The following is a 49372-nucleotide window of genomic DNA, read 5'->3' as shown; positions in this document are numbered from 1 at the left end:
ACCCGCGACCTCCGCCGTGACAGGGCGGCATTCTAACCAGCTGAACTACCGGATCAGTTTTTTGCAAAGTAACTGAAAACTTTTTGCGATCCGGACGGGACTCGAACCCGCGACCTCCGCCGTGACAGGGCGGCATTCTAACCAGCTGAACTACCGGATCTCAACCAACCTCAGCATAATTGCCTTGATTATTGTGGTTGCAAAAATACGACAATATTTTAATCCTACAAATTTTTTACAAAAAAAACGCTCTCCTATTAGGAAAGCGTTCATTTTCAGTATTATTTTTTTTACATGTGAGCTGAAAGTTTCTCAGCAATTAGCTCTTTCGGGCTAACACCAACTAACTTATCAACCACTTCTCCGTTCTTGAAAATTAATAGTGTTGGAATATTTCTGATGCCATATTCCATTGATATATTTTGATTATTATCAACATCCACTTTCCCAACAACAGCTTTTCCATCAAAATCGTTTGCTAATTCTTCTACGATTGGACCTAGCATTCTACATGGACCACACCATGCTGCCCAAAAATCTACTAATACAGGCTTATCCGAAGCTAATACTACTTCTTGAAAGGACTGATCTGTAATCTCTACTGCCATAATTTTATTCTTTGTTTAATACTCAACAAAATTACAAAAAATATACCTAATCGGATAAATTATTATCTATGCTCGGTATTTTGTTTTTCTATAATGAAACCTTTTGAAACTTCTTTTAATGCCGAAATAAATTTATCAATATCAACTTTAGTTGTATAATGACTGAAAGATACACGAAGTGGTGTACAATTCTCCAACTCTTCTTCGTCCAAAATAGACATCAAAACCATTGACGGTTTCGCAGCGCCAGAACTACAAGCACTTCCTTGCGAAATCGCAACGCCTTGCATATCCAATTGCAATCCGATTAACGGATTTTTGAATGGCAACAAAATATTCAATACTGTATAAAGACTATTTTCTGTCGCTGATTCTCCATTAAATTTAGCTTCAGGGAAATTTTTTTCAATCTCAGATTTACAATAGTTTTTAATATCCTTAATATGAGAACTGTACTCCGACATATTGTCAATAGACAATTCCCAAGCTTTACCAAGTCCAACGATACCACAAACATTTTCTGTACCTGCGCGAAGACTTCTTTCTTGTGGACCTCCTGTAATAATACCTTTAAGACCAGAAGCTTTTCTCACAAATGCAAAACCACTTCCTTTTGGACCATGGAATTTGTGTGCACTACAAGAAGCAAAATCAACTGGAATTTTAGAAAAATCTAAATCCAAATGCGCCATCGTTTGCACCGTATCCGAATGGAATAAAGCATCATATTTTTTACAAAGCTCTGCAACTTTTTTTAAATCTAGAAGATTACCAACTTCGTTGTTAGCGTGCATTAAAGTCACTAAAGTCTTTTTTTCAGAATTCTGAAGAAGCTCTTCAAGTTTTTCTAAGCTTAAATTTGCTTTGTTATCAGGACGCAAATAGACAAGCTCAACACCGTTAAGACGTTTCATTTCTAAGCAAGTTTCAGCAACACATTTGTGTTCCAAAGGCGACGTTATAATACGTTGAACGCCCAAATAATTAACACATGATTTAATAATCATGTTGTTGGATTCGGTACCGCAAGATGTGAAAACAATCTCACCAGGTGTAACACGCAACGCCTCAGCAATCTTTCGCCTAACTTCTTCCAAAAGCGTTTTTGCCTCTTGACCAAAACTGTGTGTAGAAGACGGGTTACCATAATTAACACGAAGAACCGACACCATTGCGTCAATAACTTCTTCGTTAAGCGGCGTAGTTGCTGCGTTGTCTAAATATACCTTTTCCATTTTTACTAAAAAATTTTAAAAAAAAATGAAGCGATGTGCCTCATTTATGTTGATACGAAATTAGTGAAAAAATTGATAAAAACTTTCATTTGCCCATTTTAACATCGGCTTATCTCCTGAAGTGTCGCCAAAAGCTATGGTTTTATCGAATTTTCGTCCACTAATCGCTTCTTTTATTCTAACTACTTTTTCTTCGCCATTGCAATTTTTAGTAGCAAAATTACCTGTAAAAACGCCATTTTGATAATCGGCTTTGGTTGCTAACAATTGCATCCCAAATTTTTCTGCAAATGGTCGCACCCAAATATCTAAAGACGCCGTGACAATGTAAGAATCCGTGTGTTCTTTTTTAATCTTATCAATAAAATCTAAAGCATTATCACGAATAAGCTTTGGATATTGATGTTCAAAAAACTGATCGGCAACTTGGTTAAGTTTTGTTTCCGTTTGACCTTTAAGAATTGATGCTATAAAGCTCTTCTTGACAGTTTCTGCATCAGCAAGTTTTAGTTTAACCAAAGCAAAAAGCGGTGCATGTTTCAAAAATTGAAATCTATACTTCGATGGATTAAAATATTTAAGATACAAAAACATCGTGTCCTTGTAAGTTAAAGTCCCATCAAAATCGAATACATACAATTTTTTCATTTTTTAAAACAATTAAAGTTTCAATTTCTTAAAAATAAATTCTGGAATATTTCTGATAATCATCATTATCAAACTCCAAATTGGCAATACATAAGCTGTATTTTTTTTGCTTTTGTAAGCTTTAAAAATAGCTAAAGCTGCTTGATCTGGCGTTGCTGTTAAAGCTGGATTAAGCGGTAAACCTTCTGTCATTTTGGTTGCCATAAAGCCTGGCTTAACCGTCATAACATAAACTTTTTTATCAAATAAATAATTTCTAAGTCCGCTAAGATAAGCCGTAAGACCAGCTTTTGCACTTCCGTAGATAAAGTTACTTTGACGACCTCTATCCCCTGCAACAGACGACAAAACAATCATGTTACCTTGCCTTTTGGACTCCATTTTTTTTGCAAAATAGTTAAGAACAGGAACCAATTTAGAGAAATTAATATCTAAAATTCGTTCTGTATTTTTATTATCGTAAAGACCTTCTTCTGTCCCTAAACCAAGATATCCGCTTGCACAAAACAACAAATCGGACTCGATATGGTCAAAATTTTTGTAGTCAATTTCTTTTAGAACGTCTAATTCTAAAACTTCTGTATGTTGAAGATATTTAACATTAATATGATTCGCAAACTTCTCCGAAGTCGCAGTATTCGAACTTAATAAATATAAGGTTTTGAACTTTTCACCTTTCTTTAAGCAGCATTCTACAAAAGCTTGCGCCACTTCCGAATTAGCACCTATTACTATCATTTTGTAGAATTAAGAGGGATTGTGGATACGTTGATGTTGTAGCGAAACAAATTTGGAATTCTCAACATTTTTGAGATAATTGGTCAAGCTACTTTTGCTCATGCTGTCTTTGGTAAGATAAATTCTTCCGTCAAATTCTTCTACTATTTCGTCCAATTGTGCAATCAATTTTTTAAGTTTAGAATTAACTTTAAAATCTAAAGCCAACGTGTAACCTTCTTTTGGGAAGGAGTTATAAGCTTGTGGATTATCTTTCCCAAACAGCTTAAGAACTGCCAAGAATGAACCATTTCCACTTTTCGCGATACATTCCAAAATACGTTTCATACCTTCTTTACCCTTCTCTTTTGGGATGACCATTTGGTATTGAATAAATCCTTTTTTGCCGTAGATTCTGTTCCAATTTTTGATGACATCCAAAGGATAGAAAAATGTCTCGTAATCAACAAAACCGTTAACTTGCTTCGCTCTTTGTTTATTAAAATACAACCAATTAAAAATCTTAATTGACAACGTATTTAATACAAATCCTGGAAAATAAAAAGGAACATTCGGGCTAAATTTTGGTTTCAGACGTAAAGGATTTTGACCTTTAGATTTACTAACCTCAGCCTTCAAAGCATGTTCGCCACGCATAAGAATAGAACGTCCAATATTTTTCCCCTTTTGTAAACAATCGATCCAAGCGACATTATATGTCCAATCTTCGCTTTCGTCAAAGAGTTGGAAGATCTCATCAAGATTATCAGCTTTTATACTTTCTTGTCGAATGTAAGCGGTTTCAATATTTTTTAGTTTGATTTTAGCAGAAAGGATAATGCCTGTAAGTCCCATTCCGCCAATAGTTGCCCAAAATAAATCAGAATTTTCTTCTCGCGAACAAGTGATAACCTGGGAGTTTTCATTTAAGATTTTAAACTCAATAACATATTCTGAAAAACAACCTTCGACATGATGATTTTTACCATGGACATCAGAAGCTATGGCACCTCCAACACTGACAAACTTTGTACCTGGCGTCACGTAAAGGAAATAACCTTGTAATACAACAACGTCAAGAATCTCTGATAAAAGTACGCCAGATTCACATTCGATAACGCCATTAAGACGATCGAATGATAAAAATTTATTTAATCTTTTTGTTGAAAAAACATGTTGCCCAAGCGAGGCATCGCCATAACAACGACCGTTACCACGTGCGATAACTTCGTTACGTTCTGCGACAAAAGATTTAATTTGTGAAAGCGAATCTTCAGATTTCATTTCAACTTCCACAATTGGATAATTTCCCCAATTGGAAACTTTTTGAATAAAGTTCGGCTTCATTATTTAAAATATATCTGTAATAAAAATGTAAGAACCCACATTAACAATGTCACTTGTATATATCGATCTTTGTACACTATTTTGGTAGGAGATTCTGTTTTATTATAAACTAAAGTCTGTTGTAAATATCTTAAAAATGCAAAAATTACAAAAAATACAGTGTAAAATACTCTTTGGTGAAACTTGTGCTGTACTTCTGGCGACAATGTAAACATCAAATAACAAACGATGGCTAATGTTACACATATACATAATGCAATGTCCGCAAATTGAATATTATAACCATCTAAAGCTTTTCTTGTTCTACCAGAAACCTGTGCATTGATCAGCTCTCCACGTCTTTTACCAACAGCCAAAACCAATGCTAACACAAAAGTCAACAAAATTGCCCATTGAGAAATTGCTAATCCTGTTGCATAACCACCCGCCAAAACTCTTAATACAAAACCTACAGCTATTATAGAAACATCAATAATAGCAACATGTTTCAGTTTGAAAGTATAGAGAAGATTCATCACGAAGTAACCGCCGATAATAATCGCAAATTTTGTAAAATCATAATTAAAATACGAAGTTCCAAAAATGACTATTAAAATTACCGAAACCAAAAGTCCAAAGAACATTGCAATTGCTGTAGGCTTTGAAATTGCACCACTTGCCAGAGGTCGATTTTTTTTCTCTGGATGTTTTTTGTCTGACTCAATGTCCATGTAATCATTAATGATATAGATGGAACTTGCTGTAAACGAAAACACTATAAAAGCAAATATACTTTTGATGAATAAATCAACGTTGGTAATATTGCCCGAGAAAAATAGCGGAAGAAAAACAAAGAGGTTCTTGACCCATTGTTCTACCCGAATAAGTTTTAGATATTTTCTCATTTGTATTATTAGATGCCAAAATTAAGAATTATCTGATAATAAAAAAAACCGCAAGTTGCGGTTTTTGTATGTTTTATGTATTAATTCTTATTTACCTTGTTGGGCATCTTGAATCATTTTTTCGTTCGCAGTAATTGCAAATTCTACTCTTCTGTTTTGCGCTCTACCAGCATCTGTATCGTTAGATGCGATTGGACTTCCTTTTCCTAATCCTTCTGTAAACATTCTCGAACCAGCTATACCATTAGCTACAAAATAATTTTTAACCGCAGCAGCTCTCTGTTGAGAAATTCTCAAATTAACAGCTTCTGTACCAATACTATCTGTATGACCATAAATATTAATATTAGTATCAGGATTATTTTTAAGAACTGTAACCAATTTATCAAGATTAGTTCTAGCAGCAGAGGTTAGGTTAGAAGAGTTAAAGTCGAAGTTAACCGTATTTTCGTGCAATGTTACTTTAATACCTTCACCAACTCTTTCAACGTCCGCACCTGGAAGTACTTCTTTAATTTCTTTAGCTTGCTTATCCATTTTGTTACCGATAACACCACCAGCAACACCTCCTACAACACCACCAAGAACAGCTCCTAGAGGCGCATTACCACCTTTACCAATGTTATTACCAAGAATACCTCCTACGATAGCACCAGCTGCAGTACCAATTGCTGCACCTTTTTGTGTGTTATTAGCGTTTTTCACACTTTCGCAACTTGTCAACATTAAAGTTGAACTAATAAATAAAGCTGCGATATTTGTTTTATTTAGATATTTCATAATTTATTTTTTTGATTATTGAACTTTTTGGAAATTGTAATATACTTTAATTGTCTTACCTTCAAAATTAACATTCTGCACTAAAGTAAAATTACTTTGCGATAAGTTTTGAAGTTCCATAACATAACCAGCAGTTACGTTTTTAGCTTTTTCACCAGTCATAACTTTTTTGAATTTAAATTCATTAAACTTAGTTACTTCAAAAGATATTGGCTGCGTTACAGTAGGACAATCTCCCCCACCGTTAATCGTATAAGTACCTGTGTAATTGTTTGGAATTAAATTCCATTGACTTCCTACGAAACATTGGGCGTCTGCACCTTCATCAAAAGGTTTAATCTTAAAAGACTTGTCATAGTCCACACTTGTTATTTCCCAAGTACCTTTCATTTTCAAAGCTTCTGCTCTTCTAGTTTGTGCTTCCTTAGCCGAAACTGTGTTAGAATCTCCAGTGTTAGCTGTCTTACATGAAGTTAAGAACAAACTCGTTCCTAAAACTCCTAATAAAAGTAAATTTTTCATAGTCAAAACAATTATATGTTCTATAAGTATTAAAAATTATGCCAAAAGAGAATTACAAAAAAAAATGTCAAAATTATTTTGACATTTTCTTAATTAAACACTTATCTATCAAAAAGTTTTACTTTTTAACAGTTTTTTTTATTATTTTCTTAGTTGTTTTTTTAACAGGTGCTTTCTGACTTGACGTTTCATTTTTTCCATTGTAAAAATGAGTATAAGCATATTCTGCTGCTTTTTTAACATCAATAACACCTCCTGCTACAGATTGTTTAGCAAAATCATTTGCCGAACTTTTGTTAACAGATTTTGTTAAAGATTCTATAACCTGAGCGGGCGTTAAGTTTGGCATATAAGCCAACAAGACCGCCGAAGCACCAGCTACAACTGGTGAAGCCATAGATGTTCCTTGCTCATATTTATAAGTCGACGTTGGAATCGAAGAATAAATCTTATCACCTGGCGCAAATACATCAACCATATATTGATTATAGTTAGAAAAATCCGCACGCAAAGCTGCATTATCATTAGTACTAGCACCAACAACAATCATATTATTTACAAACGGTTTAACATCTTGTTGTGTTGCAAAGTTGGTTGGATAATAAGCATGCTCTCCCAAGTTTTCGTTATCGTTACCAGCAGCTTTCACCATCAAAACACCTTTGCTCTCTGCATACTTCATAGCATCCCAAACATGTGTTTTACCAGGAGAAACTGGTTTTCCGAAACTCATATTCATAATTTTTGCGCCATTATCAACAGCATAACGAATTGCATTTGCAACATCTTTGTCACGCTCATCACCATTTGGCACCGTACGAACAGTCATAATTTTAGCAACTTTACTGGCTACACCGTATTGGATTTCTTTACCTTGTGGCACACCAGCGATAATCCCGGCAACGTGTGTTCCATGTACAGCATCAGGACCTTGATAATGGTTGTTGCCATAATATTTTTCGGAATAGTCGTCATAATTATCACCAACCATTTCTGCACGCGGATCAAAATCTAAATTATATTGCTTCTCTGCTTGATTTTTAAAATAATCTAAAGCTTCTTTAATATCTTTTCTTAAAAAATCACCAACTTCCTTCGATGTTTTTCCTCGCATGTCTGGATTTTGAGCTACTTGAGCTAAAACTTGCAAGGCCATAGCATCTTGTTGTGTACTTGGCGTTATGCTAGCTAAAGTCGCTCCAGATAAAGTTTTACCTTCAAGAAGTTTTTCAGCGTTCGGAATAACTTGCTCGATCATCGAATAAGTTTGGTAACCTTGTTTTGCTTCTGTTCCTTTTTTTGAAAACTCCGCTTTTGCCTTCATATACATTGCGAAATCTTCTGGCATTTTCGCTTGATTGGCTTTGTTCTGTGTAGAATCTGCACCTTCAAAAAGCGGTTTATATTTCTTAACAACTCTAGTCACTTCTAGATTGTCAACATCAACGTCTTTAGTTTTATTTCCTAAGAAATTCCAACCATAGACATCATCAACATAACCATTTTTATCATCATCGATACCGTTATTAGGAATTTCGTTTGGGTTTTTCCACATATTTGGAGCCAAACCTGGATGATCAACTTGTACACCACTATCCAATACAGCAACGACAACACTTTTAGGTTTAAGACCTTTAGATTCCAAATATTTGTACGCATTTTGCGTGTTAACACCATATACTTTTGTACTTGCAAAATCCTTATGATACCAAGTCATAAGATCTTTATCTTGATCTGCTATTGGCGTCGATTGAGCAAACGCCCATCCAAATCCTGCTAAATAACAGATTGCGACTGCAATTTTTTTCATGTTAAATAAGATTTATAAATTATTAATATAAGCTCTACTTTCAGGCCCGATATTACATATCAAATCTAAGACCGAAAGATTTTTAATAAAACCATCTTTGTCCGAAAAGGTTTGATAATATTCTGGAAAAACCTCTTCAGACTCAACCTTTGCAGAAAATTTACTTCTAAAATCCTCTTCCGCTGGCAAGCTTTCGTAATCACTTGAAAAAGAAAATTCTTTTTCAGTCTTCAAAATATCCAGAACAATTTCTAAACATTTCAAATTTAATTCAAATAAAGTTTTGGGTTGACTGTTAAATATTTTCGCCAATTTTAATTCATAATATTCAAAATATGGCGAGGCTTGATATGCTGACGTTATCGACTTCCAATGTTGTTTTTGCCAGTCTTCAGCATACGAAATCCCAACATCTTTCATGGCTTGTTTACCTTTATGCTGCGTCGGTATAATTAATGATAATTTCCCATTGGTCGCATAGATATTGGTCCGATTACGATAGGTTTGTTTCGGAAAATGTTCAAACTGCTCCAAAACAACTTCATTATCCGATTTTAGAAATTCTTTAAACCAAGAAATCGGCGGAAAGTAAAACAGAGGTAATACAACTTTCATCTTCTTCATATTAAAGTAAAGGTTCAAAATCTTAGTTTTTACACTTTAATATTGAACCTTTATTACATTTTATTCGTCTTCTTTTTTCTTTCTAAATAATTTCATGATGTAATCCCAGCCAAAGAACACGACAAGAATAAGCGCTGCAACCCACCAATAGGATGTTTTGTTAGCTTCTCCAGTATTGGTCGCTTTGAACATTCTGTCCCAGCGGATTTTTTTTTCCGCTTGGTAAGTCGAGTTAGCATCTGGAAAAAGTCCTTGTACACTCATCCATGTGAACATCGGCTTTCCAACGAGATTTTCTTCAGGAACGAAACCAAAGAAACGCGCATCCAACGAGGCATCACGATTGTCACCAATCATAAAATAATAATCTTGTTGAACGGTATATTGGTTAGTTTCTTTACCATTGATAAAGAATTTTCCATTTTTGTTTTCTAGTTTATTATGTTCATAGACACCAATTAATCTTTGATATTCTGGATAATTGTCTTGTGTTAAATTGATAACATCTCCTTTTTTAGGAATCGTTAAAGGTCCGTACCAATCTTGATTCCAAGGTTTATTAACTGGGAAAATACTGTTAGTTGAGTCAATTCTTGAAGCAGGAACTGGATAACCATTGGCATCACGCATATAATTTCCAGTTGCATCAGTCGCATATTTGTAATAAGCTAATGACGCTAAACCTTGTTTCATAACATCTTCGTCAACACTTTCAACACCAGGAATTTGCTTGATTTCATCTCTGATTTTGTCCGTCAAACCTTGGAATTGATACACAAAGCCTTTATCATCTTGACCTTCAACAACTGGTAAAAATCCGAAAGTCTTATAAAGACCCGGAATATCCAACTGCGAAGCACTTCTTACAATATATTTATGCTGAACTTCTTGATCGCCTTTTACAAATTCTGGTTTTCCATTAATGAATAATCTTCCCGCACGGAATTCTACAACATCTCCACCAACCGCTACAAGACGCTTTACATAAGGATCTTTTCTATCAGTCGCAATGTGCACAGAATCATCGGGATAGTTGAAAACTACAATATCATTTTTCTCAGGTTTTTCCCAACCTGGCAATCTCAAATAGGGCAACTTAACGGCTTCAACATAAGATTTAGGATCATCTTTTGGGTTTCCTTTTTGTCCAGTGTCAAAAATAGTTCCTTGTAAAAATGGTAAAGCAACAGGACGCATCGGCATTCTGTAACCATAATTAAGTTTATTTACAAATAAGAAATCTCCAACCAGTAAAGTTCTTTCCATCGATCCAGTTGGAATCCCAAAAGGCTGCGTGATGAAAACGTGAATAATCGTCGCAAATACCACAGCAAAAGTCACCGAACCAATAAAAGTTTCTTTCTTTTTGCCTTCTTCATCAATACCTTCTTCTTCGATTTCTGGATTTTTGGAATAGTTAACCGTCGCCATAAAAATAAATGGCAAAATAACTGTCAACAAAGCATTAACTGGTCCTGTTTTTCCAAATTTTTTCATTAAAAAAACATGAAAAACCGACATCATAATTGGTCCAACAATCGGAAAATAAGCAATAGCAACCCACCACTTCGGATGTTTTGTTTCTTTTTGAATAATGAGATAGTTATAAAACGGAACAAATGCAAATAGCGGATTGTAACCCATGATCTTGAAAAGCTTCCAAGTCGAAAGCCCCATCAATACGCTAACAATCAAGACATAAATGCTATATTGTAATATATAATCCATAGAAATTTATTTTATGATTTAATATTTTTAAATGATTAGTAAGCAAATTTAAAAAATGTTACAATTTTAGGACAAACCTAAAACATCGTTCATTCCGAAAATACCTTTTTTGCGCACAATCCACTCAGAAGCGATTACCGCACCAAGTGCAAAACCTTTTCTGTTGAAAGCGGTATGTTTTAATTCGATTTCGTCAACGTTGGATCGGTAGAAGACACTGTGCGTCCCCGGAACCTCGTCTTCGCGAATTGCAAAAATGCCCAATTCTGCACCTTGTGTCTCTTCCAACTTCCAAGAATTAAAACTGGAATGCTTTATAATACCTTCTGCGATTGAAATCGCTGTACCACTCGGCGCATCTTTTTTATGAATATGATGAATTTCCTCTAGCTGACAATTATATTCATTTTGGAAAGCTTGCATCAATTGCGCAAGTTTTTCATTCATGGCAAAAAATAGATTAACACCTAAACTAAAATTGGATCCGTAGATAAAAGCCGTTTCGTTATCGATTGCGATTTTCTCAATTTCAGGTTTTTTCTCTAGCCAGCCCGTTGTCCCACAAACGACAGGAATCTGTTGCTCTAGACAGAATTTAATATTGTTAAAAGCCGCTTCTGGATTAGAAAATTCGATGACCACATCAGCATTATTTAAAGACTCAAGCGTAGGCGTTTCTTTAAGTCTTGCAACAACGTCATTACCTCTTTGTTGAGCAATTTCGTCTATAATTTGCCCCATTTTTCCGTATCCAACTAATGCTATCTTCATATTAATTTTTTAAAATCTATAGTTAAAACTAAGTCCAGCTTTGGTCGGCTGAACACTATACTGATCAGGAATTACCGTCGGGGAAATCGCCAAATCTGGATCCTTACGACCTTCGAACAAATGCGCGTCTACAACAGCATCGACAATATTTAAAATATAAATAAGTCCGGCAATACCAATTGCATAATCGCGTTGTCTTTTGTACTGATCTTGCGCATTACCAAGAACCGTTTTGTCAACTCCAGGAATATTCGAAAACTCATGTGGTTGTCCGTTAAGTTCGGCTACAAAGGCATTTCGATAACGATTGTAATTTTTTTGATTCCAAAGTGCGATACCAACGCCCGTCCCCACAGCACCCCAAACGATTGGGATTTTCCAATATTTTTTATTGTAATATTGACCAAGCCCAGGCAAAACAGCAGAATACAGTCCTGCTTTCATAGGACTGTATTTGACAAGGCCTTGCGGCGCGTTCTTTTTGTTAATCTCATCAAGAACCTCAACCTCAGATTTGTCGATTTTTGTGATTCCTGAATTGACTTTTAGAGTATCAGTTTTGATGGTGTCCGTCGTAGTTTGCGCAAAGCTAAATCCCGAAAGCATCAACATCAAAACCCAAACAATTTTATACTTCATCTACTTTTAATCTAGAAAGAATGAATTCTAATTCGGTTTCATTTTTAAAATCTAGAACGATTTTACCTTTTTTACCATTACCCGAAGATTTAATTTCTACCTCGGTTTCAAAAATATCGGATAAGGTTTTCTGAGCTTTTTTAATATGATTCGGAAGATTAACAACTTTCTCAACTTTTTCCTTTTTTTCAGGATTTTTAAGAAGCGTTGCTAATTTCTCAGCTTGACGAACGTTAAGTCCTTCTGCTAAAACTTTATCAAATAAATTCTTGCGATCAACTTCAGACTCAAGACTGATAATGGCACGACCATGACCAGCAGAAATTTGACCACTCCTAATCGCATTCTGAATATCAGGTGCTAAATTTAAAAGTCGAATCGCATTAGTAATCGTACTACGCTCTTTACCAACACGTTGACTTAATTTTTCTTGTGTTAAACCAATTTCTTCTAACAATCTTTGGTAAGTCAAAGCCACCTCGATTGCGTCTAGATTTTCACGTTGGATATTCTCCACAAGCGCCATCTCTAGCAACTCTTGGTCATTAACCAAACGAATATAAGCCGGAATACTTTTTAGTCCAGCTAATTTTGAAGCACGATAACGACGTTCACCAGAAATAATCTCGAACTTTTCGCCATCTTTACGCAAGGTAATTGGCTGAATAACACCAAGATTCGTAATCGATTGTGCCAACTCATTCAATGCTTTTTCGTCAAAATAAGTTCTTGGTTGGTTGGCATTTGGGTAAATATCTTCGATAGCCACCTCAACAATATTCCCCACCAAATCTTCTGCGCCAGCATCCTGAGCAGTGTTGATAAGACTTTTGCTTTCAGCGTTTAGGATAGCTCCCAAACCTCTACCCATTGCTCTTTTTTTATCTTTCATATTTTAAATTGATTTAGTAAAAACTTTCAATAATTAAGATTTTACTAATTTTTCATTTTTCAATAAAACTTCTTCCGCTAATTGAATATATTGGATCGCACCTTTACTTTCGGCATCATATTTAAGAATACTTTCTCCAAAACTTGGCGCTTCGCTCAACCTAACATTTCGACTGATAATTGTTTCGAAAACCATTTCAGGAAAATGCGAATTAACCTCTTCCACAACTTGATTCGACAATCTCAAACGGCTGTCATACATTGTTAAAAGAAGACCTTCGATATCTAAATTTGGGTTATGAATTTTTTGAACATTTTTAATCGTATTCAATAATTTGCCCAAACCTTCCAATGCAAAATACTCACACTGAATCGGAATAATAACAGAGTCCGAAGCCGTTAATGCATTTATCGTTATTAAACCTAAACTCGGCGCGCAATCGATAATAATGTAATCGTAATCTTTTTTAACCGATTCTAAAGCTTTGCGCATCATGTATTCGCGGTTTTCACGATCCACTAATTCGATTTCGGCAGCAACCAAATCGATATGCGATGGGATAATATCCACATTAGGAGAACTGGTTGGCAAGATGCATTTTCTAGCTTCTGCACTGTGTTCTAACAAATCATAAGTTGATGCGTTAACCTCTTCGATGCCTAAACCCGAAGTTGCATTCGCCTGTGGATCGGCGTCGATAAGAAGAATTCTTTTTTCTAAAACACCTAATGCCGATGCTAAGTTAACGGCAGTTGTCGTTTTGCCCACACCACCTTTTTGATTCGCTACACCTATAATCTTTGCCATAAAATTCAATTAATTCTCAAAAATACAATTTTTTAAAATGCTATATCCACAGGGATGTTTAGAGATTACATAAAGCATTATTATTCAACGGAATAGATGTAAAAAAAATTATCCACATTTTTAAATTAATGTGGATAAAATTTTAAATATTTAAAAAAGAAGGTTTTTACTCAATTTTCATAGAAATTGGAATCCTAAAGTAAGATCTTACAGATTCACCATCTAGCTTAGCAGGCGTCCATTTTGTTCTGATATCTTTAATAGTACGCTCTGCCTCTCGGTTAAAATCAGTATCTGTACCTTTTGCTTTAACATTAGAAACACTGCCGTCTTTCTCTACAACAAAAGTCACAACCGTACTGATAACGCCACTTTTATCAACTGCCGAAGTGTCAAAATTCTCACCAATTACACGTCGGAAAGCCTCTAAGCCACCTCTAAAACTTGCTTCAACATCCACATGTGACGGGATTTCGTGAGGATCTTTTGGCAGAACTGTACTAGTTGGTACAGTTGGTACATCGCTCGCCCCAATGATTTGCGGCGTAATTGGCGTATATCCGCTAGAAGCCGTTGGTACATCAACAGTCTCCGTCCCAATTGCAACATCATTAATCTCGGTTGTTGACGCAATTGGTTTCTCTTTATCAACATGACGACTTGGTGTCGGAACAATATATTCAACAGTATTAACAACTTGCTGCTGCTGTGGCGGTGTTGTAGTCTGCGGCGGCGTTGGCTCCTTGATATCTTTTTGGATATTAATCATCGTTGGAGGACCTGTTACAACATCCTCAATAATAGCCTCAGACTTAAAAGAATTAAAAATAAAAGGAAGAGCAGCAACACTAATAAATAAGCCAATACCGATAAACATCGCTTTTGACAGATTGCTTCCGTAATCATGTCTCAATTGATAAGCGCCATAAGCTTTGTTACGGTGTTCGAAAACTACTTCATCTAATCCTAAACCTCTTTTTTGAAGTTCCTTTAATAAATTTTCCATTTCATAAAAATTAATAGTTAGTAATCATTAAAAATAAATCTGCTCTTCAATAATATTTTATATTAATTACCACTTCACCAAAAAGAATACCATTTGATAGTTAAAATTTTAAATATTTAAAACTTTAACTATATACTTCACAATATATTTCCACAATCAAAATTTAACAATAATGCATTATTTTAAAAACTTAACTAAAATAAAAACCATATTTAATGAAAATAATTAGTATTTTCAAAACATGAAATCCACGCTAATTTTAGTTTTCACAATATTTCACTTTTTGTTAAATGCGCAAGATGGATTTCAGTTTGTCGATAAAAAATTAGATAAAATTGAAATCAAATTCGTTAATGTCAACAATCTTATTATTATTCCGATTAATGTTAATGGCGTTGATCTTAATTTTCTTCTCGATACAGGAGTATCAGAAACCGTGTTATTTAGTTTAGAAAACAAAGAAGTGAATTTTAAAAATGTTGAGAAATTAAAATTCACTGGACTTGGCGAAAACATTGACATCGAAGCCTTAAGATCGATCAACAACAGACTTAGTATCAACAACCAGTTTATAGATTCTTCGCATAAACTCAATATCATTCTTGATGAGAGTTTCAACATCTCAACAAGCCTTGGCTATCCTGTTAATGGGATAATTGGTTACTCTTTTTTTAAAAATTACCCAATCGAAGTTGATTATGTTAGCGAAAAGCTAAGAATCTATCAAAACGAAAACAAATTATTAAAACGTGTAAAAAAACATGAAGTTTTTAATATAAGTCTAGAACTTAATAAGCCTTACATGTTTGCTGATGTAGAAATGACACGCGAAAAGAAAAGCTCTAAACTACTTTTGGATTCAGGGAACACAGATTCTATTTGGCTTTTCCCAACTTTAATTCCAGGTTTTAATTACAATCGCCCAAATATTGATGATTATCTTGGCGCTGGTTTTAGTGGTGACATTTACGGAAAACGCAGTAGAATTCACGGCTTGTATTTTGGAAGATTCGAATTTATTACGCCCTTGGTCGCAATGCCAGATGCAACATCGATTGCGCATCTACAACTAGTGCCAGATAGAAAAGGATCAATCGGCTCGGAGATTTTCCGAAGATTTAATATGGTTTTTGATTATCCAAACGAGAAAGTTTACTTCAAGAAAAATAAATATTATGACGATCCTTTTTTGTTTGACCTTAGCGGACTCGAAGTAAGGCAAGATGGACTTACGTGGGAAAAAGACCTTGTAGAAGTTGAAACAAAATCTAGAAACACTGGCGGTACTAATGAGGAAAACGTCTATTCTAGCAGAGAAAATTTTCAATACAAATTTACATTAAAGCCAAAATTCGTTATTGCTGGAACACGAAAAGATTCACCTGCGCAACTCTCTGGATTACAAAAAGGCGATATTTTAGTGAAAATTGATGGTAAAAAAACATCAGACATGACCTTATCAAAAATTAATAAGATCCTAAAATCACAAGAAGGTAAAACCATTAAAATTGAAGTCGAAAGAAACGAAGATCCAATCATATACTATATTAAATTAAAAGACCCAATCCCTTACGAAGAACATTAATATGGAAGATACACTTACGAGCATCCGGACAAGGGTAAGATTCAAACTAAAAACAAGCTTGACGCCCGATGAATATTCGGAAAATATAAAAAACTATTTAAAAGAAAACAACAAAGAATTCACAGGAAATATCAATCGTGAAGTTGCTACTATTTTTGTCAAAAACGAGAATAACAATTACTGGAAACCCAACCTCGCTTTGAGAACCGAAATCGAAGATGGACAAACCTACATTCGTGGTATTTTTGGGCCAAGCTCGGCTGTGTGGACGTTTTTCATGTTTTTGTACTTTATATTTTCGATACTTTGGATGACATTTTTCACCATGTATTATGTCGAAAAACAAATCAACTCCAACGATTTCCCGTGGGCATTAAGCGCATCATTTGTGGCTTTGGCATTGGTTTTAGGAACTTATATCGCCGCACAAATTGGACAACGACTCTCTAAAAAAGAAATGAAAAAATTAAGAAAATTCGCTGAAGAATCGACACTTCCACACGAAATGAAATCTAACGAGGAAGTTTAGATTTAGCATAAAAATGTCTCAATTTTAAACCTAAATTCAAAATGAAATACTGAAACGGTTTTTGCTTTTTGTAATATTTTTCAATAAAAATCTGCATCGCACCATAAAATCTTTGAAGATAAACTTCATCTTTCATCGTGCTTTCACCTTTATAATGCAGAATTGAATATTTCCCGTAATAGTAGTTTTGATAGCCGTGTTGTGCAATGGTATAACACAAATCAATGTCTTCACCATACATAAAGTAAGCTTCATCAAAACCACCAACTTCCCTATAAACAACTTTTTTAACAATTAAAAAAGCTCCTGTAAAAACCTCACATTCAGCGATTTCAAATTCTCCGATGTCATTACGGTAATAAGTTTTAGCAGTCGATTTTTTAGAAAAAGGTGTAAACAACTTCTCAAAAGAATTGCGCATATCAGGCACAGAACGTTTACTCTCTGGCAAGAAAACACCTTGTTTATCATGCATTCTCACGCCAAGACAACCAAATTTCGGTTTAGAATCTGCAAAATCCAAAAGTTCTTTAATATAAAAACCTTCGATTTCCGTATCTGGATTTAGAATTAAAATATATTCACCTTTTGCATGTTCGACACCGATATTATTAGCGATCGAAAAACCATTATTTTTTTGAGAAGCAATGAAATTAACTTTCGGAAACTCTTGAATTAAATTCTTCCAATCATCATTTGGAGACAAATTATCCACAACAAGGATTTCGAAATTAACATCAGTAAAATATTTATTAATCGACAAAATACAATTGCGAAGCAAATCCGCAACATTATAATGAACAATAACAACACTTATTTTTACCATCAAGTCCTTCTTCTATAGTTTTTCGTTATAAGGCAAACGATTGACGATCGATCTTCCTAACGATATTTCGTCAGCATATTCGAGCTCATCACCAACGGAAATTCCGCGTGCAATACTCGAAAAATGAACATTAAATTGCTTAAACTTTTTATAAATATAATAAGCCGTCGTGTCGCCTTCCATCGTAGCACTTAGCGCAAAAATCAATTCTTTAACTTCGCCAGTTTCCAGCTTTTTTTCGATACTATCAATATGCAATTGCGCAGGACCAACACCTTCCATTGGCGATATTTTACCACCAAGCACCAAATATTTCCCTTTGAATTTTGACGTATTCTCAATCGCCATAACATCGCGAACATCTTCGACAATACAAAGTACTTCCGCATTTCTTTTGTCATCCGCACAGATCTCGCAAATATCATTATCCGAAAAATTATGACAATCTTTACAGTATTTAATATCCGTCACTAAATTCTGAATCGCATTTCCTAAAGCCACACCTTGCGACGCTGGTTGTCTAAGAAGATGCAACGCCAAGCGCAATGCAGACTTTTTCCCTATGCCAGGAAGTCCAGAAATCTCATCAACCGCTTTAGCCAAAACTTTACTTGGATAATCCATTTACTTCTTAAGACTTTCCTTTCTTTCGTAGGTTACAAAACAATAATTGAATGCATTTTTTTCGTCTTTGCTATGACAATCTCTTTTGGTTTCTGCCCAAATTTTAGAATCAATTTTAGGAAAGAAAACATCAGCATCCATTTCTCCCTCAACAATTGTCACTTCCAATCGATCCACCAAGTTTATCGTTTGCGAGTAGATATTTCCACCGCCGAGTACAAAAACTTCGCTATCAATTTTTTTAGCATGCTTTAAAGCTTCTTTCAAACTTGGTACAATCAAAATCCCTTCTTCAAACCAATTATCCTTTCTACTAACCACAATATTGGTACGGTTAGGAAGTGGACGACCAATACTTTCGTAGGTTTTGCGCCCCATAATAATAGGATGACCAGATGTTAGATTTTTAAAATGTTTTAGATCTTCGGGAAGATGCCACAAAAGTTGATTATCTTTTCCAATGGCATTATTTTTCCCCATTGCTACAACAATACTTACCATGTTGAAAAAATTGTTTATTTTACAAAACTACATCTTCTACAGTTTTAAAAAAAATTTATACAACTTAGATTTTTAATTTTTGTAATTTTGATGTTTAAAATTTTAGAAAAATCATTTATGAAAAAATATTTCATCCTTTCCGCAGTTGCTTTTATGATGTTGATGTCATGTAATAAGGATAAGGAAATTCTTAATAATCTCAACGACTACAATATCTCCATGGAAAGCAAAGGTTATCACTTTGGTGACAAGCTTAACATTCCGCAAGAGGTTCTTAACAATGCCGAAAGCATTAGTATTAATTTTGGTGACAAAGAAACGAGTAATTTAGTTATCGACCCTAAATTCTTCACACTTGGCGACAATGCGGTAACTTTTAATATCAAAAAGAAAGATGGCCAAGTTTTGACACAAGATGCCACCATTAATGTTTTTGCTAAAAACCCTGAAGCAACAATCGCCTACGACATCATTGCAGAATATCCACATAATCCTCAAAATTTTGTACAAGGTTTCCAAATTGAAGGTAACACCATCTACGAAAGTGATGGTCAAAACGGCGCTTCACAAATCTTAAAATATACACTTGGATCAACAACGCCAATTGTTGCAACTAAAAATCCGGAAGATGTTTTTGCTGAAGGCAGCACAATTATTGGCGATAAAGTCTACCAATTAACTTGGAAGAATAAAAAAGGCTTTATTTATGACAAAGCAAGTTTAAAACTTCTTTCAGAATTTGCTTATCCAGATGAGATTGGCGAAGGTTGGGGTTTAACTTACGATGGACAATATTTGATTTTATCAGACGGAACAAAAAGCATTTATTTCTTAGATCCGAAAAATCCATCAAAAATCGTTCGCGAAATCGCAGTTGCTGGCAATACAGAATCTTACGACCAAATTAATGAACTAGAATATTACAAAGGCTACATCTATGCGAATGTGTGGATGAAACCAATTATCTTGAAAATCGATCCAAAAACTGGTGAAGTTGTTGGCAAAATGGATTTCACAAACATTGCAAAAGAAAACACAACAAGCACAGATAACGTCCTTAACGGCATCGCCTTTAAAGGTGAAAATATGCTAGTTACTGGTAAAAACTGGCCAAAAATCTATGAAGTGAAATTCAAATAATTTCTAATAATAAGAATTCAAAAAGTCCAAGTTGATGCTTGGACTTTTTTATTTATTTTTGAATTATAAATCGCTAATCTTATTTATTAAATGAAAAACTTATTGTTTTTGTTCTGTTTGATGCCTTTTTTGTTGTTTAGTCAAATCGAAATAAAATCCGACAGCCTTAACTTAAGAGACAGTCAAGGGATTTATTTTGACGACTATGACAACATCTATTTGTACAATGCAAAAAGTTTTAGTTTCACTAAGTATGATACTTTAGGTCTTAAAGCTGCGCAACAAATGCTGCCAAGACCTTTCCGAGCACAAGCGATTAATAATCCGCTTAACATCGTTTTCTTTTCCGAGAACACACAAGAGATTAAACTAACGGACGCCAATCTTAATGACATCCAAAACATACGCCTTTCGGAGAATTTTAATTTCATAAAAAGAGTCTATGTTGAAGATCAACAAAGCCTTTGGCTACTGGATGATAGCTCGAAAAAGTTAATTCAATATAATTATAGAAATAACAAAATCGTTAACAGCTTCCCTTTTTACCAAAACATGGAAGACATCCTCGACATGTTGGTGTACGAAAACAAAGTTTATTTATTAAAGAAAAATTCTTTTTTAGTTTTAAATTTAAGAGGCGAAATTCTTGATAAAATCGAACTAAATCTACCAACAAAACTAAAACGTGAAAACGAGACAATTTTAGTTTTTACAAAACCCGAACTCATCCAATATTCCACCGACAAAAAAGTAAAAAAATTGAGTTATAAACAAGACTCAGAAATTGTGGATAAAAATAAGTCAGGATTTTTGGTTCGCAGCAAAAACAAGCTATATCTTTACAAGCCCGAGTCGTAAAACACTCAAGCTTAATAATCAATAACTTAGAACAAAATAAGATCATGCATATTGCTGTAACTGGAAATATTGGCGCAGGAAAAACGACTTTAACAAGAATGCTTTCTAAACATTACGAGTGGGAAGCGCAGTTCGAAGACGTTGATCACAACCCTTATTTGGACGATTTTTATGGTGATATGTCAAAATGGTCTTTTGCATTGCAAATCTACTTTTTGGGAAGCAGATTCCGTCAAGTTAAAGAGATTCGTGACAGTGGAAAAAACGTTATCCAAGATCGTACGATCTACGAAGACGCACACATTTTTGCAGAAAATCTTGCAGAAATGAACCTGCTTTCGGAGCGCGATTATAAAAATTATTTATCAGTTTTTAACTTGATGAAAGACTTCGTTTCGGCACCAGATTTGCTAATCTATTTAAAAGCCGAAATACCAACTTTGGTACGTCAAATTGCGAAGAGAGGACGCGATTACGAGACAAGCATTAGTATCGATTATTTGTCAAAACTTAATAACAAATACGAGAGTTGGATTTCTAATTACAAAGAAGGAAAACTCCTAGTTATCGAAGTTGACAAATTAGATTTCGTTGAAAAACCTGAAGATTTTGGTTACATTCTGGAAAGAATTGACGGAGAACTGAACGGTTTGTTCTAGACAAAATTTCGGTAATTGAAGGATATGGCTAACTGCCAACAATGAAGATTGACACTTTATTATTACAAAAATCCTAAAAAAACCTTATCATGTTAGAGGTTATATACACCAGTAATTGCCCGAAATCCCGAGCTATTCTCGAATACTTGGACGAGCACAACATCAAGTTCCAATTAATTGATCTAAAGACGCATCAATTATCTGTTTTAGAACTTAAAAATTTGGTTAAAAAACTAAATATTAAGCCGCAATATTTCTTAGAAAGAATCAACAAATGGAAAGAAAAAATCGGTGCCAAAATCGAAGCTTTAACCGACGATAACATCTATGAAATCTTACGTACAACGCCAGATTTAATAGAAAGTCCAATCCTAATAAAAGGACAGGTAGCAATGCTCGGAACACCGGTTGACAACATCAAATTCTTTGTTGAAAACTCGTAATAAAAGGACTTTGATAAAAACTTGAAAAAAAATTAACATAGAATATTCTATTTATTTTAAAAAAGATTTGTCAATGCGAAAAAAAATTCGTTATTTTGCAACCTCAAATATCATATAGTAAAAAGAACATCGAGATATGTCAAGAATTTGCCAAATAACAGGTAAGCGTGCAATGGTAGGAAACAACGTTTCTCACGCAAACAACAAAACGAAAAGACGTTTTGAAATTAACTTATTAGAGAAGAAATTTTTTCTTCCTGAGCATGGTAAGCATGTAACTCTAAGAGTTTCTGCTCACGGATTAAGAGTAATCAACAAGATTGGAATCGAAGAAGCTATTGAAAGAGCTGTAAGAAACGGATTTATTAAATAATTTTAAGCAATGGCAAAAAAAGGTAACAGAGTTCAAGTAATTCTAGAGTGCACAGAGCACAAAGAAACAGGTATGGCTGGGATGTCTCGATACATCACTACCAAAAACAAAAAGAACACTACTGAAAGATTGGAGCTTAAAAAATTTAACCCAGTTCTTAAGAAGTACACTCTACACAAAGAAATCAAGTAATCTAATCCATTAAAGATATTTAAAAATGGCAAAGAAAGTTGTAGCAACCCTTAAAGATGGTTCATCTAAAAAGATGACTAAAGTTGTGAAAATGGTAAAATCTCCAAAATCAGGAGCTTACGTTTTCGAAGAAAAAGTAATGAATGCAGACGACGTAGATTCTTATTTGAAAAAATAATTCTACAAGATTTGTAATTGTATAAATTAACTACTCAATTTTTGGGTAGTTTTTTTATTATCTTTGAGGAAAGATTTTCTGAAACAAATATCAAACATTCGATTTCCACAAAATCTATAATCAAAATTTAAAATTCGAAATTCTCTGAAATGAGTTGGTTCAAAAAAATATTTAAAAAAGAAGAAAAAGAAAGTCTTGACAAAGGACTTGAAAAATCTAGAGAAGGTTTCTTTGATAAAATTTCTCGTGCGGTTGTTGGTAAAAGTACCGTAGATGACGAGGTTCTGGATGATCTAGAGGAAGTGCTAATCGCTTCCGATGTTGGTGCAGAGACAACCATTAAAGTCATCAAAAGAATTGAAGACCGTGTTGCAAGAGATAAATATGTTAACGTATCCGAACTTGACAATATATTAAGAGAAGAAATTTCGGGCTTATTATTAGACAATCCTCACGCCTCAACCGAGAATATTGACATGAGCAAAAAACCTTATGTCATCATGGTTGTTGGTGTTAACGGTGTTGGAAAAACGACGACTATCGGGAAACTGGCACATCAATTCAAATCCCAAGGTCTTAATGTGTTTCTTGGTGCTGCCGATACTTTCCGTGCTGCTGCCGTAGATCAATTGGTTATCTGGAGCGAGCGTGTTGGTGTACCAATTGTAAAACAAGCCATGGGATCGGATCCTGCTTCGGTTGCATTTGATACGGTACAATCGGCGGTTGCGCAAAATGCAGATGTTGTAATTATTGACACCGCCGGGCGACTACACAACAAAGTTAATTTGATGAACGAACTTTCTAAAATTAAACGTGTTATGCAAAAAGTTATTCCTGATGCACCACACGAGGTTTTACTAGTTCTTGATGGCTCTACAGGACAGAACGCTTTTGAGCAAGCAAAACAATTTACAGCAGCAACAGAAGTTAATGCTTTAGCGGTTACCAAATTGGACGGAACAGCAAAAGGCGGCGTGGTTATCGGTATTTCGGATCAATTTCAAATTCCTGTAAAATATATTGGAGTGGGAGAAAAGATGGAAGATCTACAACTATTCAATGGTATGGAATTTGTTGACTCATTTTTTAAGAAGAAATAATATTTTTTCCAATAAACACAAAATCACACAAAATATTAACTTAAAAAATTAAATTATGAGTTGGCTAGGATGGATAATTTTTGGATTAATTGCTGGAGCAATTGCAAAAATGTTAAGACCAGGTAATGATCCTGCAGGATGGTTAATCACCATTATTATTGGTATACTAGGGAGTATGTTAGGGGGCTTTATAGCTGACCTTATTGGTTTTGTGAAACCCGATAGTTTTTGGAGCTTTTCGAATTGGGTCTTCTCAATAGCAGGAGCTATTTTATTACTCTTCATCTATAGTAAACTGACTACTAAAAGATAAGCTTTAATATACTTAAAAGATAAAAACGTTTAGAATTTCTAAACGTTTTTTTTATTTTATTGTAAATTACATAATATTTATTATTTTAGCATCATCAATCCTAAAATAATTTTTATGAAAAAAATCTTTACAAGTGTTTTAGCTTGCGGATTATTTACTACAGCTTTTGCACAATGGAGTCCGACTTCTATGCAAGGTGAAAAACTTCGACCAGAGATTAATGCTACAACACATTATTCTTTAGATTTAGAAGCTTTACGTTCTCAACTTAAAAGCGCTAAAGAGATGGGCAAGGGAGCGAAACCAGTTATTGTATCCTTACCCACTCTGGATGGAAAAATAGAAAAATTTGCAGTTTACAGTCTTCCTGTAGTCGTAAAATCATTAGCCGACAAATACCAATTGGGCTCTTATACAGGGGTTGGTGTCGATGATCCTACGAAGTATGTTAGATTTAGTACTGCTCCTAATGACTTCCAGTCGATGCTTTATCAAAATGGAAAGTACGAATTTATTGAGCCTCAAAATGCTGCAAAAACTGTATATGCTGTTTTCCCAAAAACAAATAAAAATTCTACAGAAAAAGCTTTTGAATGTAAGGTAAATGAATCTTTTGCATCGAAACAAGATCTTGAAAAATTGGCTAAAAACTCGGATTTCAGTAATCGTGCTAACGATTTCCAAAAGAATAGCGACAAAAAATACCGTACTTATAGACTAGCATTATCTGTAACTGGTGAATATACGCAATACTTCGGTGGCGTTCCACAAGCGCTTACAGCGATGAATGCTACGATGACCCGGGTAAATGGTGTTTTTGAAAAAGATTTTGCAATCCATCTTAATTTGCAAGATTTCCCTCAATTAATATATACTGACCCTAATACCGACCCTTATTCTCCTGCCTCATCCGGAGCGTCAGGAGCTTGGAATAACGAAATCCAAAAAACTTTAACCAGTGTTATTGGAAATGCTGCCTACGACATAGGACATCTTTTCGGTAGATCTGGAGGTGGTGGTTCTGCAGGAGATATCGGTAATGTTTGTCGTGATGCAGGAGGACCGACTGATAGTACTTCAAAAGGATCTGCTTATACTTCACCTGGATCTGGTGCACCAGCAGGAGATAGTTTTGACATCGATTATGTTGCACATGAGATGGGGCATCAATTTGGTGCTTGGCATACCTTTGCTCACGGAATACACTCAGGCAGTGTAGCACATATGGAACCAGGATCAGGATCTACAATTATGGGATACGCTGGGATCACCAGCTATAATGTACAACAACACTCTGATCCTTATTTCCACGCTATAAGTGTAAAACAAGTTCAGGATTATGTTAACACGCAAGCTTGTGATGTTAACACACCTATTACTAATAACCCGCCTGTAATTGCAGCAATGCCAGACGTAACTATCCCTAAAGGAACTGCTTTCGTACTAACAGCTTCTGCAACTGATGCAGAAAACGATGCTCTTATTTATACTTGGGAGCAATATGATGGTGCTACAGCGGCTGTTACAACGGTTACAGGAAATAACACACAAGGACCAAAGTTCCGCTCAATAATGGGAACTTCAAGTCCAACAAGATACTTCCCTAAATTATCAATGGTATTAGCTGGTACACTAAGCAGCGCTACTGAATGGGAAGCTGTATCTAATGTTGCAAGACCTATGAATTTCCGAGTAACAGTGAGAGACAACAACCCTGATGTTAAGCAACAACAAACGCAATTTGGGGCTCAAAAGGTAACTGTTGGTAACGATGGACCTTTTAAAGTTAACACTACTAAAGTATATACCAACGCACCATCACCAATCCAATGGGATGTTGTGAATACAACAGCAGCACCTTATAATGTTTCTAATGTAAAAATAGACTATACAACAGACAATGGAACAACTTGGACAACATTAATTGCTTCTACACCAAATACAGGAACTGCAAATGCTGATTTAACAAGTTTAACATCAGGAAGCAATATTAAATTAAGAGTTTCTGCAATTGGAAATGTATTCTACGCAGTCTCTAATGTAACGGTATCGTCAATGGTTGGATGCGATGGAACTGCTCCTGCAGGTCTTACAGCCACCGGAATCACCCAAACATCTGCACAAGCAGCTTGGGATCCGATTGCTAATGCGACTTATAATTTCAAATACAAAAAAGCTGGTGATAGCAACTGGATAGAAGCTAATGGTTTAACAACAAACTCATACAACTTAACTTCTTTGAGCATTAATACATCTTATGACATTAGTGTAGCAGCAGTTTGTAACGGTACAGTTGGCGCATTTGCAAACTATAACTTTACAACAAAAGGCATAGAATATTGTACTGCTACAGCAGGAAATGCAACATTCGAAAGTATTAGCAATGTTACTTTTGCAGACATTAACAAAAACTCTACTGCAACAGTTGGTTATGAAGATTTCACAAGCGTTGTAGGTAATGTGACGAAAGGTACTACTTACGATTTCACTGCTAAATTCTCGGGTACAAGTTATTCGTCTGACCAAGTAATTGTTTGGATTGACTACAATAAAGATGGCGACTTCGATGATGCAGGTGAACAAGTATTAGTATCTGCTAAAAAGACTTCACCATGGACTGGTAGCATTACAATCCCAGCAACTGCAGCTACAGGAACTACAAGAATGAGAGTTCGTCTACAAGATACTTCTTTAGGTCCTAACGCAACACCTTGTGGAAGTAGCAATTACGGTCAGGTTGAAGATTACACACTTAATATAGGAACTTTAGCAGTTAATGATGTACAAGCTAACAATAAGTTACAAGTATATCCTAACCCTGCAACAGATATGATTAACATTTCTAATATTACAGCTAAATCTACTTACCAAATCGTAAATATGGCTGGTCAAGTTGTAGCAAATGGTCCGACAGACGGTAAAGTTCAGGTTTCAAAATTGGATAAAGGTGTATACATTATCACTGTTGAATCTAATGGTCAAAAATCTCAAACTAAATTCATCAAGAATTAATACATAAATTCTTAGTAATAAATAAGCCCTTCCAGATTTTGGAAGGGCTTTTATTTTTTTTAAAATTTTAAAAGAAATTAAAGTGAATTTAGCTTTTCAATAAAATCTTTAGTCGCTATTTCTAAGTCTTGAAAACTCGAATTATTATAGACTACGAAATCCGCTTTTTTAATTTTTTCACGCTCTGGCATTTGTTTTTCAATAACTTTCTCAACTTCACGATAAGTTTTCCCATCACGATCCATGACACGTTTTATCCTTGTATTTTCGTCCGCCGTAACTAACAAGCTTTTAAAACATTTTTTATGAAGTCCAAGTTCAAACAACAAAGCAGTCTCTTTAAACAAAAATCTCGCATCATGATTTTTAACCCAATTTTCAAAATCGATAGCCACAGCAGGATGAATTAAATGATTAAGCTGCTCTAGTTTTGATTTATCATTAAAAACAATATCCGACACATACTTTAGATTGTATACACCGTCAGTATAAGCCTTCTCCCCTAGTAATTCTTTTATTTTCTGAATTAAAACTTCATCTTCATTAACTATATCTTTTGCACAATCATCAGAATAATAAACTGCAAAACCTTCGCTCTCAAGAATCTCAGCTACACTTGTCTTTCCCGAGCCAATACCACCAGTTAATCCAATGATATTCCTTGTTCTTTGTTCTTCCATTTTAATAACCAAAAACTTCGTTGAAAGAATAAGTTTGATCCAGTCTTACACCTTTTTCAGTCATTTTTAAACTTGCTAATTCGTTGTGCGCATCATGTTCAAAATAAATAAGATATTCGTTATCCACACATTGTTTTAAGAATTTTTCCTTCTCAGCTACTGTCAACAAAGGTCTTGTATCATAGCCCATCACATACACCAACGGAATATGTCCAGCAGTCGCAATAAGATCTGCCGCAAAAACAATCGTTTTTTCTTGATATTGGATAACAGGCAACATTTGCTTTTCTGTATGACCATCCACAAAGATGACATCCATTTTCAATTCTGGCGCAAATCCATAATTTCCCGTTTTAGGAATCGGCAAAAAGTTAAGTTGACCACTTTCTTGAATTGGCAAAATATTCTCCTTTAGGAAGCTTGCTTTCTCGCGAGGATTTGGATTAACCGCCCAATCCCAATGGTTTTCATTAGACCAAAAATGTGCATTCTTAAATGCAGGACGATAACCCGATCTGTCATCATTCCATTCGATAGCGCCACCACAATGATCAAAATGCAAATGCGTCAAAAATACATCTGTAATATCTTCTCTTACGAAACCATACTTTGACAAGTTTTTGTCCAAACTATCATCGCCCCAAAGCGAATAATGTCCAAAGAATTTATCATCTTGTTTATTACCAAGACCGCAGTCGATAAGGATTAATTTTTTACCATCTTCAACTAGCAAAGAGCGCGTACCGAGTTCGATAAGGTTTTTCTCATCAGCAGGGTTGGTTTGTTTCCAAATAGATTTTGGGACGACGCCAAACATCGCACCGCCATCTAACTTGAATTTTCCACATTGTATGGGATATAATTTCATATATATTTTTTATTTGATTTAAATTTAAAATAATTCGCCCGGACTTTTAGGCTTGGTTAAATTAAGATGCCTATAAGCTTTCTCCGTAACTTCCCGACCACGCGGCGTTCTAATAATAAAACCTTCCTGAATTAAATAAGGTTCATAAACTTCTTCCAAAGTTTCAGGATTTTCGCCAATCGAAGTTGCCAAAGCGCTGATACCAACAGGTTTTGCTTTAAAATTCTGAATCATCGTCAACAAAATCTTATTGTCCATTTCGTCCAAACCAAATTCGTCAACATTAAGAGAATCCAGAGCATATTTAGTAATATTAATTTCGATTTCACCGTTACCTTTTATCTCTGCAAAATCGCGTACACGACGAAGCAAAGCATTAGCAATTCTCGGCGTACCACGACTACGTCTTGCAATTTCAATTGCAGCATCTTCGTAGATTTTAATACCCAAAACTCGGGCACTTCTAACGATAATTGTTGACAGCAATTCGATATTATAATATTCTAATCGCGACTGAATCCCAAATCGCGCCAACAAAGGTTTTGTCAACATACCAGATCTTGTCGTTGCGCCAACCAATGTAAAAGGATTTAATCCAATCTGTACGCTTCGAGCATTAGGTCCAGTTTCTAACATAATATCGATCTTGAAATCCTCCATCGCAGAATACAAATATTCTTCAACAATAGGCGAAAGTCGATGGATCTCATCAATGAACAAAACATCGTTTTCTTCAAGGTTGGTCAACAAACCAGCAAGGCTTCCTGGCTTATCAAGTACTGGCCCAGAAGTAATTTTGCAACCAACGCCCAACTCATTTGCGATAATGTGCGACAAAGTGGTTTTCCCAAGACCTGGTGGTCCATGCAAAAGAACATGATCTAAAGCTGCACCACGGTTTTTGGCTGCTGCGACAAAAACTTCTAGATTTTCTAAAGTCTTACGTTGTCCCGCAAAATCCTGAAACGTCTGGGGACGAATTTGCTCCTCACTCATCAACTCTTCAGGCGAATAATTGTCTTTATCGGGATGAAGAAACTCCGGCATTGTGTTAAAATATTAATGTTGATACTCAAAGATAAGATTTTCTCCTCGGAAAAAAAACCTAGCAAGCGACTAATAAAAAATAAATTAAAAATTAGGTTTAATATAATTTTGTAAAGCACTGAATTAAAAGTAAATTTGTAGAAATCTAATAAAAAAAGTAAAAATATATGTCAACTTACGTAGTTGTTGGTCTTCAATATGGAGATGAAGGAAAAGGTAAAATAACCGACGTTCTGTCTGCAAAATCTGACTATGTTGTACGCTTCCAAGGTGGCGATAACGCAGGTCACACCGTATACGTAGGCGAGGAAAAATTCGTACTTCACCTTCTGCCTTCTGGCGTATTACAATGTAAAGGAAAATGCATCATCGCGAATGGCGTGGTTGTTAATCCTAAAGCATTCATCAAAGAAATTGAAACTATCGAATCTAAAGGTCTAAAAACTGACCACGTATTCATCAGCCGTAGAGCGCATGTTATCATGCCTTATCATATCTTGATGGACACTTACCGCGAAGAAGAAAACGGTGGTACACAAATCGGAACTACAAAAAAAGGAATTGGACCTTGCTACGAGGATAAAATTGCTAGAATTGGTATCCGAATGATTGACCTTTTGAACCCTGAAGTTCTTCGTGAAAAAATCGAAAAAAACTTAAAAGTAAAAAATTCAATTTTTGAAAAATATTTCGAAAAACCAACTTTAGATGTTGAAGAAATTTATAATGAATTCCTTGCTTTAGGTGAAAGGTTAAAAGACAGAATCGTTGATACAGAGCTAGAAATTAACGAAGCAATTCGTGACAACAAAAATATCTTGTTCGAAGGTGCACAAGCCTTAATGCTTGACATCGATTTCGGAACTTATCCATACGTAACATCATCTTCGCCATCGACAGGTGGCGTTTGTACAGGAGCTGGTGTGCCGCCGACAGCTTTACAAAACTTAATTGGGGTTGCAAAAGCTTATACAACAAGAGTTGGTAACGGACCTTTCCCGACAGAGTTGGACAACGAACTAGGTGAAAATATTCGTCAAATCGGAGGTGAATTTGGTGCGACAACTGGTCGTCCTCGTAGAACTGGCTGGTTAGATTTGGTATCGCTAAAACACGCTTGTATGATCAATGGTATTAATAATCTTGTGATCACGAAATTGGATGTTTTATCAAATATCGGAAAACTAAAAATTGCTACACATTACAAAACTGAAGACGGAAAAGTTATCGACTACTTCACATCTTCAACAACTAAATTGTACAATTACGAACCTATCTATGAAGAGCTTGAAGGTTGGGAAGAAGATATCACAAAAGCAAGATCTTATGATGAACTTCCTGCTAATGCTAAAAAATACATTGAGTTTATAGAGAATTATTTAGGCATCAACGTATATTTAGTTTCTGTTGGACCAGAACGCTCGCAAAACATTATCAGAAAAGAGTTATTCTAAAATATAAAACCTTTTAAAAGCTTCGAATTATTCGGAGCTTTTTTATTTAATTTAAGAAATTTTAAGTTTTTTAACATTTCTTTTTAACAACTTTGGAATTGTAATTGTCATTGCTAACACGATAAACAAAATTATTTCGTTATACATCATAACGATATAATTATAAAAGGAGATTGTTATGAAAAAGATATTTTTAAGCGGATTCGCTACGATAATGTTGGTTGTTTCTTGTAATAAACAAGATAAGCAGGTTGAAAAATCTTTAGAGCAACAAAAAATTGAATATCAAGCTCGACAATTAGACATTGAAAAACAAAAGCTAGCTATCGAAAAAGAAAAAATGGAGTTTGAAAAAACAAAAATGAAAGATAGCATTGCAAAAGCTGAAGAGACTAAAAAAGCCGTTGTTAACAATACGTCAACATCTACTAAAAAGAAAAGAAGTTCTGGCTCATCAAGCAATAACAACAATAATAGTTACGCCAGCTCATCTGGTAGCTCTAACGCTGGATCGTCTTCTGGTACAACAACCACGGCGCCTCAGAAAAAAGGTATGAGTTCTGCTGCTAAAGGTACCATTATTGGTACAGTTGGTGGTGCTGCAGCTGGGGCAATTATTTCTAAGAAAAATCCAGGACTTGGTGCTGTAATTGGCGGCGTTGTAGGTGGTGCAACTGGTTATACCATTGGTAGATCCGAAGACCGAAAGTCTGGTCGTGTACAAAGAAAGTAGTAGTTAGTTATATATTTTTATGAAAAGATTGTCTATTTTTAGGCAATCTTTTTTTATGCTGTATCTACTGCTGACAACAACTTTATTACTTATTATCTTTTATGGATTAGGAAATCTGTATCAAAAGTTGTTGCCTTTTTATGAAGAAAGAATTTCGACTAATATTTTTATTGGACTTTCGATTACAACAGCAATTTGGACATTAGCTGCTTTTTTCGTTCCTATTAATTATATAGTAGAAATAGTTTTTTCGATTGTAGGTATTATTTCTTTCATCTATTTTAAAGCCTATCAAAAGTTTTTTATCTTTTTTAAACGACAGTCAAAGTTTTTCTATTTCTGTTTGTTAGTAATATTGCTTGTCGGTAGTTGTTACCCTTTCATTCTCGATCATTTTGGATATTATGTTCCAACAATTAAATGGACACAAGAATATGGATTGGTCAAAGGTATTTCTAATCTTGATATGCTTTTGGGACAATATTCGCCTTGGCATATTTTACAAACGGGATTTTCAAATTTTATCGATCCTTATTTAAGACTGAATACTTTTTTACTGATTGTATTTCTAGTCTACATTTTCGAATCTCGAGCTTGGATCGGTCTAGTTTTCACGCCAATATTTTTTGTTTTTGCACAATCGCCAAGTCCAGATTTACCAACCTTGATATTAAGTTTTATCATTGTTAAAGAAGTTCTCAGCCAATCGCGACATGCAAAGTTTTTGTTTCTATTGTCATGTTTAACATTCATTATAAAACCTACATCCTTCTGGTTAATAATCTTTTCCTTCATTTATTTTTGGTTTATCAAACGCAACAAGGTTATTTCTTTATTGCCAGGCTTTTGTTTAATCCTACTCTATTTTTTAAAAAACATTTGGACGTTTGGACATCCATTTTTCCCTATTGGTTTTCCAGATTTGGACTTAAGTTGGCAACCAAATCCAATACTTTTAGAACTTTCTAAACAAACCAGCACAGAGCTAAGCTACGATTTACAGTACAGTTATCAGGATATACAAAAATTCAGTTTTAAAGATTATGTTTTTAATTGGCTAAATCTTGACGGCATCAAAGGCATTATCCACAAATTATTTGTGTTAACTCTTGTTGGACTCGTTTTTTTATCAGTTTTAAAAAAGAAAAAAATAATAAGTCTATTAGTCGGATGTATTTTATTAAAAAATATTTTAGTGCTTATATTTTCCGCTCAATATCGTTTGTTTTTGGATGTTTTCTTAATCGCTGGGATTGTAATTTTCGCTAAAACTTGGTTTTCATTTGCGAAATTAGGTTTCATTAGTTTATCGATTGTAGCCATTATCATTTTAAGCATTCCGCAAACTTTACAAAATTCAATACCAAGCTTTAGTCTAGGAAAAATGATGACAGGTTGGGATGCAAAACAATTATTGCGTCCATCTACTTTTTCATTAAATAAATACAAAACTTATCAAATCGGAAATCTGAAATTCAATATTGTTAAAGATTATCCTTTCTCATTTGACACTGCATTACCTGCAATTTCGCCCGATTATCTTCTCGATTACCAAAAAGCGGGCATCTTTCCCCAAAAAATAGGTCTGTACTTAAAAAATGGATTTGTTTGGAAAAAAATGAGCCCTCAAGAACAACAAGAACTCCAAAGGATTATTAAACAAGTATCTCCTTAACATCCTTTTATTCATCAATATTTAGCCATAAAAAAACCTCCACATAAGGTGGAGGCAAAAACACAAATGATGAAAAAAATTATTGAGATCCTAAATTAAGAGTAATTAAACTCCAATTCATTGATCTATGTTAAGAAATGAAAAAAGAATTTTTCGAGAATCTTAACGTCGGCGAATTTAACGTATTTTTTATTAAATGCAAACTTTTTTTCCATTTTTTTAAAACCATGCTATGCATAAATAATTTTTACAAGAAAAAAAATAATTCACAATTAATTAAGATTTCAATTAAAAAAACGAATAAAATCCTAAAAAAAAATTTATTTTTAGCCGTATCATTAATGTACTTGAAATTTTTATTGTATAAAAATAATCACTTTTATAATTTTGACTCACATTTATTAATCAAAAATTCAAAAACTATTGAAATATGTGCGGAATTGTATGTATGTTTGATGCAAAACAAAAAACAGAGACACTAAGACCTCAAATCTTAGAAATGTCCAAAAAAATCAGACATCGTGGACCAGATTGGTCAGGAATATTCCAAAACGAAAAAGTAATATTCTCACACGAAAGATTAGCGATTGTCGATCCAACTTCTGGAAAGCAACCATTGTTTTCAACAGATGGAAAGCTGGTTCTGGCAGTCAACGGCGAAATCTACAACCATCTAGAACTTAGAAAAGAATTTCCAGAATATGGATTTTTAACAAAATCTGACTGCGAAGTTATTTTGCCTCTTTATCAAAAATATGGAAAAGACTTTTTAGAAAAGTTGAATGGTATTTTCGCATTTGCACTTTACGACATCGAAAAAGATGAATACCTCATTGGTCGGGATCACATGGGAATTGTGCCTCTTTATCAAGCTTGGGATAAACAAGGTCATTATTATGTTGCCTCCGAACTAAAAGCTTTGGAGGGTTTTTGTAACAAGATTGAAGAATTCCCAGCTGGACATTTATTATTTAGCCCAAAAGGTCACGAACCGCAAAAACATTACGCTCGCGATTGGGAATCTTTCGAGCAAGTTAAAGATAACGAAACCGATATTACAAAAATTAGAAAAAGCTTAGAAAAGGCTGTCCATCGACAATTGATGAGCGACGTTCCTTATGGTGTTTTACTTTCTGGCGGATTAGATTCTAGCATTATTGCAGCAGTTACTGCAAAATTTGCACGTCAACGCATCGAAAGTGGAGATACGCAAGAAGCGTGGTATCCAAGATTGCACAGTTTTGCAGTTGGGTTAGAAACTTCTCCCGATTTGGTTGCGGCAAAAAAAGTTGCAGAACATATCGGCTCGGTTCATCATGAAGTTAAATATACTGTTCAAGAAGGTCTGGATGCAATTCGCGACGTTATTTATCATTTAGAAACTTATGACGTGACAACTATTCGTGCATCGACGCCAATGTATCTTTTGGCAAGAGCCATAAAATCTATGGGGATTAAAATGGTACTTTCTGGTGAAGGCTCCGACGAATTATTTGGAGGCTATTTATACTTCCACAAAGCGCCATCTGCACAAGCTTTCCATGAAGAGAATGTTAGAAAATTGGGAAAACTTCATCTTTATGATTGCCTTCGCGCTAACAAATCTTTAATGGCTTGGGGCATCGAAGGTCGTGTTCCGTTTTTGGATAAAGAATTTATGGATGTTGCGATGACTATCAATCCAAAAGACAAAATGATTACACCTAATCGTATGGAAAAATGGGTACTTCGAAAAGCTTTTGAAGATCTTTTACCAGAAAGTGTCGCTTGGCGTCAAAAAGAACAGTTCAGCGATGGTGTTGGATATTCTTGGATTGATACTTTGAAACAAGTAGCTGAAGATACAGTAAGTGACGACATGATGGCAAACGCCAAATACCGCTTCCCGATTAACACGCCAATGAGCAAGGAGGAATACCGCTACAGAAGTATTTTCGAAGAACATTTCCCTAGTGATAGTGCTGCATCTTGTGTGCCGTCTGTTCCGTCAGTTGCATGTTCTACACCAATCGCTTTAGAGTGGGACGAAGCTTTTAAAAAAATGAATGATCCAAGTGGTCGTGCGGTTAAAGTCCACGAAACAGCCTACTAAATCAACATTAACGAATATTAACAAAGCGACTTCAAAATTGAGGTCGCTTTCGGTTTTATTTACAATGTATAAGTCCTAACTTTGCAAAAAACACAGAATATTGGGACTTTTCAGAGTATATGTTGACTCCTTCAAAGGCTTATCCAAAGAAGCTTGGATGCTATCGATTGTCATGTTAATCAACAGATCAGGATCGATGGTGTTGCCTTTTTTAGGTGTTTACATGACAGACAATTTAGGATTCGGATTAAAAGAAGCGGGATTAGTACTGATGTTTTACGGCATTGGTTCGGTTATCGGTTCTTGGATTGGCGGTTATCTCACAGATAAACTTGGAGAATACCGTGTCCAGAGTTTTAGTTTGTTCTTGAGTGCGCCGCTATTTATGTTCATTCCATTTTTTCCAACTTTGGAAGGAATGATGACTATTATTTTAATACAAAGCATCATCAGCGAATCCTTTCGTCCAGCCAATTCTGTTGCGATCACAAAATATGCTAGACCAGAAAATATAACGCGAGCTTTTTCATTAAACAGAATGGCGATTAATCTTGGATTCTCAATTGGTCCAGCTTTGGGCGGAATATTATCGGCGATTTCTTATAACTTTTTATTTGGTGTAAACACTGTTGCAGCACTTATTGCAGGCATAATGTACGTTGTATTTTTTAGAAAAAGAAACATCATTTTTAAAGCTAAGCAAAAACTTAGAAAAAAAGAGGACAACATAAAACCAGTTGGAAAATCACCTTACAAAGACTTGAAATTCATTATATTTTCATTGCTTTGTATGTTATTCTCAATTTGTTTTTTCCAATTTTTTAATACAATTCCTATTTTTTATAAAGAAGTTGCGCATCTCGACCAAACCAGCATTGGATACATTTTAGGTTATAGTGGCTTTATCATCGTTGTTTTAGAAATGTTGATTGTTAACTTTGCAGAAAAGCATTTTACAATTGGACAAACCTTATTTGTTGGAGCTTTGGCATGCGGAATTTCGTATTCGTTACTGGCATTTGATCATCATATTTTCACCTTGTTATTATCGATGACAATCTTGAGTGTTGGTGAAATTTTAGCACTTCCATTTATGTCAACTGTTACAGCGATGCGATCTGAAGGCGGTAACAAAGGTGCTTACATGGGACTTAATGGGATGGCATTTTCGTTTTCATTCATTATCACACCGATTTTAGGAACTAATGTTGCCAGCGAACTCGGTTTTAATACACTATGGATTGGCTCAGGAATTATCCTTGCCATTGCAGCTGTAGGACTTTGGTGGATCAGCAACCTCATGCTACAAAATAAAAAATCCGAGCATTAAACTCGGATTTAGCTTTTAAATACGCTTCTTATTTCATATTGCGGACTTCGTTAAGGAAGTCAACAATATCGTCACCAGAATAATCTGCCATTCCCTCTGTGATATGTGCAACGTTTCCATTTTTATCGAAGATAACCGTCGTTGGTAGACTTCCTCGGAAAAACTCTGATGGAATATTTCCTGTTGGGAAATAAACCGGTAAATCGAGCTTTTTATTAGTCATAAATTTGACCGCTTTGTCTTTGTTAGATTCTGCTTCCAAAATCACAAAAGCGATATCTTCTTTATCTTTAAATTTGTCATAAAGCTTTTGGATAGAAGGCATTTCGGCAATACAAGGTCCACACCAAGTTGCCCAAATATTCATAAAAACAACTTTTCCTTTTAGCTCTTCAAGACTTAAAGATTTTCCTTTTACATCAACAAAAGACATTTTAAAATTAGATTCTTTTACGAGTTTTGGGTCATTCGCATTTCCCGTAATTTCGGCTGGTAATTCTAATTTTGGTTGGAAAAAGCCTAACTTCATAAGACCTTGTTGGGCATAAGCTTTAACTTCTGGGACAAAAACGATGGACAACGTAAGTCCAATCAACGTAATATTGAATGATTTTTTCATTATATTTTTAATTTTCGGATTCATAATAATTTATTTTAAAAGAGTTTCTAACTTGAATATCAATTCAAATTTTAAGTAGAAAAAAACGAATAAAAAATTATGAAAAAAGTGCATCACGCTGCTGCTGATACAATATATACAGCGGAATAGATCGCGAAAATGGAAAATCAACATTAGAATTTTCTAATTGTTGATGTTCTTGAAAATGAATTTTTGAATTAAAATCGAAGCTTAAATCTTCCGATTTCTTCTGTTGAATAGAAAACTTTTCTTGCTTATTTTCTAAAGCAGCAAAACTACAAGAGCTAACCGATTTAAGACTTTGTCCGCAATAGTTTTCGATATTTAGACTGTGCGTCAATGCGATTTTGATACCGCAAGATGCCACCAGAATACCAAGGCTTAAACATAAAATGCTCAAGCTTTTAAAGAATCGTCGGTGCAAAATCGAAGTCTTCATCATTGCAAAATTAACATCAATAACTATTTAAAACTAATTTTTAACAAAGTTTATAATTCAAAAAAATCCGCTTCTCGAGAATTTCAAGAAACGGATTCACACACAAATAACTAAAAAATTATTTTTTTGTAAACTCTGCAAAAACAGTGATGTCAACATTTTTACCGACAGCTGCTCCTGATGGATCATAGCTTACACCATAATCAAAACGATTAATTTTAAACTTAGTTTGGATACCTAATTTTTCATTCCCTTGTTGATCTTTAGTTTTTCCACCATAAGTTAAAGTCACAACAATTGGCTTGGTCACACCTTTTATTGTTAAATCACCTTGCAACACATAAGCGTTATTTTTTGCTTTGTGGATCGATGTACTTTTAAAAGTCATCGTTGGGAATTTTTCAACATCGAAAAAATCAGCACTTTTCAAATGTTTGTCACGAGGCTCAACATCGGTATCAATAGAATTGGTATCAATTGTAAAATCAAATTTTGCATCTTTAAGATCTGCATCACTTGTTAAAATTGAAGCATCAAACTTATCAAAACGCCCTTGTACAAAGCTAATTCCCATATGTTTGATATTAAAATTAAATGAAGAGTGCATTGGATCAATTGTCCAAGTTGATTGCGCAAATGACATTGTCACGGCATACATTAACATAAGAGATAAGAATAATTTTTTCATAATAATTGAGTTTTAAAATGAACTGCAAAATTAGTAATATAACTAAAAAAGCTACTTGATGTATGATAATAAATCGTGGCAAAAGTTTACTTTTGTTTTTTAATTAAATTTTAAGAATGAGTTCTGCAACTTTATTATTACTATTCGTATTCTCATATTTTATCGGATTACTCGTGATTTCTTATTTTACAAGCCGTAATTCTGACAATCAATCTTTCTTTATCGGGAACAAAAAAAGTAAATGGTGGCTCGTTGCTTTTGGGATGATTGGGACGAGTCTTTCGGGCGTAACTTTCATTTCGGTTCCAGGTACAGTTGGTAAGATGACGGACGGCGCTTATCCGTTTGGTGGCTTCGAATATTATATGATGGTTGTTGGCTTTTTCATAGGCTACTTCATCGTTGCAGCTATTTTGCTTCCGCTCTATTACCGCATGAATTTGACCTCGATTTACACCTATTTAGGTAAACGATTCAATGTTGAAGCGCACAAAATTGGTTCAGTATTTTTTATTATTTCGAGAGCAATTGGCGCGACAGCAAGATTATATTTGGTAGTTAATGTTTTGCAAATTTTCTTGTTAGAACAAATCGGAATTCCGTTTTGGTTAACGGCTTTAGTTTTATTGTTAATGGTGTTGCTTTACACGTTTGAAGGTGGTGTCAAAACCATTGTTATCACGGATACTTTGCAAACTTCGTTTATGATTATCAGCTTGGCAGCTTGTATTATTTACATTCTTAACCATCTTAATATTTCGATTGGCGATGCTTATACGCTTTTAGAAAAACAAAACTACACGCACCTCATCAACACCGATATTAATTCAAAAACATTTTTCTTAAAAACCATTATTGGCGGTATGTTTATCACGATTGCGATGACCGGACTTGACCAAGAGATGATGCAGAAAAACATTTCTGTCGACAATCTTAAAAACTCAAAAAAGAACATGTTGACCTTTGCAGGAACATTGTTGATTGTGAATTTTGCATTCTTATTTTTAGGTGGACTTTTATACCTATTTGCGTTACAAAACGGTGCTGAATATGCACAAATCACCAAATTGGTTAACGGACAAGAAACGATACAAAACCTTTTCGGGATGAAAGATGCAGCAGGAAATGTTAACAACATTATGGGTGACGACCTCTTCCCTGCTTTGTCATTGCAAGGTTATTTCCCGATTTTTATTTCGGTGATTTTTATTATTGGACTTATCTCGGCATTGTTTCCTTCTGCTGATGGTGCTTTAACAGCCGTTACAAGTTCTTATTGTGTCGACATTCTTAACATTAATGAAGACCAAACAAAATCTGAAAAAGAGAAAAAACGACTTCGTATGAAGGTACATTTAACTTTTACAGTAGTTTTCTTTATTTTAATTATGATTTTTAAAGCAATTAACGACAAATCCATCGTTTATCTCATCATGGAAGTTGCAGGTTACACTTATGGACCACTTCTAGGATTATTCGCTTTTGGAATCTTTACTAAATATCAAATTTCAAAAAAAGGAAGCATTTTAGCGGTAACTTTAATCGCGCCAGTTTTGACTTACGTTATCAATTATCTTGTAACCAATTATACGTATTACCGCATCGGTGTTGAATTAATTGTGTTAAACGGACTACTAACTTTCATCGGATTATATTTAATTAAAAACAATAAAACAATCGAACATGAAAAAGCTTAGCATCTTTTTTCTTTTAGGAATGTGTCAATTTATTTTTGCACAAAATTTTGAAGTTTCTACTTTAAGAATTGGTGACCTAAAAGTCTTTATGCCAAAAACTGAAGCTGATAAAATTGCAAAAAAAGCGCTTCAAACTTTTGAAGATTACGAAAAAACCAACAAGGTTAGTCTTAATGGAGAAAATGTTGATGTGACATTGATGGACCAATGGGTTGACGAAAACAAACCAATGCAAAAGCAAGTCTATTCACTTAAAACGAAAAGTCCAAAATTCAAAACAAAAAGCGGAATGGGCGTTGGTAATACAAGGGATCAACTTATCGACACTTATAGAAATTATGCAAATTTCGAAGTTCATCAATATAAAGATGAAAACGGCAAAAATGACAAACAATCTTTTTTTACATTAAATGATTACGATGCTGGCACTTACTTAACTTTTGTGATGGAAAACAATATTGTTGTAGAAATCATGGTCGGAATGAACGAAGGTTGCTAAAGTCTAAATTAACAAGCAAGTAACACCTGTTAAGTTTCGAAAACAAAAACAAAAATCGTAAATTCGCAACACGAAAAAATTTAAAAATGAGTAAAAATATCGAAGAGCTAAAAAGCTTGAGTACACAAATCAGAAGAGACATTGTAAGAATGGTTCACGCAGTTAACAGTGGACATCCGGGCGGATCTCTAGGATGTGTAGAATACTTCACAGCCCTTTATGGAAAAGTAATGAACTACAACTTGCCTTTCACAATGGAAGGTAAAAACGAAGATTTATTCTTCTTATCAAACGGACATATTTCTCCGGTATTTTACAGTACACTAGCTAGATTTGACTTCTTCCCAGTAACAGAATTAGCAACTTTCAGAAAGCTTGATTCTAGATTACAAGGTCACCCAACAACACACGAAGGACTTCCTGGTATTCGTGTAGCATCTGGCTCTTTAGGACAAGGACTTTCTGTAGCTTTGGGCGCTGCGCAAGCTAAAAAGTTAGATGGTGACAAGTCAATTGTGTATTCACTTCACGGTGATGGCGAATTACAAGAAGGTCAAATTTGGGAAGCTTTGATGTATGGCGCAGCTAAAAAAGTTGACAACATCATCGCAACTATTGACTACAATGGAAGACAAATCGATGGCGATACAGATGATGTATTAAGCCTTGGTGATCTTCATGCAAAACTAGAAGCTTTCGGTTGGTTGGTTCTTGAAGAGAAAAACGGAAACGACCTAGAAGCAGTTATCGCAATTTTAGAAAAAGCAAAATCGGAAACTGGAAACGGAAAACCTGTTGCTATTCTTCTACATACAGAAATGGGACAAGGTATCGATTATATGATGGGATCTCACGCTTGGCATGGTAAAGCGCCAAACGATGAGCAATTGGCAAGTGCACTTCAGCAACTTCAACTTGACGAAATCACAGACTACTAAACATCTAATAATCGAAACAAAAAAGAAATCCTCATGAAATATACATATACAGAAAAAAAAGATACAAGATCTGGCTTTGGAGCAGGTTTGGCAGAATTAGCAGATACCAATCCAAATGTTGTTGCACTTTGTGCTGACCTTATTGGTTCTCTTAAAATGGAAAAATTCATTGAGAAAGCACCAGAAAGATTCTTCCAAGTTGGTATCGCAGAAGCTAACATGATGGGTATGGCAGCAGGTCTTACCATCAACGGAAAAATCCCTTTTGCTGGGACTTTCGCGAATTTTGCAACATCTCGTGTATACGACCAAATCCGCCAATCTATCGCTTACTCTGGCAAAAATGTAAAAATCGCAGCATCTCACGCAGGTCTTACTTTGGGTGAAGATGGCGCAACACACCAAGTTTTGGAAGACATCGGCATGATGAAAATGCTTCCTGGTATGACAGTAATCAATCCTTGTGATTATAACCAAACTAAAGCAGCGACTTTGGCAGCAGCTAAACACGAGGGTCCAGTATATTTAAGATTCGGACGTCCTGTAGTTCCAGTTTTCATTCCAGAAGATATGCCTTTCGAAATCGGTAAGGGTATTCTTTTGCAAGAAGGTACAGATGTGACGATTGTTGCAACTGGTCACTTGGTTTGGGAAAGTCTTTTGGCAGCGGAAGTTTTAGAAAAAGAAGGCATTTCTTGTGAAATTATCAACATCCACACCATCAAACCTTTGGATGAAGAAATCATTCTAAAGTCTGTTGAAAAAACTGGTAAAATTGTAACGGCTGAGGAGCACAATTACCTAGGTGGTTTGGGCGAATCTGTTGCAGGAATGTTGGCGAGAAGAAGACCAACGCCTCAAGAATTTGTTGCAGTACACGATACGTTCGGTGAGTCTGGGACGCCAGCTGAGTTGATGAAGAAATACAAAATTGATTCGGACGCAGTAATCGAAGCGGTTAAGACAATCATTAACAAAACAAAATAAATTAAATCCGCACTTAGTTGCGGATTTTTTTTCAATATGTTTAAACGAGCTCTCAATATGCTGACAACCGAGCACAATATTCCAATTGAGAAGATTGGAAACTTTAATGGTGTGGAACTTTGGATAAAACGCGAAGACCTCATCCATCCTGACATTTCTGGCAACAAGTATTGGAAGCTTTTTTACAATGTTAAATATTATTTGGAACAAAATCCAAAAAATCCAAAACTCATCACTTTTGGTGGTGCCTTTTCCAATCATATTGCGGCGGTTGCAACTTTAGCAAAAACTTTAAACATCCCAAGTCTTGGCATTATTCGAGGTGAAGAGTTAAAAGATAAAATCCACGACAATCCTACTCTTTATCAAGCTTTTAATAATGGAATGGAATTTAATTTTGTTTCAAGGGAAAGCTATCGCAACAAATCTTTTTTAAGCCAAAATTTAAAACAAAACTTTCCAGAAGCTTTGATCATTCCAGAAGGAGGAAGTAATAATTTGGCAGTTGAAGGCATCCAATGCATGCTCAATGAGCATACTAAAGATTTTGATTATCTTTGCAGTGCAGTTGGCACAGGTGGAACGATTGCTGGGATTTCAAAATTTGCTGAACTCCATCAAAAAGTTATCGGAATAAAAGTTGTCCAAGACGACAGCCTCGAAAATCTTATTAAAAATTGGTCAGGACAATCAAATTTTGAATTAGTAAATGCCTTGGAAGCGCGTTATGGCAAAATAACAGACGATAATATTCGTTTTATAAATGATTTTTATAAACGATATCAAATTCCGCTAGATCCAATCTACACCGGAAAAATGATGCAAAAATTATTGCAACTTATCGATAATAATTATTTCGAAAAAGGGACAAAAATTTTAGCATTTCATACTGGAGGATTGCAAGCGACAGCGGGTGCTAACCAACAACTTCAAAAGAAGAATAAAACATTGATTCAGTTTTAATTCTTTTAAAAATTTTGAAACTTAAAACAATTATGAAGAGAATATTTGCTTTAGTTTGTATCATGACGCTTGGATTTGCCAAAGCACAAACTTGGAAAACGGAAGATCAATACATCCAACGATTTGCGAAATACGCGGTCGAAGAAATGGAAAAATATAAAATCCCAGCAAGTATAACTTTAGCGCAAGGCCTTTTAGAAACTGGCGGCGGACAAAGTCGATTGGCTCAACAAGGCAACAACCATTTCGGTATCAAATGTAAAGAAGACTGGATTGGTAAAAGTATGAAGCATACGGATGACGCACCTAACGAATGTTTCCGCGTTTATGATGATCCACGTCAATCTTACGAAGATCATTCTATTTTCTTGTCAACTCGTAAATATTACACCAAGCTTTTTGATCTGGATATGAAAGATTATCGTGCTTGGGCACATGGTCTCAAAAAAGCGGGTTACGCGACCAATCCACGTTATGCTTATATTTTGATTGATAAAATCGAAAAATACAAACTCTACGAATTTGATAATACGTCGACAGATCAAGTCTATTACGCCGTTCTAAAATTATATCCTGCACTTAATAATGATGCGGTTTTTATGGCACAAATGGACCAAAACAAAGCCAATTCTAAAGTAACGCCTCCGACTGTTAAAGCAACTTATGAGCAAACATCTTACGCGCAATATCAAAAAGACGTCAACAAACAGAGCGAGACACTTTCTGCTCCAGCTTTACTTAAAAATATTTTGGTGAAAAATCATCCAAATGGTGGTATGAAGTTTTTTGTTGTTCCAGTAGATACAGACGTTGCAACGATTTCTAAAAAATTCGGAATTAGCGAAAAGAAAATCATTAAATTCAATGAGCTTAATAGCAATACTTTGAAGAAAAATGACATTGTTTTCTTAGACAAAAAGTCATCTTCTGGTAATGTTGATACTTACAAAGCTGAGATTGGTGAAAATATGCACGACATTTCTCAGAAATTTGGGATTAAACTTTCCAAACTTTATTCTAAAAACAGAATGGACGAAGGTCAGCAACCACGCGTTGGGCAAGTGATCTATCTTAAAAATAAAAAACCGAGAAGCTAATTTTAATTGACGATTTTAGATTTAGGATTTTAGATTGATTAATTAAAAACAGTTTTTCAGACAATAATAAATTCATAACAAAACATGTTATATCAAAGAAGTTCTGCCTTATTTGACGAGGCACACAAGTATATTCCTGGTGGTGTTAACTCGCCTGTAAGAGCTTTCAAATCTGTTGGAGGCGTTCCTATTTTTATGAAATCTGCGAAAGGCGCTTACCTTACAGATGCTGATGATCGCACTTACGTTGACTACATCAACTCTTGGGGACCTGCGATTTTGGGACACACACATCCAGTTGTTTTAGAAGCAATTCAGAAACAAGCAGAACATGGTTTTTCTTACGGAACACCAACCGAACTAGAAACCGAAATTGCAAAACTTATCGTCGACAATGTTCCGAATATCGACCAAATCCGTATGGTTTCTTCTGGAACTGAAGCTTGTATGAGTGCCATTCGTTTGGCTAGAGGTTTTACAGGAAGAGATAAAATCATCAAATTCGATGGTTGTTATCATGGACATTCGGATTCGTTTTTAATAAAAGCTGGAAGTGGCGCTGCAACTTTCGGAAATCCAAATTCGCCTGGTGTTACCAAAGGAACGGCGCAAGATACTTTAATTGCTACTTATAACGACATCGAAAATGTTGCTGATATTTTCCGTCATAACCAAGGCGAAATCGCAGCTGTTATCGTAGAACCTGTAGCAGGAAATATGGGTTGTGTTTTACCAGAAAATAATTTCCTTCAAAATCTTAAAAAAGTTTGTCAAGACAATGGCGCTTTATTGATTTTTGACGAAGTGATGACGGGTTTCCGTTTGGCTTTTGGTGGCGCACAAGAAACTTTTGGTGTTGACGCTGATATTGTAACATTCGGGAAAGTTATCGGTGGCGGAATGCCAGTTGGTGCATTTGCAGCTAGACAAGAAATTATGGATTTTTTAGCGCCTAACGGTCCAGTCTATCAAGCTGGAACTTTGAGTGGAAATCCTTTGGCGATGCGTGCTGGTTTAACAACCTTAGAGTTGATTAAATCTGATAAAGATTTTTATAACAAAATCAATAAAACAACTGAAACTTTAGATTTCGAAATTGGAAAAATTCTTAACGAAAAAGGCTTAAAACATCGCATCAACCGAAAAGGAAGTATGATGTCCATCTTCTTTGAAACCAACAAAGTTTCGAACTTCCAAGAAGCCTACGATTCGGTTTACACTTGTGTTTTCAATAACTTCTTTCAACAAATGTTAGCAAACGGAATTTATCTTCCGCCAAGTGGTTACGAAACTTGGTTTATCTCCGCTGCGATCCAAGATGCAGAAATTGATAAAACTCTAGAAGCCGTTAGAAAATTTGAATTTTAGATAAAATAAAATCCCCAAGATTATTGGGGATTTTTCTTTGTTATTTCTTAACAACTTTTCTACTAAGCGTTTTTTGATTTTCTAATGTCACATTAACAATGTAAATACCAGAAGGCAGAGATTTGAAATCGATACTATTTTTAGATTTTACGCGACTTACGACTTTACCACTTATATCAACAATATTAATTTCTGATACCTTTACACTTGTTGAAATATTAAGAATATCTACAACAGGATTTGGTGCCAATTTAATTTCAGAATCTTTGTGATCTTGTGTTGACAAATAATCGACAACATTCAAAGTATAATCTTCTGTTTCGCCGTAAGCATCATTCATATTACAAGCTTTATCGGCTGTTGCTCCAGATTGCGTCACAGTTGCTAATCTTACACGCATTCTGTATTCTCCATTTGCTATATTGTCTGGGATTGTAATATCTTTTGATAAAACACCTTGGTCAATCGTACCAATATAAGTGAACTCGTGCGGCTCAAACAAGAAATTTTTATTATAATCTATCCAAACCGAAACCGACTGATTGTACCAACCGTAACCTATTTCCGCTTCAAAATTATAGGTTTCGCCTTTTTTAACATTTGCTTTTTTGGCAGTAAAATCATTAAAACCATTTGTAGAACAATCTGAAGCGTTAACTAGATCAGCAAACTTCACATTCTTTATAACTGCCCCATCCGAACAGTCCAAAGTTGGCTCACAGTAAACATCTCGAACATCTAAGAAACATTTTACTTTTCTATCTACAAATTCATAATCATTGTTTCCGCAATTAGAATTAAGATGTGTATAGAATCTAACTACAATATCTTCAGCTGGTTTGAAAACGACTTTGGCACTACCCGACGCCAGAATTGTTGGATTAGCTGTATTTTCTGAAATCGTAATAAAAGCTGGACCATTATCTAAGGTCGCTGCAAATTCGTAACTAACATTTTTTGTAAGCTTCACCATCGTATACTCTCCAGTAAAACCCCATTCTGCTACAATTTCATTAGAATTATTACAAACAGGTGTTACAACTCCTGAAGGATAAGCTCCGTTGGGAGCAATGGTACAACCTGTAATCTGCGCATGCATAAGAGTCCCGAACGATAAAAGTCCGAGAGTCGATAAAAACTTCTTCATATAAATTTTAATTTTTAGTCGCAGCGAAGATATAAATATTAAATAAATCACAATAATTGAAAATTTTTAAATATAAAATAAAAATAAACCCAAAAACGTCACAAATTCCACATAAACAAACGAAATTAAAACTAAGTAAATAATTATCCACATAAAAAAGCTTGTCAAATGACAAGCTCTGTATTTGTTATTGAGAAAAGAAGAAATTTACTTTTCTAAATATTCTTTTAAACCTTTCAAAATTTCGGTCCAACCAGCGTCGTAATTTTCTACTTTAAAATCGTCTCCAGCTTAAGCAAGACCATCAATATTGTCGTGATTTAGATTTACAATCGTTTGTTTGATCATCCCTTTCTGAAAGCGTACAAGTTAAATGTGTGATGGCGTCGCTAAAATCAGGATGCTCCCAAGTATGTTTAAAAATTTGATTAGGGACTACTTCTTTAATTTGACAACGATGCCAAAATTTGTTCTCGACGCCAGGTTCTTAAAAAAATTAAAAACAGCAGCTTTTTCTAAGTTAAAATCTGGAATATCAAAATACCAATGTTTCATGTCGTCTTTATTGGTTAAAGCTTTCCAAACTTTATCAATCGGAGCATTTATGATAATTTCCTTTTCTACCTTAGTTTTCATAGTTTTAAATTTTCGGGTTTTGCTTTGTCATATTGTTTTGGGAAGAAGCAATTTTCATTATTTTCAAAACTATTAAGCACTGGGAAATAAGGATTTCTGAGAAGTTCTCTTGCAAGGAAAATTAAATCCGCTTCGTTATTTTTAAGAATTTCTTCTGCAGATTTAGCATCGGTAATCAAACCAACAGCGCCAGTTTTAATACCTGTTTTTTGTTTTATCTTTTGCGAAAAAGGAACTTGATAAGAATTGAACAACGTAATTTTAGCACCAAAAATATTTCCGCCTGAAGAAACGTCAATTAAGTCCACAGATTTGGTTTTTAGGACTTCCGCCAATTTAACATTCTCATCAATATCCCAACCACCATCGGCGTAATCGGAGCCCGAAACGCGAACAAACAAAGCAACATTTTCGTCGATAACTTCATTGATAGCCTCGACTATTTCTAAAAGAAAACGAATTCTGTTGTCGAAACTTCCACCATATTCATCGGTTCTTACATTCGATAAAGGCGATAAAAATTGATGCACCAAATAGCCGTGCGCCGCATGAATTTCTATAACATCACAACCCGCTTCTACAGCACGTTTAGCCGACTTTTTAAAATCTTGAACTAAATCTTTTATAGCATCAACACTTAAAACTGTTGGCTCACAATCGCTCGGCTGAAACGGAATCGCACTTGGCGCAACGACTTCCCAACCACCTTCTTCCTTAGACAATTGTTTTCCGCCCCAAGTTGAGGACTTTCGCCCTGCATGCGCTAACTGAATCCCAATTTTGGACTTCGTAAACTTATGTACAAAATCGACAATCTTCTTTATCGACTTTTGTTGCTCATCATTCCAAAGTCCTAGACATTTAGGTGTGATACGACCATCAGGAATAATGCCTGTCGACTCAATCATGATAAGTCCAGCGCCACCTTGCGCGCGACTAGCGTAATGTACAAAATGAAAATCATTAGCAACACCATCTTCCGCCGAAAACATACACATTGGCGACATAACGATTCGGTTTTCTAACGTGACATTTCGAAA

At 34.9% G+C, this 49372-nt stretch carries 52 protein-coding genes and 2 tRNA genes (2 of these 54 only partly in view); 24 read left to right on the top strand and 30 right to left on the bottom strand.

All coding sequences use genetic code 11. The features are described from left to right. The 18 genes from RT037_RS06615 to RT037_RS06530 all read right to left on the bottom strand — a co-directional run. Nucleotides 1-55: transfer RNA gene (locus RT037_RS06615), tRNA-Asp, on the bottom strand; it reaches 119 nt to the left of the window's first position. A 31-nt stretch (nt 56-86) separates the two neighbouring features. Continuing rightward, nucleotides 87-160: transfer RNA gene (locus tag RT037_RS06610), tRNA-Asp, on the bottom strand. Between the two features lie 130 nt (nt 161-290). Next, the gene (gene trxA, locus RT037_RS06605) at nt 291-608 is read right to left on the bottom strand and encodes a thioredoxin (RefSeq protein ID WP_079666116.1); all 318 of its coding nucleotides are present in this window, start codon (nt 606-608) and stop codon (nt 291-293) included. 62 nt (nt 609-670) lie between these two features. Then, nucleotides 671-1843 (bottom strand): cysteine desulfurase family protein, encoded by a 1173-nt coding sequence (locus RT037_RS06600; RefSeq protein ID WP_313029161.1) that lies wholly within the window; start codon nt 1841-1843, stop codon nt 671-673. A gap of 60 nt (nt 1844-1903) precedes the next feature. Continuing rightward, nucleotides 1904-2491 (bottom strand): HAD family hydrolase, encoded by a 588-nt coding sequence (locus tag RT037_RS06595; RefSeq protein WP_313029158.1) that lies wholly within the window; start codon nt 2489-2491, stop codon nt 1904-1906. Nucleotides 2492-2503: 12 nt separating this feature from the next. Continuing rightward, a complete protein-coding gene (locus RT037_RS06590; RefSeq protein ID WP_313029156.1) occupies nt 2504-3229 on the bottom strand; it encodes an SDR family NAD(P)-dependent oxidoreductase in 726 nt (241 codons plus the stop codon). A 9-nt stretch (nt 3230-3238) separates the two neighbouring features. Beyond that, the gene (locus RT037_RS06585) at nt 3239-4555 is read right to left on the bottom strand and encodes an FAD-binding oxidoreductase (protein ID WP_313029153.1); all 1317 of its coding nucleotides are present in this window, start codon (nt 4553-4555) and stop codon (nt 3239-3241) included. Next, nucleotides 4555-5439: a decaprenyl-phosphate phosphoribosyltransferase gene (locus tag RT037_RS06580; protein ID WP_313029150.1), complete on the bottom strand. Its 885-nt coding sequence runs from the start codon at nt 5437-5439 to the stop codon at nt 4555-4557. Before RT037_RS06580 ends, RT037_RS06585 begins: the two co-directional genes overlap by 1 nt. Before the next feature lie 87 nt (nt 5440-5526). After that, entirely contained in the window at nt 5527-6219 is a 693-nt protein-coding gene (locus RT037_RS06575; RefSeq protein WP_313029149.1) for an OmpA family protein, read from the bottom strand. Between the two features lie 15 nt (nt 6220-6234). Continuing rightward, nucleotides 6235-6741 (bottom strand): lipocalin family protein, encoded by a 507-nt coding sequence (locus tag RT037_RS06570; RefSeq protein WP_312324220.1) that lies wholly within the window; start codon nt 6739-6741, stop codon nt 6235-6237. A gap of 118 nt (nt 6742-6859) precedes the next feature. Beyond that, nucleotides 6860-8551, bottom strand: coding sequence for a S8 family serine peptidase (locus tag RT037_RS06565; protein WP_312324221.1), 1692 nt, complete (start codon nt 8549-8551; stop codon nt 6860-6862). A gap of 12 nt (nt 8552-8563) precedes the next feature. Continuing rightward, on the bottom strand, nt 8564-9175 hold the full coding sequence (locus RT037_RS06560) for a WbqC family protein (protein WP_409456535.1): 612 nt from the start codon (nt 9173-9175) through the stop codon (nt 8564-8566). Between the two features lie 60 nt (nt 9176-9235). Then, nucleotides 9236-10903, bottom strand: coding sequence for a signal peptidase I (gene lepB / locus RT037_RS06555; RefSeq protein ID WP_313029146.1), 1668 nt, complete (start codon nt 10901-10903; stop codon nt 9236-9238). Between the two features lie 66 nt (nt 10904-10969). Then, entirely contained in the window at nt 10970-11674 is a 705-nt protein-coding gene (gene dapB / locus RT037_RS06550; protein ID WP_313029144.1) for a 4-hydroxy-tetrahydrodipicolinate reductase, read from the bottom strand. Nucleotides 11675-11683: 9 nt separating this feature from the next. Then, a complete protein-coding gene (locus RT037_RS06545) occupies nt 11684-12313 on the bottom strand; it encodes a DUF5683 domain-containing protein (protein ID WP_313029141.1) in 630 nt (209 codons plus the stop codon). Continuing rightward, nucleotides 12303-13205 (bottom strand): ParB/RepB/Spo0J family partition protein, encoded by a 903-nt coding sequence (locus RT037_RS06540; RefSeq protein ID WP_313029137.1) that lies wholly within the window; start codon nt 13203-13205, stop codon nt 12303-12305. Before RT037_RS06540 ends, RT037_RS06545 begins: the two co-directional genes overlap by 11 nt. 33 nt (nt 13206-13238) lie before the next feature. Beyond that, the gene (locus RT037_RS06535) at nt 13239-14012 is read right to left on the bottom strand and encodes a ParA family protein (RefSeq protein WP_079666103.1); all 774 of its coding nucleotides are present in this window, start codon (nt 14010-14012) and stop codon (nt 13239-13241) included. Nucleotides 14013-14178: 166 nt separating this feature from the next. Then, the gene (locus RT037_RS06530) at nt 14179-15018 is read right to left on the bottom strand and encodes an energy transducer TonB (RefSeq protein ID WP_313029133.1); all 840 of its coding nucleotides are present in this window, start codon (nt 15016-15018) and stop codon (nt 14179-14181) included. 241 nt (nt 15019-15259) lie between these two features. Between RT037_RS06530 and RT037_RS06525 the strand changes: the two genes are divergently transcribed. Together RT037_RS06525 and RT037_RS06520 are read left to right on the top strand one after the other, a co-directional pair. Next, nucleotides 15260-16603 carry a PDZ domain-containing protein gene (locus RT037_RS06525; protein WP_313029132.1) on the top strand — a complete coding sequence of 448 codons (1344 nt, stop codon included), beginning with the start codon at nt 15260-15262 and terminating at the stop codon, nt 16601-16603. Between the two features lies 1 nt (nt 16604). Continuing rightward, a complete protein-coding gene (locus RT037_RS06520) occupies nt 16605-17132 on the top strand; it encodes a hypothetical protein (protein WP_313029129.1) in 528 nt (175 codons plus the stop codon). On the opposite strand, the gene RT037_RS06515 is transcribed toward RT037_RS06520, so the two are convergent. The 3 genes from RT037_RS06515 to RT037_RS06505 are packed head-to-tail and all read right to left on the bottom strand — an operon-like array spanning nt 17116 to nt 19083. Further along, nucleotides 17116-17961 (bottom strand): glycosyltransferase family 2 protein, encoded by an 846-nt coding sequence (locus RT037_RS06515; protein WP_312321839.1) that lies wholly within the window; start codon nt 17959-17961, stop codon nt 17116-17118. The genes RT037_RS06520 and RT037_RS06515 overlap by 17 nt on opposite strands. 9 nt (nt 17962-17970) lie before the next feature. Next, nucleotides 17971-18582, bottom strand: a complete 612-nt coding sequence (gene recR / locus RT037_RS06510) for a recombination mediator RecR (protein ID WP_312321838.1) — start codon at nt 18580-18582, stop codon at nt 17971-17973. Then, a complete protein-coding gene (locus tag RT037_RS06505; RefSeq protein ID WP_312321837.1) occupies nt 18583-19083 on the bottom strand; it encodes a dihydrofolate reductase in 501 nt (166 codons plus the stop codon). It abuts the gene before it with no gap. Between the two features lie 117 nt (nt 19084-19200). On the opposite strand from RT037_RS06505, the gene RT037_RS06500 reads away from it, so the two are divergent. From RT037_RS06500 to RT037_RS06455, 10 genes are all read left to right on the top strand, one after another. Beyond that, entirely contained in the window at nt 19201-20223 is a 1023-nt protein-coding gene (locus tag RT037_RS06500) for a glutaminyl-peptide cyclotransferase (RefSeq protein ID WP_313029125.1), read from the top strand. A 90-nt stretch (nt 20224-20313) separates the two neighbouring features. After that, nucleotides 20314-21081, top strand: coding sequence for a hypothetical protein (locus tag RT037_RS06495; protein ID WP_312321835.1), 768 nt, complete (start codon nt 20314-20316; stop codon nt 21079-21081). 44 nt (nt 21082-21125) lie between these two features. Further along, nucleotides 21126-21740, top strand: a complete 615-nt coding sequence (locus tag RT037_RS06490; RefSeq protein WP_312321834.1) for a deoxynucleoside kinase — start codon at nt 21126-21128, stop codon at nt 21738-21740. Nucleotides 21741-21829: 89 nt separating this feature from the next. After that, nucleotides 21830-22183: an ArsC/Spx/MgsR family protein gene (locus RT037_RS06485; protein WP_313029118.1), complete on the top strand. Its 354-nt coding sequence runs from the start codon at nt 21830-21832 to the stop codon at nt 22181-22183. A gap of 136 nt (nt 22184-22319) precedes the next feature. Continuing rightward, nucleotides 22320-22556, top strand: coding sequence for a 50S ribosomal protein L28 (gene rpmB / locus RT037_RS06480; protein WP_079666093.1), 237 nt, complete (start codon nt 22320-22322; stop codon nt 22554-22556). Between the two features lie 9 nt (nt 22557-22565). Beyond that, nucleotides 22566-22748, top strand: a complete 183-nt coding sequence (gene rpmG / locus RT037_RS06475) for a 50S ribosomal protein L33 (RefSeq protein ID WP_079666092.1) — start codon at nt 22566-22568, stop codon at nt 22746-22748. A 25-nt stretch (nt 22749-22773) separates the two neighbouring features. Next, nucleotides 22774-22926 carry a DUF4295 domain-containing protein gene (locus RT037_RS06470; protein WP_312321832.1) on the top strand — a complete coding sequence of 51 codons (153 nt, stop codon included), beginning with the start codon at nt 22774-22776 and terminating at the stop codon, nt 22924-22926. A 149-nt stretch (nt 22927-23075) separates the two neighbouring features. Continuing rightward, nucleotides 23076-24029, top strand: coding sequence for a signal recognition particle-docking protein FtsY (gene ftsY / locus RT037_RS06465; protein WP_313029112.1), 954 nt, complete (start codon nt 23076-23078; stop codon nt 24027-24029). Nucleotides 24030-24084: 55 nt separating this feature from the next. Then, nucleotides 24085-24342: a GlsB/YeaQ/YmgE family stress response membrane protein gene (locus RT037_RS06460; protein WP_313029110.1), complete on the top strand. Its 258-nt coding sequence runs from the start codon at nt 24085-24087 to the stop codon at nt 24340-24342. Between the two features lie 114 nt (nt 24343-24456). Continuing rightward, a complete protein-coding gene (locus RT037_RS06455) occupies nt 24457-27354 on the top strand; it encodes a reprolysin-like metallopeptidase (RefSeq protein ID WP_313029107.1) in 2898 nt (965 codons plus the stop codon). Between the two features lie 77 nt (nt 27355-27431). Here RT037_RS06455 and coaE read toward each other — a convergent pair whose 3' ends face one another. The 3 genes from coaE to ruvB are packed head-to-tail and all read right to left on the bottom strand — an operon-like array spanning nt 27432 to nt 29949. After that, nucleotides 27432-28034: a dephospho-CoA kinase gene (coaE, locus tag RT037_RS06450; RefSeq protein ID WP_313029105.1), complete on the bottom strand. Its 603-nt coding sequence runs from the start codon at nt 28032-28034 to the stop codon at nt 27432-27434. 1 nt (nt 28035) lies between these two features. Then, nucleotides 28036-28902: an MBL fold metallo-hydrolase gene (locus RT037_RS06445; protein ID WP_313029100.1), complete on the bottom strand. Its 867-nt coding sequence runs from the start codon at nt 28900-28902 to the stop codon at nt 28036-28038. A gap of 24 nt (nt 28903-28926) precedes the next feature. Next, nucleotides 28927-29949: a Holliday junction branch migration DNA helicase RuvB gene (gene ruvB / locus RT037_RS06440; protein ID WP_312321825.1), complete on the bottom strand. Its 1023-nt coding sequence runs from the start codon at nt 29947-29949 to the stop codon at nt 28927-28929. Between the two features lie 167 nt (nt 29950-30116). On the opposite strand from ruvB, the gene RT037_RS06435 reads away from it, so the two are divergent. The 5 genes from RT037_RS06435 (at nt 30117) to RT037_RS06415 (ending at nt 37233) form a co-directional block, all read left to right on the top strand. After that, complete coding sequence (locus RT037_RS06435) at nt 30117-31403, top strand: adenylosuccinate synthase (RefSeq protein ID WP_079666084.1); 1287 nt, start codon at nt 30117-30119, stop codon at nt 31401-31403. Nucleotides 31404-31581: 178 nt separating this feature from the next. Beyond that, a complete protein-coding gene (locus RT037_RS06430) occupies nt 31582-32136 on the top strand; it encodes a YMGG-like glycine zipper-containing protein (RefSeq protein ID WP_312323442.1) in 555 nt (184 codons plus the stop codon). A 55-nt stretch (nt 32137-32191) separates the two neighbouring features. After that, complete coding sequence (locus RT037_RS06425) at nt 32192-33811, top strand: LIC_10190 family membrane protein (RefSeq protein WP_313029090.1); 1620 nt, start codon at nt 32192-32194, stop codon at nt 33809-33811. Nucleotides 33812-34241: 430 nt separating this feature from the next. Then, nucleotides 34242-35903, top strand: coding sequence for an asparagine synthase B (gene asnB / locus RT037_RS06420; protein WP_313029085.1), 1662 nt, complete (start codon nt 34242-34244; stop codon nt 35901-35903). Between the two features lie 157 nt (nt 35904-36060). Further along, nucleotides 36061-37233, top strand: a complete 1173-nt coding sequence (locus tag RT037_RS06415; protein ID WP_409529547.1) for an MFS transporter — start codon at nt 36061-36063, stop codon at nt 37231-37233. Between the two features lie 28 nt (nt 37234-37261). Here the strand turns inward: RT037_RS06415 and RT037_RS06410 are convergent, their stop codons facing one another. From RT037_RS06410 to RT037_RS06400, 3 genes are all read right to left on the bottom strand, one after another. Then, nucleotides 37262-37852: a TlpA disulfide reductase family protein gene (locus tag RT037_RS06410; protein ID WP_313029080.1), complete on the bottom strand. Its 591-nt coding sequence runs from the start codon at nt 37850-37852 to the stop codon at nt 37262-37264. A gap of 97 nt (nt 37853-37949) precedes the next feature. Beyond that, nucleotides 37950-38315 (bottom strand): hypothetical protein, encoded by a 366-nt coding sequence (locus RT037_RS06405; protein ID WP_313029077.1) that lies wholly within the window; start codon nt 38313-38315, stop codon nt 37950-37952. A 115-nt stretch (nt 38316-38430) separates the two neighbouring features. Then, nucleotides 38431-39000, bottom strand: a complete 570-nt coding sequence (locus RT037_RS06400) for a YceI family protein (RefSeq protein ID WP_313029075.1) — start codon at nt 38998-39000, stop codon at nt 38431-38433. 116 nt (nt 39001-39116) lie between these two features. Between RT037_RS06400 and RT037_RS06395 the strand changes: the two genes are divergently transcribed. From RT037_RS06395 to hemL, 7 genes are all read left to right on the top strand, one after another. Beyond that, nucleotides 39117-40697, top strand: coding sequence for a sodium:solute symporter (locus RT037_RS06395; protein ID WP_313029071.1), 1581 nt, complete (start codon nt 39117-39119; stop codon nt 40695-40697). After that, nucleotides 40684-41196, top strand: a complete 513-nt coding sequence (locus RT037_RS06390) for a hypothetical protein (protein WP_313029067.1) — start codon at nt 40684-40686, stop codon at nt 41194-41196. The genes RT037_RS06395 and RT037_RS06390 overlap by 14 nt, the downstream gene beginning before the upstream one ends. Nucleotides 41197-41282: 86 nt before the next feature. Further along, nucleotides 41283-42134: a transketolase gene (locus RT037_RS06385; RefSeq protein ID WP_313029065.1), complete on the top strand. Its 852-nt coding sequence runs from the start codon at nt 41283-41285 to the stop codon at nt 42132-42134. 33 nt (nt 42135-42167) lie between these two features. Continuing rightward, complete coding sequence (locus RT037_RS06380; RefSeq protein ID WP_313029060.1) at nt 42168-43121, top strand: transketolase C-terminal domain-containing protein; 954 nt, start codon at nt 42168-42170, stop codon at nt 43119-43121. A 36-nt stretch (nt 43122-43157) separates the two neighbouring features. Then, nucleotides 43158-44084, top strand: a complete 927-nt coding sequence (locus RT037_RS06375) for a 1-aminocyclopropane-1-carboxylate deaminase/D-cysteine desulfhydrase (protein WP_313029057.1) — start codon at nt 43158-43160, stop codon at nt 44082-44084. 32 nt (nt 44085-44116) lie between these two features. Further along, nucleotides 44117-45181, top strand: a complete 1065-nt coding sequence (locus RT037_RS06370; RefSeq protein ID WP_313029054.1) for a glucosaminidase domain-containing protein — start codon at nt 44117-44119, stop codon at nt 45179-45181. A gap of 84 nt (nt 45182-45265) precedes the next feature. After that, a complete protein-coding gene (gene hemL / locus RT037_RS06365; RefSeq protein WP_313029050.1) occupies nt 45266-46549 on the top strand; it encodes a glutamate-1-semialdehyde 2,1-aminomutase in 1284 nt (427 codons plus the stop codon). Nucleotides 46550-46589: 40 nt separating this feature from the next. Here hemL and RT037_RS06360 read toward each other — a convergent pair whose 3' ends face one another. The 3 genes from RT037_RS06360 to namA all read right to left on the bottom strand — a co-directional run. Beyond that, a complete protein-coding gene (locus RT037_RS06360; RefSeq protein WP_313029047.1) occupies nt 46590-47696 on the bottom strand; it encodes a GEVED domain-containing protein in 1107 nt (368 codons plus the stop codon). A 435-nt stretch (nt 47697-48131) separates the two neighbouring features. Beyond that, entirely contained in the window at nt 48132-48332 is a 201-nt protein-coding gene (locus RT037_RS06355) for an SRPBCC domain-containing protein (protein ID WP_313029045.1), read from the bottom strand. After that, a protein-coding gene (namA, locus tag RT037_RS06350) for an NADPH dehydrogenase NamA (protein WP_313029042.1) crosses the window boundary here: on the bottom strand, nt 48329-49372 show its 3' portion. Its footprint extends 24 nt past the window's final position; only the last 1044 of its 1068 coding nucleotides appear in the window; its start codon lies off the right edge, out of view — the gene reads right to left on this strand; the stop codon is at nt 48329-48331. The genes RT037_RS06355 and namA overlap by 4 nt, the downstream gene beginning before the upstream one ends.

Origin of the sequence: Soonwooa sp. (assembly GCF_032062245.1) — a bacterium.
Taxonomy (GTDB): Bacteria; Bacteroidota; Bacteroidia; order Flavobacteriales; family Weeksellaceae; genus Soonwooa.
Note: the sequence above shows the minus strand (reverse complement) of the source record. Positions and strands in the feature narration are given on the sequence as shown.

What these genes read in the sequence shown, in the direction of transcription:
- RT037_RS06590 (WP_313029156.1), bottom strand. Translation starts at nt 3,229, where the DNA reads ATGATAGTAATAGGTGCTAATTCGGAAGTGGCGCAAGCTTTTGTAGAA.
- coaE (WP_313029105.1), bottom strand. Translation starts at nt 28,034, where the DNA reads ATGGAAGAACAAAGAACAAGGAATATCATTGGATTAACTGGTGGTATT.
- RT037_RS06485 (WP_313029118.1), top strand. Translation starts at nt 21,830, where the DNA reads ATGTTAGAGGTTATATACACCAGTAATTGCCCGAAATCCCGAGCTATT.
- RT037_RS06445 (WP_313029100.1), bottom strand. Translation starts at nt 28,902, where the DNA reads ATGAAATTATATCCCATACAATGTGGAAAATTCAAGTTAGATGGCGGT.
- RT037_RS06595 (WP_313029158.1), bottom strand. Translation starts at nt 2,491, where the DNA reads ATGAAAAAATTGTATGTATTCGATTTTGATGGGACTTTAACTTACAAG.
- rpmG (WP_079666092.1), top strand. Translation starts at nt 22,566, where the DNA reads ATGGCAAAAAAAGGTAACAGAGTTCAAGTAATTCTAGAGTGCACAGAG.
- RT037_RS06520 (WP_313029129.1), top strand. Translation starts at nt 16,605, where the DNA reads ATGGAAGATACACTTACGAGCATCCGGACAAGGGTAAGATTCAAACTA.
- hemL (WP_313029050.1), top strand. Translation starts at nt 45,266, where the DNA reads ATGTTATATCAAAGAAGTTCTGCCTTATTTGACGAGGCACACAAGTAT.
- asnB (WP_313029085.1), top strand. Translation starts at nt 34,242, where the DNA reads ATGTGCGGAATTGTATGTATGTTTGATGCAAAACAAAAAACAGAGACA.
- RT037_RS06355 (WP_313029045.1), bottom strand. Translation starts at nt 48,332, where the DNA reads ATGAAAACTAAGGTAGAAAAGGAAATTATCATAAATGCTCCGATTGAT.
- recR (WP_312321838.1), bottom strand. Translation starts at nt 18,582, where the DNA reads ATGGATTATCCAAGTAAAGTTTTGGCTAAAGCGGTTGATGAGATTTCT.
- RT037_RS06585 (WP_313029153.1), bottom strand. Translation starts at nt 4,555, where the DNA reads ATGAAGCCGAACTTTATTCAAAAAGTTTCCAATTGGGGAAATTATCCA.
- RT037_RS06570 (WP_312324220.1), bottom strand. Translation starts at nt 6,741, where the DNA reads ATGAAAAATTTACTTTTATTAGGAGTTTTAGGAACGAGTTTGTTCTTA.
- RT037_RS06545 (WP_313029141.1), bottom strand. Translation starts at nt 12,313, where the DNA reads ATGAAGTATAAAATTGTTTGGGTTTTGATGTTGATGCTTTCGGGATTT.
- RT037_RS06390 (WP_313029067.1), top strand. Translation starts at nt 40,684, where the DNA reads ATGAAAAAGCTTAGCATCTTTTTTCTTTTAGGAATGTGTCAATTTATT.
- RT037_RS06455 (WP_313029107.1), top strand. Translation starts at nt 24,457, where the DNA reads ATGAAAAAAATCTTTACAAGTGTTTTAGCTTGCGGATTATTTACTACA.
- RT037_RS06535 (WP_079666103.1), bottom strand. Translation starts at nt 14,012, where the DNA reads ATGGCAAAGATTATAGGTGTAGCGAATCAAAAAGGTGGTGTGGGCAAA.
- RT037_RS06375 (WP_313029057.1), top strand. Translation starts at nt 43,158, where the DNA reads ATGTTTAAACGAGCTCTCAATATGCTGACAACCGAGCACAATATTCCA.
- RT037_RS06500 (WP_313029125.1), top strand. Translation starts at nt 19,201, where the DNA reads ATGAAAAAATATTTCATCCTTTCCGCAGTTGCTTTTATGATGTTGATG.
- RT037_RS06435 (WP_079666084.1), top strand. Translation starts at nt 30,117, where the DNA reads ATGTCAACTTACGTAGTTGTTGGTCTTCAATATGGAGATGAAGGAAAA.
- RT037_RS06425 (WP_313029090.1), top strand. Translation starts at nt 32,192, where the DNA reads ATGCTGTATCTACTGCTGACAACAACTTTATTACTTATTATCTTTTAT.
- RT037_RS06370 (WP_313029054.1), top strand. Translation starts at nt 44,117, where the DNA reads ATGAAGAGAATATTTGCTTTAGTTTGTATCATGACGCTTGGATTTGCC.
- rpmB (WP_079666093.1), top strand. Translation starts at nt 22,320, where the DNA reads ATGTCAAGAATTTGCCAAATAACAGGTAAGCGTGCAATGGTAGGAAAC.
- RT037_RS06565 (WP_312324221.1), bottom strand. Translation starts at nt 8,551, where the DNA reads ATGAAAAAAATTGCAGTCGCAATCTGTTATTTAGCAGGATTTGGATGG.
- RT037_RS06385 (WP_313029065.1), top strand. Translation starts at nt 41,283, where the DNA reads ATGAGTAAAAATATCGAAGAGCTAAAAAGCTTGAGTACACAAATCAGA.
- RT037_RS06415 (WP_409529547.1), top strand. Translation starts at nt 36,061, where the DNA reads ATGCTATCGATTGTCATGTTAATCAACAGATCAGGATCGATGGTGTTG.
- RT037_RS06360 (WP_313029047.1), bottom strand. Translation starts at nt 47,696, where the DNA reads ATGAAGAAGTTTTTATCGACTCTCGGACTTTTATCGTTCGGGACTCTT.
- RT037_RS06400 (WP_313029075.1), bottom strand. Translation starts at nt 39,000, where the DNA reads ATGAAAAAATTATTCTTATCTCTTATGTTAATGTATGCCGTGACAATG.
- RT037_RS06430 (WP_312323442.1), top strand. Translation starts at nt 31,582, where the DNA reads ATGAAAAAGATATTTTTAAGCGGATTCGCTACGATAATGTTGGTTGTT.
- RT037_RS06410 (WP_313029080.1), bottom strand. Translation starts at nt 37,852, where the DNA reads ATGAAAAAATCATTCAATATTACGTTGATTGGACTTACGTTGTCCATC.
- RT037_RS06505 (WP_312321837.1), bottom strand. Translation starts at nt 19,083, where the DNA reads ATGGTAAGTATTGTTGTAGCAATGGGGAAAAATAATGCCATTGGAAAA.
- RT037_RS06405 (WP_313029077.1), bottom strand. Translation starts at nt 38,315, where the DNA reads ATGATGAAGACTTCGATTTTGCACCGACGATTCTTTAAAAGCTTGAGC.
- RT037_RS06460 (WP_313029110.1), top strand. Translation starts at nt 24,085, where the DNA reads ATGAGTTGGCTAGGATGGATAATTTTTGGATTAATTGCTGGAGCAATT.
- RT037_RS06395 (WP_313029071.1), top strand. Translation starts at nt 39,117, where the DNA reads ATGAGTTCTGCAACTTTATTATTACTATTCGTATTCTCATATTTTATC.
- RT037_RS06530 (WP_313029133.1), bottom strand. Translation starts at nt 15,018, where the DNA reads ATGGAAAATTTATTAAAGGAACTTCAAAAAAGAGGTTTAGGATTAGAT.
- lepB (WP_313029146.1), bottom strand. Translation starts at nt 10,903, where the DNA reads ATGGATTATATATTACAATATAGCATTTATGTCTTGATTGTTAGCGTA.
- RT037_RS06470 (WP_312321832.1), top strand. Translation starts at nt 22,774, where the DNA reads ATGGCAAAGAAAGTTGTAGCAACCCTTAAAGATGGTTCATCTAAAAAG.
- RT037_RS06380 (WP_313029060.1), top strand. Translation starts at nt 42,168, where the DNA reads ATGAAATATACATATACAGAAAAAAAAGATACAAGATCTGGCTTTGGA.
- RT037_RS06575 (WP_313029149.1), bottom strand. Translation starts at nt 6,219, where the DNA reads ATGAAATATCTAAATAAAACAAATATCGCAGCTTTATTTATTAGTTCA.
- trxA (WP_079666116.1), bottom strand. Translation starts at nt 608, where the DNA reads ATGGCAGTAGAGATTACAGATCAGTCCTTTCAAGAAGTAGTATTAGCT.
- RT037_RS06600 (WP_313029161.1), bottom strand. Translation starts at nt 1,843, where the DNA reads ATGGAAAAGGTATATTTAGACAACGCAGCAACTACGCCGCTTAACGAA.
- RT037_RS06580 (WP_313029150.1), bottom strand. Translation starts at nt 5,439, where the DNA reads ATGAGAAAATATCTAAAACTTATTCGGGTAGAACAATGGGTCAAGAAC.
- RT037_RS06495 (WP_312321835.1), top strand. Translation starts at nt 20,314, where the DNA reads ATGAAAAACTTATTGTTTTTGTTCTGTTTGATGCCTTTTTTGTTGTTT.
- ruvB (WP_312321825.1), bottom strand. Translation starts at nt 29,949, where the DNA reads ATGCCGGAGTTTCTTCATCCCGATAAAGACAATTATTCGCCTGAAGAG.
- RT037_RS06560 (WP_409456535.1), bottom strand. Translation starts at nt 9,175, where the DNA reads ATGAAGAAGATGAAAGTTGTATTACCTCTGTTTTACTTTCCGCCGATT.
- dapB (WP_313029144.1), bottom strand. Translation starts at nt 11,674, where the DNA reads ATGAAGATAGCATTAGTTGGATACGGAAAAATGGGGCAAATTATAGAC.
- RT037_RS06540 (WP_313029137.1), bottom strand. Translation starts at nt 13,205, where the DNA reads ATGAAAGATAAAAAAAGAGCAATGGGTAGAGGTTTGGGAGCTATCCTA.
- ftsY (WP_313029112.1), top strand. Translation starts at nt 23,076, where the DNA reads ATGAGTTGGTTCAAAAAAATATTTAAAAAAGAAGAAAAAGAAAGTCTT.
- RT037_RS06490 (WP_312321834.1), top strand. Translation starts at nt 21,126, where the DNA reads ATGCATATTGCTGTAACTGGAAATATTGGCGCAGGAAAAACGACTTTA.
- RT037_RS06525 (WP_313029132.1), top strand. Translation starts at nt 15,260, where the DNA reads ATGAAATCCACGCTAATTTTAGTTTTCACAATATTTCACTTTTTGTTA.